The 57671-nt window shown below is 39.6% G+C and carries 49 protein-coding genes and 3 tRNA genes (1 of these 52 running past the window's edge); 34 read left to right on the top strand and 18 right to left on the bottom strand.

The genetic code is table 11. The annotated features are described in order from the left end of the window. Positions 1 to 233, top strand: the 3' portion of a protein-coding gene (locus tag A9239_RS16840; RefSeq protein WP_048119767.1) for a hypothetical protein. The gene continues 28 nt to the left of window position 1, outside the view; only the last 233 of its 261 coding nucleotides appear in the window; its start codon lies off the left edge, out of view; the stop codon is at positions 231 to 233. Positions 234 to 526: 293 nt separating this feature from the next. Here the strand turns inward: A9239_RS16840 and rnz are convergent, their stop codons facing one another. Then, the gene (gene rnz, locus A9239_RS16835) at positions 527 to 1438 is read right to left on the bottom strand and encodes a ribonuclease Z (RefSeq protein ID WP_048119764.1); all 912 of its coding nucleotides are present in this window, start codon (positions 1436 to 1438) and stop codon (positions 527 to 529) included. A 151-nt stretch (positions 1439 to 1589) separates the two neighbouring features. Next, on the bottom strand, positions 1590 to 3473 hold the full coding sequence (locus tag A9239_RS16830; RefSeq protein ID WP_230669025.1) for an alpha-amylase family glycosyl hydrolase: 1884 nt from the start codon (positions 3471 to 3473) through the stop codon (positions 1590 to 1592). Positions 3474 to 3929: 456 nt separating this feature from the next. Between A9239_RS16830 and cobA the strand changes: the two genes are divergently transcribed. From cobA to ahbC, 3 genes are all read left to right on the top strand, one after another. After that, positions 3930 to 4697, top strand: a complete 768-nt coding sequence (gene cobA / locus A9239_RS16825; protein ID WP_048154579.1) for a uroporphyrinogen-III C-methyltransferase — start codon at positions 3930 to 3932, stop codon at positions 4695 to 4697. 40 nt (positions 4698 to 4737) lie between these two features. Continuing rightward, complete coding sequence (locus A9239_RS16820) at positions 4738 to 5529, top strand: uroporphyrinogen-III synthase (protein ID WP_048119758.1); 792 nt, start codon at positions 4738 to 4740, stop codon at positions 5527 to 5529. 1723 nt (positions 5530 to 7252) lie between these two features. Next, positions 7253 to 8452: a 12,18-didecarboxysiroheme deacetylase gene (gene ahbC / locus A9239_RS16815; RefSeq protein ID WP_048154582.1), complete on the top strand. Its 1200-nt coding sequence runs from the start codon at positions 7253 to 7255 to the stop codon at positions 8450 to 8452. 365 nt (positions 8453 to 8817) lie between these two features. Here ahbC and A9239_RS16810 read toward each other — a convergent pair whose 3' ends face one another. Further along, the gene (locus A9239_RS16810) at positions 8818 to 9732 is read right to left on the bottom strand and encodes an aminoglycoside phosphotransferase family protein (RefSeq protein ID WP_048154586.1); all 915 of its coding nucleotides are present in this window, start codon (positions 9730 to 9732) and stop codon (positions 8818 to 8820) included. A 131-nt stretch (positions 9733 to 9863) separates the two neighbouring features. On the opposite strand from A9239_RS16810, the gene A9239_RS19790 reads away from it, so the two are divergent. Both A9239_RS19790 and A9239_RS16805 read left to right on the top strand, forming a co-directional pair. Next, positions 9864 to 10013, top strand: a complete 150-nt coding sequence (locus tag A9239_RS19790; protein WP_155396491.1) for a hypothetical protein — start codon at positions 9864 to 9866, stop codon at positions 10011 to 10013. After that, on the top strand, positions 10010 to 10213 hold the full coding sequence (locus A9239_RS16805; RefSeq protein ID WP_052712678.1) for a molybdopterin-dependent oxidoreductase: 204 nt from the start codon (positions 10010 to 10012) through the stop codon (positions 10211 to 10213). Before A9239_RS19790 ends, A9239_RS16805 begins: the two co-directional genes overlap by 4 nt. Before the next feature lie 380 nt (positions 10214 to 10593). Here A9239_RS16805 and A9239_RS16800 read toward each other — a convergent pair whose 3' ends face one another. Beyond that, complete coding sequence (locus tag A9239_RS16800) at positions 10594 to 11037, bottom strand: N-acetyltransferase (RefSeq protein ID WP_048154591.1); 444 nt, start codon at positions 11035 to 11037, stop codon at positions 10594 to 10596. Positions 11038 to 11385: 348 nt separating this feature from the next. On the opposite strand from A9239_RS16800, the gene A9239_RS16795 reads away from it, so the two are divergent. Both A9239_RS16795 and A9239_RS16790 read left to right on the top strand, forming a co-directional pair. Next, the gene (locus A9239_RS16795; protein WP_048119747.1) at positions 11386 to 12333 is read left to right on the top strand and encodes a phosphotransferase; all 948 of its coding nucleotides are present in this window, start codon (positions 11386 to 11388) and stop codon (positions 12331 to 12333) included. A 91-nt stretch (positions 12334 to 12424) separates the two neighbouring features. Then, a complete protein-coding gene (locus A9239_RS16790; RefSeq protein WP_048119745.1) occupies positions 12425 to 13189 on the top strand; it encodes an HAD family hydrolase in 765 nt (254 codons plus the stop codon). Positions 13190 to 13385: 196 nt separating this feature from the next. Here the strand turns inward: A9239_RS16790 and A9239_RS16785 are convergent, their stop codons facing one another. After that, positions 13386 to 14258 carry a class I SAM-dependent methyltransferase gene (locus A9239_RS16785; RefSeq protein WP_230669027.1) on the bottom strand — a complete coding sequence of 291 codons (873 nt, stop codon included), beginning with the start codon at positions 14256 to 14258 and terminating at the stop codon, positions 13386 to 13388. Beyond that, positions 14255 to 15061, bottom strand: coding sequence for a bifunctional 2-polyprenyl-6-hydroxyphenol methylase/3-demethylubiquinol 3-O-methyltransferase UbiG (locus A9239_RS16780; protein ID WP_048119743.1), 807 nt, complete (start codon positions 15059 to 15061; stop codon positions 14255 to 14257). The genes A9239_RS16785 and A9239_RS16780 overlap by 4 nt, the downstream gene beginning before the upstream one ends. A gap of 152 nt (positions 15062 to 15213) precedes the next feature. On the opposite strand from A9239_RS16780, the gene A9239_RS16775 reads away from it, so the two are divergent. From A9239_RS16775 to A9239_RS16750, 6 genes are all read left to right on the top strand, one after another. Beyond that, entirely contained in the window at positions 15214 to 16152 is a 939-nt protein-coding gene (locus A9239_RS16775) for an ABC transporter ATP-binding protein (RefSeq protein WP_080941531.1), read from the top strand. Positions 16153 to 16166: 14 nt separating this feature from the next. After that, positions 16167 to 17081: an ABC transporter ATP-binding protein gene (locus A9239_RS16770; protein WP_048123183.1), complete on the top strand. Its 915-nt coding sequence runs from the start codon at positions 16167 to 16169 to the stop codon at positions 17079 to 17081. Positions 17082 to 17362: 281 nt separating this feature from the next. Further along, positions 17363 to 18913, top strand: coding sequence for an ABC transporter substrate-binding protein (locus A9239_RS16765; protein ID WP_048119742.1), 1551 nt, complete (start codon positions 17363 to 17365; stop codon positions 18911 to 18913). A 49-nt stretch (positions 18914 to 18962) separates the two neighbouring features. Next, entirely contained in the window at positions 18963 to 19907 is a 945-nt protein-coding gene (locus A9239_RS16760; protein WP_048119740.1) for an ABC transporter permease, read from the top strand. A gap of 14 nt (positions 19908 to 19921) precedes the next feature. Beyond that, entirely contained in the window at positions 19922 to 20800 is an 879-nt protein-coding gene (locus A9239_RS16755) for an ABC transporter permease (protein ID WP_048119738.1), read from the top strand. 503 nt (positions 20801 to 21303) lie between these two features. After that, positions 21304 to 23913 (top strand): valine--tRNA ligase, encoded by a 2610-nt coding sequence (locus A9239_RS16750; protein ID WP_048119736.1) that lies wholly within the window; start codon positions 21304 to 21306, stop codon positions 23911 to 23913. A gap of 97 nt (positions 23914 to 24010) precedes the next feature. Here the strand turns inward: A9239_RS16750 and A9239_RS16745 are convergent, their stop codons facing one another. Then, on the bottom strand, positions 24011 to 24199 hold the full coding sequence (locus tag A9239_RS16745; protein ID WP_069575382.1) for a hypothetical protein: 189 nt from the start codon (positions 24197 to 24199) through the stop codon (positions 24011 to 24013). 415 nt (positions 24200 to 24614) lie between these two features. Between A9239_RS16745 and A9239_RS16740 the strand changes: the two genes are divergently transcribed. Both A9239_RS16740 and hmgA read left to right on the top strand, forming a co-directional pair. Further along, the gene (locus A9239_RS16740; protein ID WP_048119734.1) at positions 24615 to 24983 is read left to right on the top strand and encodes a DsrE family protein; all 369 of its coding nucleotides are present in this window, start codon (positions 24615 to 24617) and stop codon (positions 24981 to 24983) included. A gap of 895 nt (positions 24984 to 25878) precedes the next feature. After that, complete coding sequence (gene hmgA, locus A9239_RS16735; RefSeq protein ID WP_048119733.1) at positions 25879 to 27135, top strand: hydroxymethylglutaryl-CoA reductase (NADPH); 1257 nt, start codon at positions 25879 to 25881, stop codon at positions 27133 to 27135. Here hmgA and A9239_RS19160 read toward each other — a convergent pair. After that, positions 27068 to 27442: a hypothetical protein gene (locus tag A9239_RS19160; protein WP_141706500.1), complete on the bottom strand. Its 375-nt coding sequence runs from the start codon at positions 27440 to 27442 to the stop codon at positions 27068 to 27070. The two genes, hmgA and A9239_RS19160, sit on opposite strands and share 68 nt — an antisense overlap. A gap of 442 nt (positions 27443 to 27884) precedes the next feature. Between A9239_RS19160 and A9239_RS16730 the strand changes: the two genes are divergently transcribed. The 8 genes from A9239_RS16730 (at position 27885) to A9239_RS16695 (ending at position 36153) form a co-directional block, all read left to right on the top strand. Next, entirely contained in the window at positions 27885 to 28511 is a 627-nt protein-coding gene (locus A9239_RS16730) for an archaellin/type IV pilin N-terminal domain-containing protein (protein WP_052712679.1), read from the top strand. A gap of 76 nt (positions 28512 to 28587) precedes the next feature. Next, a complete protein-coding gene (locus A9239_RS16725) occupies positions 28588 to 29277 on the top strand; it encodes a hypothetical protein (protein ID WP_048119731.1) in 690 nt (229 codons plus the stop codon). 294 nt (positions 29278 to 29571) lie between these two features. After that, complete coding sequence (locus A9239_RS16720) at positions 29572 to 30066, top strand: hypothetical protein (RefSeq protein ID WP_048119729.1); 495 nt, start codon at positions 29572 to 29574, stop codon at positions 30064 to 30066. Then, a complete protein-coding gene (locus tag A9239_RS16715) occupies positions 30063 to 30575 on the top strand; it encodes a hypothetical protein (RefSeq protein WP_230629269.1) in 513 nt (170 codons plus the stop codon). Before A9239_RS16720 ends, A9239_RS16715 begins: the two co-directional genes overlap by 4 nt. Positions 30576 to 30769: 194 nt before the next feature. Continuing rightward, positions 30770 to 31555 carry an ATPase domain-containing protein gene (locus A9239_RS16710; protein ID WP_048119725.1) on the top strand — a complete coding sequence of 262 codons (786 nt, stop codon included), beginning with the start codon at positions 30770 to 30772 and terminating at the stop codon, positions 31553 to 31555. Between the two features lie 60 nt (positions 31556 to 31615). Next, positions 31616 to 33430 carry a type II/IV secretion system ATPase subunit gene (locus A9239_RS16705; RefSeq protein ID WP_048119723.1) on the top strand — a complete coding sequence of 605 codons (1815 nt, stop codon included), beginning with the start codon at positions 31616 to 31618 and terminating at the stop codon, positions 33428 to 33430. Beyond that, positions 33427 to 34992, top strand: a complete 1566-nt coding sequence (flaJ, locus tag A9239_RS16700) for an archaellar assembly protein FlaJ (RefSeq protein WP_230669029.1) — start codon at positions 33427 to 33429, stop codon at positions 34990 to 34992. Before A9239_RS16705 ends, flaJ begins: the two co-directional genes overlap by 4 nt. 306 nt (positions 34993 to 35298) lie before the next feature. After that, complete coding sequence (locus A9239_RS16695) at positions 35299 to 36153, top strand: hypothetical protein (protein ID WP_141706499.1); 855 nt, start codon at positions 35299 to 35301, stop codon at positions 36151 to 36153. A 247-nt stretch (positions 36154 to 36400) separates the two neighbouring features. Here the strand turns inward: A9239_RS16695 and A9239_RS16690 are convergent, their stop codons facing one another. Then, the gene (locus A9239_RS16690) at positions 36401 to 36580 is read right to left on the bottom strand and encodes a hypothetical protein (protein WP_011306944.1); all 180 of its coding nucleotides are present in this window, start codon (positions 36578 to 36580) and stop codon (positions 36401 to 36403) included. 792 nt (positions 36581 to 37372) lie between these two features. Here A9239_RS16690 and A9239_RS16685 point away from each other — a divergent pair. Both A9239_RS16685 and A9239_RS20995 read left to right on the top strand, forming a co-directional pair. Beyond that, positions 37373 to 38422, top strand: coding sequence for a S1 family peptidase (locus A9239_RS16685; protein ID WP_230629267.1), 1050 nt, complete (start codon positions 37373 to 37375; stop codon positions 38420 to 38422). Positions 38423 to 38585: 163 nt separating this feature from the next. Then, a complete protein-coding gene (locus A9239_RS20995) occupies positions 38586 to 39284 on the top strand; it encodes a hypothetical protein (protein ID WP_048119719.1) in 699 nt (232 codons plus the stop codon). Between the two features lie 390 nt (positions 39285 to 39674). Here A9239_RS20995 and hacA read toward each other — a convergent pair whose 3' ends face one another. From hacA to A9239_RS16660, 4 genes are all read right to left on the bottom strand, one after another. Continuing rightward, the gene (hacA, locus tag A9239_RS16675) at positions 39675 to 40913 is read right to left on the bottom strand and encodes a homoaconitase large subunit (RefSeq protein WP_238985672.1); all 1239 of its coding nucleotides are present in this window, start codon (positions 40911 to 40913) and stop codon (positions 39675 to 39677) included. Positions 40914 to 41121: 208 nt separating this feature from the next. Further along, a complete protein-coding gene (locus A9239_RS18640) occupies positions 41122 to 43308 on the bottom strand; it encodes a PAS domain S-box protein (RefSeq protein WP_080962255.1) in 2187 nt (728 codons plus the stop codon). A gap of 419 nt (positions 43309 to 43727) precedes the next feature. After that, positions 43728 to 44219 (bottom strand): nitroreductase family protein, encoded by a 492-nt coding sequence (locus tag A9239_RS16665; RefSeq protein WP_048154600.1) that lies wholly within the window; start codon positions 44217 to 44219, stop codon positions 43728 to 43730. Positions 44220 to 44309: 90 nt separating this feature from the next. Continuing rightward, positions 44310 to 45140, bottom strand: coding sequence for a metal-dependent hydrolase (locus tag A9239_RS16660; protein WP_048154602.1), 831 nt, complete (start codon positions 45138 to 45140; stop codon positions 44310 to 44312). A gap of 274 nt (positions 45141 to 45414) precedes the next feature. On the opposite strand from A9239_RS16660, the gene A9239_RS16655 reads away from it, so the two are divergent. The 3 genes from A9239_RS16655 (at position 45415) to A9239_RS16645 (ending at position 48169) form a co-directional block, all read left to right on the top strand. After that, positions 45415 to 45834, top strand: a complete 420-nt coding sequence (locus A9239_RS16655) for a pyridoxamine 5'-phosphate oxidase family protein (RefSeq protein ID WP_011306942.1) — start codon at positions 45415 to 45417, stop codon at positions 45832 to 45834. Between the two features lie 685 nt (positions 45835 to 46519). Continuing rightward, complete coding sequence (locus A9239_RS16650; RefSeq protein ID WP_048119714.1) at positions 46520 to 46930, top strand: pyridoxamine 5'-phosphate oxidase family protein; 411 nt, start codon at positions 46520 to 46522, stop codon at positions 46928 to 46930. A 615-nt stretch (positions 46931 to 47545) separates the two neighbouring features. Next, complete coding sequence (locus A9239_RS16645) at positions 47546 to 48169, top strand: DUF4352 domain-containing protein (protein WP_052712680.1); 624 nt, start codon at positions 47546 to 47548, stop codon at positions 48167 to 48169. A 111-nt stretch (positions 48170 to 48280) separates the two neighbouring features. On the opposite strand, the gene hdrB is transcribed toward A9239_RS16645, so the two are convergent. The 3 genes from hdrB to hdrA are packed head-to-tail and all read right to left on the bottom strand — an operon-like array spanning position 48281 to position 52294. Beyond that, positions 48281 to 49225: a ferredoxin:CoB-CoM heterodisulfide reductase subunit HdrB gene (hdrB, locus tag A9239_RS16640; RefSeq protein ID WP_048119712.1), complete on the bottom strand. Its 945-nt coding sequence runs from the start codon at positions 49223 to 49225 to the stop codon at positions 48281 to 48283. Next, positions 49179 to 49889, bottom strand: coding sequence for a ferredoxin:CoB-CoM heterodisulfide reductase subunit HdrC (gene hdrC / locus A9239_RS16635; RefSeq protein WP_048154605.1), 711 nt, complete (start codon positions 49887 to 49889; stop codon positions 49179 to 49181). The genes hdrB and hdrC overlap by 47 nt, the downstream gene beginning before the upstream one ends. Then, on the bottom strand, positions 49886 to 52294 hold the full coding sequence (gene hdrA, locus A9239_RS16630) for a ferredoxin:CoB-CoM heterodisulfide reductase subunit HdrA (RefSeq protein WP_052712681.1): 2409 nt from the start codon (positions 52292 to 52294) through the stop codon (positions 49886 to 49888). Before hdrA ends, hdrC begins: the two co-directional genes overlap by 4 nt. Before the next feature lie 571 nt (positions 52295 to 52865). Between hdrA and A9239_RS16625 the strand changes: the two genes are divergently transcribed. Together A9239_RS16625 and A9239_RS16620 are read left to right on the top strand one after the other, a co-directional pair. After that, positions 52866 to 53267: a transcriptional regulator gene (locus A9239_RS16625; protein ID WP_048119709.1), complete on the top strand. Its 402-nt coding sequence runs from the start codon at positions 52866 to 52868 to the stop codon at positions 53265 to 53267. A gap of 1205 nt (positions 53268 to 54472) precedes the next feature. Next, complete coding sequence (locus tag A9239_RS16620; RefSeq protein ID WP_141706498.1) at positions 54473 to 54886, top strand: transcriptional regulator; 414 nt, start codon at positions 54473 to 54475, stop codon at positions 54884 to 54886. Between the two features lie 414 nt (positions 54887 to 55300). On the opposite strand, the gene A9239_RS16615 is transcribed toward A9239_RS16620, so the two are convergent. Both A9239_RS16615 and A9239_RS16610 read right to left on the bottom strand, forming a co-directional pair. Further along, positions 55301 to 55377 (bottom strand) — tRNA-Ile (locus tag A9239_RS16615). A gap of 61 nt (positions 55378 to 55438) precedes the next feature. After that, positions 55439 to 55515 (bottom strand) — tRNA-Ile (locus A9239_RS16610). Positions 55516 to 55738: 223 nt separating this feature from the next. Between A9239_RS16610 and A9239_RS16605 the strand changes: the two genes are divergently transcribed. The 3 genes from A9239_RS16605 (at position 55739) to A9239_RS19785 (ending at position 56965) form a co-directional block, all read left to right on the top strand. Further along, positions 55739 to 55810 (top strand) — tRNA-Ala (locus tag A9239_RS16605). Positions 55811 to 56112: 302 nt separating this feature from the next. Continuing rightward, on the top strand, positions 56113 to 56733 hold the full coding sequence (locus tag A9239_RS16600) for a nucleoside deaminase (RefSeq protein WP_230669031.1): 621 nt from the start codon (positions 56113 to 56115) through the stop codon (positions 56731 to 56733). Positions 56734 to 56809: 76 nt separating this feature from the next. Beyond that, complete coding sequence (locus A9239_RS19785; RefSeq protein WP_176722179.1) at positions 56810 to 56965, top strand: hypothetical protein; 156 nt, start codon at positions 56810 to 56812, stop codon at positions 56963 to 56965. Positions 56966 to 57671: the final 706 nt, after the last annotated feature.

The raw sequence follows: 57671 nt of genomic DNA, 5'->3' as shown, positions 1-57671 counted from the left end.
TTGAGTGTAAAGTTGTAAATGTAATTAAAAATCTTATGTGGAAAGGTATAACAATAGAAGAAAATTCCACAAAAGGCAGAGTATACTTCGGAAGAGTGAATGGTGAACTCAATATTAGTCCCGGAGACTCTCTTTATTTAGGTATCAAGCCTATCTATGAAGTTGAAGACAAAACCATGCAGGTCACACTTTACGATGCTGAAAACAAAAAACTGGATTGGACTCTCGTCTGAATTATTCCAATTCTTTTGCAATGCAGATTATATCTGCTATAGCTTCTTTTCGCTAAAATGTCCGGGTACAAAAATTTGGAAACTCCTTAGTCTTTCTCTAAAGACTTAGAGTTTCTTGGAAAACACTTCAAATATTATATTCTATTCGTATTACTCTAACTTATGTCACTTTAATTTATGTCACTCTCATATAATACATAGAATAACCTATACCTTAGTTGTTACATAGAATAACCTGTAATTTAGTTGTTACAACTATAATTTTTTGAATAAAAAAGAGTTAAGCCTTATTTCTACCTGTACGGGACTTCAATTTCCATCAGATCTTCAGCTATAATTACGTTTTCAAACACTTTTTTTGAATCTATCAAGAGAGGTTCAGCATCATCGGTATACCGGGAGCTTATATGGGTAAGGATCAGCCTCCTGACTCCTGCCTCCTTTGCGAGGGCTGCCACTTCCCCTGCTGTCGAATGTTTTGACTCTTCAGCCCAATCTGCCATCTCGTCTGCAAAACTTCCATCATGTATCAGTACATCTGCATCCCGGCTTGCTTCGAGAATGGGCTCACAGGGTCTGGTATCTCCACTGTATACAATAGTCCGCCCTGGCCTTAAGGTTCCCATTACATCTTCTGGTTTTATGAGCTTTCCATTAACTTCTACCGTTTTTCCTTTTTGTAATTTTGAGAAAAGAGGACCCGGAGGAATCCCCAGTTCAATTGCCTTTTCCCTGTTGAAACGTCCTGGGCGAGGATTTTCTATAAGTGCGTATCCAAGGCTTGAGATGCTGTGTTCGGTTTTTAAAGCCCGGATCACATATTTTTCTCTTTCAACAACATCGCCGGGTTTCAACTGGACACCCTGGACCTCGTACTTAAGGTTGAAATAGCCAAGAGCTTTAAAAAGCTCAGTAAATTCCCTGGTTCCCTCAGGGCCATAAATCAGAAGGGGTTCCTTCCTTCCCATGAAAGACATGGTCTGGATCAGGCCAGGAATTCCCAGAAAATGGTCCGCATGGAAATGACTGACAAAAATAGAGGACAGGTTCATCATCCCTGTCTTTGCCCTCATCATCTGCTGCTGGGTTCCTTCTCCGCAGTCGAACAGGATAAGCTCTCCTTCCCTATTAACCATTACTGCCGATGGGTTTCTATTACGGGTTGGAAGAGAACCTCCAGTACCAAGAAAAGTTATACGAAGCATGTTGAACTCACTAGTACTCAAATGTTGAACTCACTAGTACTCAAGAGGTATTTATTAATTACCACTTAATGTATCCAAGAAGCCCATCGTGAATTAAAATTGTTTCTATTGAATACTCATCCTCATAAAGATGTTTATGTCTGCATATGTATCAAACTGCCAATGTCCAGATTTTTCCATAGTTGCTGGGAATGTTAAGCTGGATGTTCTTTCCCGCAGAAATTCCCTTTAAATTATCCTGACCATGAAGTTCTTCCCGGTAATTACCATCAGATGGAAACTTGAAATTAACTACCTGATCCTGGGCTCCGAAGTTCAACGCAACTAGGCTGAAAACCCCTTCGTAAGTCCGGGAAAACATCATGATATTTCGGGACTGATATAAGGTATAATCATTGTAGAAGTAATGCTCTCCTCTTGTAAACTGAAAGTTATTCCTGCGAAGTTTAACCAGTTTCCTGACAAGATTGGCCAGGGATCGGCCTTCAGAAGTATAAAAATATTCCCAGCGCACAGGTCTGTACAAAAGTACTCTTCCCCACCCTTCTTGAGGAAGCCAGTAATTTTCCCCAAACTCCTGTCCCTGCCATAACATTGGAATGCCCTTTGCTGTAAACATGCCTATCAGATAAGGCTGTACCTTATACCAGAGGGCACGATCGCCTTCCTTCAAAAGTTCATTATCACCGGCTATTGTTCCAAAATTACAGAGAAACCGGGAATGATCATGGTTTTCCATATATTGTAGAGCAGTTTTTGTAATCTTATCGCCATTGTTCTGAACTTCTGTCGGATAACCTGAGAGCCCGAAGAGGAAACCAAGCTCAGTTAATTTGGCACAATTTCCATATATCCCTCTGGCCGCATCCAGGGTTCTATTTTGCCAGGCACAGTTACTGTAGGTTTTATTCAGGATTTCTACGGGTTTTTGAAGCTGCTCAGCACACTGGATTAGGTTTACAGATTCTCCTTCAAAAAATCGCTGCCAGTGATCGGAAGAGCCTTTTTTTGCCTTAACCAGCTGGTATGTATCCTGTACAAGTTTCGTGTAGCCATTTTCCGAATCCTCCAGCCAGTACCCGGGCACGTAGTCGTATCTAAAACCATCTACATGATAACGGTCAAGCCAGTGATTATTGACTGTTAAAAAGAAATCCCTGGTAAATTTCTGATTAAAGTCTGTACTTATTCCAAAAGCGTTTTCAGCGAAAGGACCCATGAAGGGATTTTTATCCTGAGGGTATCCAAGTTCGTTGTAAACATAGTAATACGGAAAAAGATGGCTTGTATGTGCATAAACCGAATCTACTATGACTGCGATATCTTTTTGGTGAGCTTTATCGATTAATTCTTGCATCTCTTTGCGATTTCCGAAACGCTCATCCACCCCGAAATACCCAATCGGTGCAAATCCCCAGTCTACCCTTTTCTCAACGTTTGAAAGAGGCATCAGTTCTATACAATTTATTCCGAGGTCTGTGAGGTAATCCAGATGGTCAATCGTCCCTTTGATATCATCCGCAAACTCGTTGATCATGAGTTCATAGAGGACAATATCATTTATGAAAGGGGTTTTCCATTCCAGTTCATTTTTGTCCCACGTATAGTGTTCGTACCCGAGAGTGAAAGCAGATAATTTCCCAACCCCAAATTCCCTGGCAAAGGGGTCGATAATCCAGTCAATAAGCTCTGGATTTTTTGGAGTTTTAAGACAATATCGATAGGCATATTTTCCAGGAGTTCCCCATGCAGAAAAGGACTTTAGCTTAGCTTTAGCTTCAATATTTATCGTTGCAGACCAGTAATCCCCGTAAGCTGGGTCTATTGAATGTTCCATTTCAAAGTCTATTGGAGGTATATCCTGAAGGAACTGATCCTTTTCATGAATAACCCTCACAAAGAGTTCATATTTTCCCTTTTCCGAAACACCTGGTAAAAAAAGCCCAAAATTTATTTTCCCGGAAGTCTGTTCATCTTTCCATGCCCCAAGCTTATGGAGCGGCAGAAGTTCAAGTTCATTTGACAAGTTTTCCACTCCTTGATTATGTTAGAAACTATGGCTTATATTTTGGAATTTAAGTGTACATTTGGGTACATACACATTATACACATTAGAGCATAATATAAAAAAATGATTAAGGTTCTATAATAAAACTATAAATATATTATTAAGAATAAGATTCCATATAACTTGTGAAACAATATTTCGGAAAAATGCTCCTAATAATGTCCCCAAACTTCAGATTCCAGCAAATGGCAACAAAGAGGCTGAAAATTTTCATGTTGTAAAAAAGGATGCAGGGGTTCTGGAGATATTAAAGTTCAAACTAAAGTTCAAATAAAAAGATAAACAGGCACAACAATACAAACAAGTGCGACGCAATTGTATTATTTTTAGCTTGATTTTCAGGATATTATATATTCTAAAAACTCGTTAACCTTCTCCAGATTACACATTTCTATCCAAAAATAATAAAGGAACCGTCGTCACATGTCAGGAAATTACGGAAAAGTCTATCTTGTGGGTTCTGGTCCAGGCGACCCTGAGCTCCTTACCCTGAAAGCCCGCCGGCTAATTGACAGTGCTGAAGTAATTGTTTATGACCAGCTTCCCGGAAAAGCTATTCTTGACTCAATGCCGGCAAGTGCGGAAAAAATTAATGTTGGAAAATACGCCGGCAACCATACCATGACACAGTCTGAGATTAATGAAGTGCTTGTGCAGAAAGCAAAAGAAGGAAAGATGGTAGTCAGGCTTAAAGGAGGAGATCCCTATGTCTTCGGAAGAGGCGGAGAAGAAGCCGAAGTGCTCGTAGCCGAAGGAATTGAGTTTGAAGTTGTGCCTGGGATTACTTCTGCAATAGCAGTGCCTGCTTATGCCGGAATTCCTGTAACCCACAGGGAAAGCACTTCAATGGTCACTTTCATAACAGGGCATGAAGACCCTACAAAAAAAGAAAGCGGACTTGACTGGGAAACCCTGGCAAAATTCGGAGGAACAATTGTAATCCTTATGGGTGTGAAGATGCTCGGCCGGAATGCAAAAGAACTAATGAAGCACGGCAAAGCCCCGGATACTCCTGTTGCAGTCATTGAGAGAGGAACCAGGGCCGACCAGAGGGTAACTGTAGGGACCCTTGCAAACATTGCCACCCTGGCAGAAGAAAGAAAAGTAAAAGCTCCAGCTATTACGGTTGTAGGGGATGTTGTACACCTGCACGATATTCTCGGAGAACAGCAGACAGGAGCTGACTTTTAACCCTACACGGAAATAACGGGATATAACAGGAGAAAGGAATATGGCAGAAGAAAAAAGACCTGTTCTCGCAATTATGAGGCCGGAAAGCTACAGGAAAATATCAGAGACTCTTGCGCAAGATTATGGTTTTGAGCCTTTATACGCTCCCATGATCCGGCTTGAAGGCATAAAAGATGAAGGGTTTGAGCCCTTTATACAAAGAGTTCTTGCAGGATCTTCGGATTATGTTGTTTTTACCAGTGCAAACGGAATAAGTTTTACTCTGGACAAGCTTTCTGAAACTGAAAAGAAAGATTTCATTACAGCGCTTAAAAAAATCAAGGTAATTGCCATCGGGCCTAATACGGAAAAAGAACTCATAAAAATAGGAATTGACAACCCATTTTTGCCGGAAGATTACAGTTCCACAGGAATTGTAGAGGCTCTCTGCTCCGAGGTTGCAGGAAAGACGGTGGATCTTGCCAGGAGCTCTTTTGGAGCTAAGGTCTTGATAGAAGGGCTTGAAAAGTGCGGAGCTACGGTTTATGAAACTCATGTGTACACTCTCAGTATTCCTGAAGGAACGATCCAGAAAGAGTTGATCGAACGCGCACTCGCAGGGGAAGTTGATGCTTTTGCTTTTACAAGTTCTATGATGGTTAAAGGCTTTATGAAACATGCAAAAGGGCTGGGAGCAGAGAAAACCATAAAAGAATCTCTCAGCAGGGCCGTGGTAGGAGCTATAGGAACGCCTACAGGAAATACCCTAAAAAAATATGGTGTCAATGTGGACGTAATTCCTGAAGAGTTTACTTTCGAAGCTCTGATAAAGGCTATGAAAAAAGAGCTATGAAAAGTCAGCTTGATAGTAACTGAAGAACTACTCTAAAAGTATGACTTAAATCGTTTTGAGAACCACGTTATATGGGAATGAGTTCATAAAGTCGGGGCTCTTCTCATAAAACCGGTTCGACAGAACAGCACTTAAAAGTTCATAAGGTTTTTTGTCGTACCAATGTACGAATTATGGAATGATTCAAATAAACCTTTGATACATGTCAAATTTGCTTCTTATAATCCAGTAGTCTTTTTTTTGCAGGGCAGGTGATGGGTATATCTCCGCTTTTGTCATCATTAAGCACACCGAATGTGAAAACTACATACTTTATACATTAAATATATAGTTAAGAGGCAGTCTAAGTTAAAAAACAGTCTAAAGGAATTCATCCATAATAATGCTCTCAATCCGTGTAGTTTAAGTTGCATTCGACCTCGCATCTTTCCTTTAAGTAATTCTGAAATCCTTTATGAAAGGAATGAAAAAATATTCACAGATAAATTAAAAAAATCTAAAATTATGGGTAAATTATTTAACTTTTGAAAATTATTCATTTTAAAAACAAAATATAATTAATATGTAATATGTGGGAGGAAAAGCAACGGAACAGATGCCAGTAAGATGTGGAGAATGCGAAATGTACAGCAGATCCTACGGATTTTGCCTGAAGATAATGGAATACGTTTCTCCAAAAGAAACGGATTTCAGATGTCTGAAAAGTAAAACTGTCCCGAGACAGGGTGGTTTTTAACACTTCAATAGGCGTTTTTGAGCTCTTTATCTTAGGGCTTACATACTTGAAGAACAAAATCAATTAAATCAATTACGTCAAAGACTGTGGATTTAAGTCACGTTTTAGACAGTTATTGGTCTGATGCTGTTGATTTTTTTAGTTCAACTGCGTAAGTCCTACATTTTTTTAAACTTTAACTTTCTTTTATATGCCCTCTTTCAAATATATGCTCTTTTTCAAATCTTCCTACGGAACATACACGCTTTTGACTACTCTGAGGAAAAAGACTCTACTTTTCCGGAATCGTTGCTAATACCCGAAAAAATATGAAATTTTTTGAATTCGTGAGATGGAAAACTCCACTCGTCGTGACTTCCGGGTCTTCTATCTCGAAAGAACACTCAAATCCTTGCGATGATCGCCCATGACACCGATGTTTTTGATTATGCCTGCTCAACAACAGTACACAGTTCATGAAGTGAAACCATGACCGATCAAACTAACCGGCGAAAAGGAAAATGGATTGAATATTTTGGTGATAGCAGGATGGTAACAACTCTTGACAACCAACAATGCAGGCCTCCTTGATTGATTGACTACTTTGAAAGAGACGGAGAGCCGGGTATGATACTTATAGGGGCGAAGGAACAGTCAGATGTATCAAATATATATCAAATATATATCAAATATATATCAAATATATATCAAATATATATCAAATATATCTCAAATTCGAAGAGGTTTTATGCCATCGGCAAATAGATAATTTTACAAATCGAAAATATGTAATCGAGAATGTTTTTCTCGGTTGACTTCCAGATATTCGTTTTTTCTGGTCATATCCTCAAGTTCTCGACATTCAAACCTTAGTTTTATAATCGTGAATGTCATATACTCACCCTGTCTCTACAAATACAAAACAATCAGAACGCTAAGTTAAAGTAGACAACAATCTCGAATTGTTTACTGATTTCTGTAAAACAATCTCAATTTTGACGGATCGACATGATAGGCATTTCAAAACTTTACTGTGGAACCGTGGAACCCTCAGATGCACTTCGCTATGGAAGGGACTCAAAAAAGCTTCCCTCTCACTTGCTGCAGTTTTCAAAAGATAAAAAGCCAGTTGTAGTCTGGAACATGACTCGCCGCTGCAACCTGAAATGTGTCCATTGTTATGCCCAGGCAAAGGACATAGAATTTGAAAATGAGCTTTCAACTGAAGAAGGCAAAGCTCTTATCGATGACCTTGCGAGTTTCGGAAGTCCGGTAATCCTTTTTTCCGGAGGGGAACCAACCATGAGAAAAGACCTGCCTGAGCTCGCAGCCTATGCGCGTGAAAAAGGGATGAGGGCTGTAATTTCCACAAACGGAACGCTCATAGACCGGGATTTGGCAAGAAAGCTAAAGGACGTCGGTCTCTCTTATGTAGGAGTTTCTCTTGATGGGATAAGGGAAACGAATGACAAATTCAGGGGCATGAAAGGGGCATTCGATGCAGCTCTAAGAGGGCTTCATAATTGCCAGGAAGAAGGCATAAAGGTTGGCTTGCGTTTTACCATCAACAAGCAAAATGTAAGGGATATTCCTGCAATCTTTGACCTGCTTGAAAAAGAAAAAATTCCAAGAATATGTTTCTATCATCTGGTTTATGCAGGTCGGGGCTCAAAAATGGTAAATGAAGATCTTTCCCTTGAGGAATCCAGGCAGGCTGTAGACTTGATACTTGAGAGGACAAGGAAACTTCACGAAAAAGGTTTGCCTGCCGAAGTCCTGACAGTGGATAACCATTGTGACGGTCCATACCTGTACATGAAGCTCCTCAAAGAGAATCCTGAAAGAGCTGCCGAGGTATTTGAACTTCTTTCCATGAACCAGGGAAATTCTTCAGGGATAGGTATAGGTTGCGTATCTTGGGACGGGGCGGTACATGCCGATCAGTTCTGGAGACATTATTCCTTTGGAAATGTGCGGGAACGCCCATTCAGTGAAATCTGGACTGACCTGAGTGATGAACTCATGGCTGGGCTTAAAAACCGAAAACCCCTTATAAAAGCTCACGCAGACCGCTGTGCCCACTGCAAATGGCTGGATATTTGCAATGGGAATTTCAGGGTAAGGGCTGAAGCCGTATATGGGAATGTCTGGGCAGATGACCCTGCATGTTACCTGACAAAAGAAGAAATTGGGTATTACGAAGCCTGAAATTTAATTCTTTATTTAATTCTTTATTTAATTCTTTATTTAATTCTTTATTTAATTCTTTATTTAATTCTTTATTTAATTCTTTATTTAATTCTTTATTTAATTCTTTATTTAATTCCGGTTTATCCAATTTCTATTTTTTTTCTTAACTTTCCAAACAACTATTTTTTAGATTTTCTTCTGTAAGCCTGTTACCACTGGCTTTTTTCCTTCGAGTTAGCTTTATAATTGAGTTCATCTCAAAACTTGAAATTTGCTTCTTAGACCGTGTATTTTGAATAATCAATCAATCTTATGATCATGAAAATAATTCTGAGAATTCCCAATGATTAAGAGTAAAGTGGCTTTTGGGATAGACTCATTACTTATTTAACAGGGTTGGAAATATACCATTTTGGGGTGCATGTTTCAAACCCATCATACCATTCCAGAACATTTTTAGCTTGCCTGAGCATCGTGCTAATTTCTTTGTTTCCGAATTTGAGTGCCCAGGGGATTGATGAAAGCTGGTTGCTCGCAATGTATAAAGCCATTAATTTGAAAAATAAAATGGGCACATTATGATGAAAATATCCATTAATGCGTCCGGATGCAAATGAAGCACTTATATCTGCACACCAGGTAATACGGTTGAATTCTTCCCAGGGGTCACCATAATCAAGCCTGTTAAAATCAATGATTCCCAGCTCTCCGGACTTTGTAACAATCATATTTCCGACGTGATAGTCCCCGTGTTGGAAGCACTGAGGGCGGTTTTTCAATAAACATCTGTGTTGTTCGATATACTCAATTATTTTATCTGCTCCTTCCAGGTGAATCCCACAAGCTTCATAATCGGCGATATTTCTATTTATTTTTTGATTGAAACGATCTGACCATGAAATCTGATTTTTTGCCGCAGGAACCTGATGAATAATTCTTAATATTTCTCCCGCTTTCACACCAAGCCGGTATTGCTCTTTGCTGTTCAGCTCTGGAAGGATATGTTCTGCATCTTTCCCTGTAATCCAGGTTAGTAAAGAATAGATGGATCGACCGTTATTGCAAATTCCAAAGTTAATGGGGCGCGATATCAAAATATCAAGGTTATCAAGTCTTTTTATTGCTTCAAAGTCTTTTTTCTTATTTTCATACTGAGAGATGTCCGATATTCTTAGTAATAATTCTCTTCCATCTGTACTTCGGATATAATATTTCTGATCGTTTGACCATCCCTTATTAATTGGCTCGACTATTTGCCATTTACAAGAGCCAGGAATTTCATTATAAAGTTTAACCATGCTAACAGCTCTATGAAAATTAAAACTTGATATTGTCGTTTGTTCAGTTACAACTTTAGAGTTTTCTTTTATAAATAGTCCTTTTTTTATGTTGAACCCATATTTTCAAGAAATAACACGGAAAACAGTTAATGGAAATAAATAAACACATGAAACCGATCCATTTGTTCCCTATCTTCCCAATTATTTTTGTTACTGCTTCAGGCTGTGTTTCAGAAAACGGACAGTCAGGAACCTATGACAATGAAACAGATTTCCTCTCATCTCAGGGACAGGTTTGAAAGTTGTGGACCTGAACTGCGTGGAATGCTGGAGTTTTATTGCGAAGTGGACAGGAGTGAAAATCGCTGACCTTTTTGAAGAAGCTGGAAACTACGAAAATGAGAGTACGATTATTTTTTACAGTGAGGATGGATATTCTACCTCTCTTGATAATGACTACAATGCTAGAAACCGTTATTATCCTCACATACAGGATTAATGATGTAGCCCTACATCCTGACAGAGTTTTCCCTTTAGCTTGTAGTCGAAGGCAAATATGGGCAAAAATGGATGAAGTGGATTAGAAGATAGGAACTTAGTAATGATGAAAATTTAATTTCAAGTACTTATAGAGCCTATCCCGAAACTCAAAATTTGATTTTTGAATCTCGTATTTGGAGCAATCAATTGAATACTTAATCACTAAAATGATCCTGTAAATTCATGATGATTTAGAATCAAAATAGGTTTTGGGATAGGTTCATACTATATATTGTCATTAATTATATTTGAGAAGTGCAATTATAGAGCCATTACCTAAGTGAAAACTTGAAGTTATATCTCAGTTATTCCTTAGCAACTCTCTTATGCTCAAAACCATTAGAAATCCTTCTTTAAATAAACCATATCAATAAGTTGTTTACCACATTCGAAAATTGGATGGTCATAATTGTCAATATAAAAATTTTTAACATAATTTGACATAACAAATCCACAATTTTTATAAAACTGGATAGTAAGAGGACTATCTCCCGTACCAACAAGCATGGTTTTGCATTTGCCTTTATAATACTCAAAGATGAATTTTACTAGTTGCCTACCGTAACCCTGTCCCTGATACTTTTCATAAGTTGCTATATTTTTTAATTCGTATATATCATCATCTTCACGTGTTACTACACAGAGACTTTTCAAATCGCCATCATATAGAGTAAACATATCCCCGCGATCTAAATATTTGTCAATCATATCTTCTTGTTCGTCTGCTAAAAGCAATAAATCAAGAAACTGTTTTTTATTATCCAGAATTCTTTCAATTTTCATGGCAAATCTCGGCTAGTATAAATAATTGGAATTTCGCTGTGTTGGGTGAAATCCAAATTATCAATCAATTTTAAAATTATCGTAGGATAAATGATGTAGAAATTACAGTTAAACACCAACAACAATATTAATATATCCAAACTATAGTATAGTTTGCTCAATATAGTATACTGTTTAAAATATAGTATACTATTTCTCCAAATATAGTATACTATTATCAGTATTGCATAATCAAAAAATAAAATTGTCATCTGCTCTATCGTAAAATTATACCTGGAGATAAGAGCACATTGCGAAAAAAAATATACAATTGCGGAGTATTTCTAGATAAGTGGGGGGTAATTTGAGTTGGCATCTCGCCATGTTAATATTTTAAACCCTGGTGACCCTTTTAGGGACTGGCTTGTTGAAGAAGTTGTTGGGGATAGGCTACGGAATAAAAATTGCTCTGTTAATGTTTTTAAATACAACTCCTCCCATACGGTCTGCAAGTACCAGTTCAAGGGTGAACATTTTAGCGTTATGGCAAAGTTTTTTGCCGAACCTACCGGCCAGTTGAAAGATTATAATCCATATAAAGGCATGATGAATGAGTACCGAAACCTTAGAAAGGCTGCATCGGTAATAAATGTTGCAAGACCTCTTGCAACCAATAAGAAGTTCAACTGCGTCCTTGTAACGGAACACATACCTGGAAAATCTCTGGAATGGTACATCAGACACGAAGAAAAGCTATATGAGAGGCTTGCTGCAGTTGCACATATGCTCCGACAGTTGCATGAAAACACAAAATCTTTCTACAATAAGGAGAATGAATTCAGAAATTATCATGATGTTCTGGGCCATCTGAAACTGGATCATGACACTAGAGAGACTTTCAATAAATTACTTGGAGAATGGTGGTATAGTTCTTTGCTCGACAGGGACTACGGCTGCATGATTCACAGGGATGTCAATCTTTCCAATTATATTTTCTGCAAAGGTAAACCCTATGCCCTTGATTTTGAAAGCTCCTGGTTAGAGGCACATCCTGTCAGAGATCTCGGAATTTTAGCTGCAGAACTTAAAAACGAGTTCGAACTGCATATGGGAGGAGGGGTAAAAGCTGAACCATATATCGGAAATTTCCTCTGGGAATACAGTAGCGACGAAAAAGATTTTTACTATATTACCAGAACTTTGCCTTTTTTCATGAGTATAGGACTCCTTCGTTCGGCAAGGCTTCATCAGGGTGAACATAGAAACTACCTCATCAAAGAAGCGTGTGAATGTTTAAAGGCAATTAATTACAGATAAAGCATGAGAACTTATCTCGTCAAAGAAGCACAGTGCTTAAAGACAATTAATTACAGATAAAACATGAAGTCGAAGCTTAAGTAAAAGGGATATGGGAGGAAAGAGCATATCGGAGGATCACGAACCTGAGGTAAGCAAGGACGAAGTTACATTTCTTAGTCATTCTCTTGCAAAGGGAGAGGAGGCATTTGAGAGCTGTCATATAAAAGGGGTCATCTTTGACTGCTATGAGACCCTCATTGACATCCATACTGACGAACATAACCTGGAGACATATAAAGTACTGAGCTCATGGCTTGCCTATCAGGGAGTGAAAATCGCTCCCGAAAAGCTGTGGGATACGTATATGTCTAAGGTCAGGCAGAAAATGGAGAATTCCAGGGAAGTGTACCCTGAGATAAAGGTAGAGGAAATCTTTGCAGAGATCTGCAGGGAAAATTCGGTCTGGAATATTGACGAGAACAGCCTGGGAGTAGAAGCTTCACGGGTCTTTCGGGCAGCTTCGATACGGAAACTCCGTGCTTTTCCTCAGAGCATCAAACTGATTGAACATTGCATAAACGTTCCCAAGTGTGTAATCTCCAATGGGCAAAGAGTTTTTTCTGAACTGGAACTCAGGTTTCTCGGGCTCCATGATTATTTTGACTTTGTTATCTTCTCATCGGATGTAGGGTATAAGAAACCTGATCTCAGGCTTTTTATGACTGCGCTCAAAAGGATGGGCCTTGAACTCGAACCCAAATGTGTCATGTCAATAGGAGACTCTGAAGAAAACGAGCTAGCGCCTGCAAAAAAACTGGGAATGCGTGCCATGAATATTAAAGATGCCTGGGAGCAATTCGGATTGACAGATTGACTCTATAACATTTTCTGTCTTCTAAAAAGTAATATTTGGGAGAATATTCACTCAGTGACTCTCCCAATCACTCATATTTACTGTTCCCTTATTTTTTCCTTCACACTTTTTATCCTTCACAACTTTTTATCCTTCACACTTTTTATCCTTCACACTTTTTATCCTTCACACTTTTTATGTAAACTGCCGGAAATCCTCAGGCAGTACCTGTAAACTCTTTCCTTCGAACAGCCGGATTCCACCAGACCACAGCGGAGCGGTATTTCCTGATACACGGTCCTTCTCCTGAGTCACGATATAATTCCTCTCTAATAATTTCTTCAATCTCAGGTGTAACCTCCGTATATATTGAGTAGAAAACCCTGTACATCCTGAGCATGTTCTCAGGCGATCTTATACTTGTATAATCAATAAATCTAACATGAGGGACTCTTCCATATGTGTAAAGGAGATTATAGATCAAAGGGTATTCCGGGTACTGGGGACGAGGTTTGTTGCCCATGATTTTCTTCCAGAGTTTGGCTTCAAATGTCTGCCCTGTGCCTACCCCGCCAACCACGCAGCAGTGTCCCTGTGTTACCTCTTCCATCCGGCTTATCTGGGTCATAATATCACGAAACATCCATATGACGGTTGAGGTGATAGTAAGGTCATACCGTTCCCTAAAATCTTCAATATTTACATCCTGCCAGATTTTTGGGATAATATCATAGTTATTCACTCCGGCTTCCACGGCATTTTGAGAGATCATACGGATCATTCCTTCTGAAGGCTCAATAGCAGTTATATGATCAACCTTCTTTGCGAAGGGGATTACAAATGTTCCCGGACCTGCACCAACTTCAAGGACCCTTGAGTGAGGAGAAACAACTCCATGGAGAGCAAGTGTAGAGTATACTGACCCTCCGAACTCGTAATTGTTTGTCCGCCTGGATTCCGAGTAATCCACTGCCCTTTCACTCCAGTCATCGAGCTCATAGTCCCTGAACATAATTTTAGACCGTGCATCATAGTTGTCTTCCCAGAATCTAACCCAATCTACAGGGGCTGTAAGAGAGTCGGAAGTCATGCTACCTTCCACCATAGTAAACCCATCCTGCCATTAACCTGATATATGCCTTCATTAGCGTGATTTTGCACGTATTCCTGAATAATCTCTCTGTCCCGGTAGTTCAGAGGTCGATGTTTTTCGACACGTTTCTCAACCGAGGTAACTGCCGAGGTAACTGGCCGATTAAGTGTGTAATCGATCACATCAACGTTAGGGTACACTCCAGAATCATTGAGAATATTAAAAACTGTGATGAACTGATCAAACCCACCTTCATTGATCCCAAGAGCTTCCGTTAGTTTGAGGGTCTCTGAAGGAGCCTCGAACCCATGAGCAAGACAACAGTAACCTCTGGATACTGTCTCCATCCGCCGGATCTGCGAAAGAATATCCGAAAATTGCCAGAGTGCATGGCAGCAGATAACCAGGTCATAGTTTTTCGAATAAGCTGTCTCATCTACTTCCTGCCAGGTCTTAGGGATTATTTCAACATTGGAAAGCTCTCTGTTCTGCGCATATGACATCAATGCTGCTGCCATCTTCTCTGCAGGCTCGACAGCGGTCACCCTGCGTACCCTCTCTGCAAATGGAATCGTTATCGCTCCTGGGCCTGATGCGATATCTAAAATATGCCAATCCTTCTGCAGTAGCCCTTCTTTTTCAAACAGGTTGAGGATATTCCGGCCATGGTTACAGTCACTTGCCAATACCATATCAGAATAATCCTCTGCCCTTTGATTCCAGTAGTTTGTGGTAGAAAGCCTATTCATCTCACCGATGCCTGCAGCCCAGGCTGTCTCCCAATCGATCTGCGTAACCATATTATTCCTTCAAAATTATTAATTAACTAAAAATTAGTATTAAGATATAATAACTTATTTCTTTATTATAATGGAATATATGAAAAGAAATATAAATAGTAACAACATACACCCTGTAATTTTCATAACAAAAGATACGCAGATGTAGCAAGATGACCATGATTCTTGATGTTCAACAGTTGTGTGTACATTTTCCCGTTTCAAGCACTGTCGTCCGGGCGGTTGATGGGGTTGACATTAACATCGAAAAGTCCGAGACACTTGCAGTTATAGGAGAGAGCGGTAGCGGAAAATCGGTATTGGGACTGGCGCTACTAGGGCTGCTGCCTGCAAATTGCACTGTAAACGGAGTTATACGATATCATGGGGATGATCTTCTAACCCTTTCTGAAAATGAACTTGAAATGATCCGTGGTAGAAAGATTGCATGGGTTCCTCAGAACCCCGCCGGAGCAATGAATCCTTCGATGACTGTGGGAAACCAAATTGGAGAACCGATCTCTCTCCATATAGAAAAAGACAAAAATAAAATTAGAAAAAAGGTCCTTGAACTCCTTAAATTCATCAGAATAACTCCCCCTGAGGAAAGAATAAACTCCTATCCTTATTCATTCAGTGGCGGAATGCTTCAACGCTCACTTGTAGCTATGGGAATATCAGGCCATCCGGAAGTGCTTATTGCAGACGAACCTACAAAGGGTATAGACATAATGAATAAGCAGGCTATCACCTACCTTCTTCGGGTTTTACGTGATGAAGGAATTACTCTGATTATCATCACGCACGATCTCCAATTTGCCAAAAACCTCGCGGATAGAATTGCAGTTATGTATTCCGGGAGGATAGTGGAAATAAGAGGGAGGCAGGAATTTTTTGATGGGCCACTGCATCCTTATTCCAGAGGGTTACTTCGTTCGCTCCCTGAAAACGGTCTTCACCCTATACCATCCGTAACAGGAGATTCAGAAGAAAACGATGGAGGCTGTAAATTCCGGGTTCGATGTGCATCTGCAATAGAAAAGTGCAGGGTCGAACCTCCTCTTATTCATCTTCTGGAAGGATCGGCTGTCAGGTGCTGGCTGTATGATTGAAGGGAGAAAGTCTCATGATTGAAGGAAGAGGCCTGACCAAGATATTCGCTCCCAATTCTCCAGGAAAAAACCGGATCATCGCTGTTGATAATGTAAATATCAGGATCGAAGCAGGAGAAACCCTTACTCTTGTAGGAGAAAGCGGATGTGGAAAGTCTACTCTCTCAAGACTGCTCCTCTTGCTTATTCCTCCAACACGGGGAGAGATATTCTTTGAGGGTCAGGCTCTTACAAGACTGAAAGGGAAAGAACTCCGCTCTGTCCGGAAAAAACTTCAGATTGTGCCTCAACAGCCTGAAAGCTCCCTGGACCCCAGGTGGACGATAGCTTACTCAATCTGCGAACCTTTTCGCATACATCCTGATTCGTTACACGGAAGGCAGATGTATGAAGAGCTAAAAAGGCTTCTTAGGCTCGTTGGGCTCGAACCTGAGCAGGCAGCCAGATATCCTCACCAGCTCAGCGGTGGAGAACTGCAACGTGCTGTTATTGCTCGTGCTATTGCACTTGAGCCTTCACTTCTCATATGTGACGAACCTACTTCAATGCTTGATGTCTCCACTCAGGCATCTATCATACACCTCCTGAAAGCACTCCAGCAAGACCTCGGATGTGCCCTTCTCTTCATTACTCACGACCAGGGGCTTGCGCACGCTATTGGAGACCGGACAGCTGTAATGTTTGCCGGGCAGATAGTAGAAGAGGGACAGGGTATTCTGGATAGGCCATACCACCCATTTACTTGCAGAATCACATCTGTCTCTGATTCCGGTTCCTTACCACCATCTGAACTTCAAGGGACAAAGATTCCAGGTTCATGCGTATATTATCAATTCTGCCCGGAAAAGACAGAAAAATGCCTTCACAGCCCTGAAATGGTGGAATATGAAGATAGACGGGTTCGTTGCCATAACTTTTCGCCTACTTGATTAATCGTACACTCTCACTTGATTAATCGTACACTCTCACTTGATTAATCGTACACTCTCACTTGATTAATCGTACACTTTTGATATATCCCTGATAGATTTTAGCGGTACAACTACAATCGGAGTGCTTACTCCAATAAATTATCCCGTATTGTCTCAACGAATTCTCCATCCCAACAGGTTATCCAAAATTAAGATGATTACTCCAAAACTTCTTGTGTATGTAAGTTTTTGCAGAATTTGATGTTGATACATAACAGTCTCAGGTGTGATTAGTAAATATGAAACGAAAAGAGGGAATTCTCTTTATTCTACTGGCTCTAGTTGTCCTGGGAGCCGGCTGTACAGACAAAGAACAAAAAGGAGATAATCAAACATTATTTGTCTCAGGTCAATGGAGTCCCACCTCTATTGATCCTCACATATCGGGGACTGTTCCTCAAAGGCTCGGGTACGTAGAAACTCTCGTAGGAGTTGATTATGAAGGAAAGATTATCCCAAATCTTGCAAAATCATGGGAAGTCTCCAGTGATGGAAAAAAATGGACATTCAAATTGAGAGAGGGCGTTTTATTCCATGATGGGACACCTTTCACAGCCGAAATAATGAAAAAATCACTCGAAAGGTCCTTTATCCAATCGGCATCAACATTCGGAAAAATTCCTGTAACGTCTATTGAGGTTCCTGATAACCTGACATTGGTAATCAATCTCAATTCAACTTTCCCTGCACTTCCTGCCTATCTTTCCAAAGGAGAAAGTGCTGCTCTTGCCCCCGGATCTTATGATGCAAGCGGAAATGTCACAAAGCCTATCGGTACCGGGCCTTTTATCTTTGAATCCTGGAAACCGGACGAAGAAATTGTTCTCGTCAAGAATCCCAATTACTGGGGACATGTTGCTTCAGTTGATAAAGTGGTATACCGGGTAATTCCTGAAGTACTTACAAGAAAGATGCTCCTTGACAGTAAGGACATTCAGATAGCAATGATTCTTTCGCCCGATGTTGCTGATAAATATACCGAAAAGGCTGATTATACAGTCCTTGAAGAGCCTATCGCTCGTGTAAGGATGATAACGTTCAATACGGAAAAGGAGCCCTTCAAAGATAAAAAGGTACGTCAGGCTGTTAATTACGCTATAGATCGGGAAGCAATAGTGAATTCTGTCCTTTACGGATACGGAACCACAGCATCAGGGCTTTTTCCTCCTCAGTTTTACTGGGCAAACAAGGATATTGCCCCTTATACTTACGACGTGGAGAAAGCAAAAACACTCCTTGATGAAGCGGGATGGACCGACTCGGATGGTGATGGGATCCGTGATAAAAATGGCAAGCCTATGAAGATTACATTAGTTACTTATTCTGAAAGAGCAGAACTGCCGTCGATCGCTGAGGTGATCCAGCAGCAGCTTAAGAAAGTAGGCATAGAGACAGAACTTAAGGTCCTCAATACCGATGCCGCAAATACCCAGAGGAATAAAGGAGATTTCGATATTTACCTTGTAGGAAGAGGACTATTTTTCGTACCTGATCCAGATGAGATAATGATGACGGACTATCACTCAAGCGGCACATCAATCGACGGTTGGGGGGCATATCGCTGGCACAACGACACTGTAGATCAGTTGATTGAGCAGGCCAGAACTACTTCCGATGAAGCTGCCAGAAAAAAACTCTATGATGAAGTTCAGGCAATTGTTGTCGAAGAAGCGCCGGTTGCGTATCTTAACTACTACGTTAATATCGACGTCACAACTTCGAACATAAAGGGATATCGTCTCCATCCTACAGAGTACTCTTTCGACCTTCAGAATGTCTCAATTTCCTGATGTGGGTATTCTACCCACCACTTTTTCATTTAAAAGAGTTTGAGTAAGAATGATACGTAGAATTATACTGAACCGTCTGTTTCAAATGATACAGGTCATGGTAGGGATATCTCTCATCACTTTTACAGTAATTTCTCTTTCACCAGGGGACCCAGCTGAAATTACGCTCAGGGCTACTCTTGGTACCGAAAGTCCACCTAAAGAGGCGGTAGCCATACTTCATGAAGAGATGGGGCTTGACGATCCCTGGTATGTCAGTTATCTAAAATGGATTTCAAGGGTTGTGCATGGGGACCTGGGATATTCCTATCAGACAAAAAGGAGCACTATTGAAGAGATCAGAAATGCTCTGCCTACGACCTTCTATCTAGCCTCTCTCTCAATGTTATTCTCGGCTATTATAGCTATCCCTCTTGGAATTGCAGCAGCTCTGAGACAGAACGGGCCTGTAGATCACCTCTGCAGGCTTACTTCAATAGTCTGCCTCTCGATCCCTGAGTATTTTATTGCTATAGTTTTTATGCTCATCGGAGGCATCTATCTAGACATCTTTCCGGTTGCAGGAACAGGAGGAATAGAATACTTTATCCTTCCATCCCTGACTCTCTCGATTGGCCTTATTGCAATTACAATGCGTATCATGAGGACAAGCATGATTGAAACGCTTGAGCAGGATTATATAAGGACAGCACGTGCAAAGGGGCTCAGCCGCAAAAAAATTATTCAAAAACATGCTCTAAAGAATGCACTTCTCCCTGTGATTATATATATGGGAACTCAGTTCGGATGGATTTTCGGAGGGGCAGTTACCATTGAAACTATTTTTGCACTTCCAGGACTTGGATGGCTTCTTGTTAGCTCTGTTTCTTCGATGGACATCATGGTGATGCAGGGATGTATGCTTACCTTCGCGGTGATCATAGTGCTTATTAATCTCTTTGTTGACCTAGCCCAGCTTTATCTTGACCCATCAGTCAGGGCTCAGGGGGAATAATAGGGAGAATATATATGGAACACTCATACTTTGACGAAAAACTGGCAGTTTCCGAAATGAAAAGAGTATGGGGAGTTTTGCGGAGCAATGTAACGCTTACAATAGGAGTTCTGCTGTTTATTCTTATCTCCATGATGGCTGTAATGGCTCCGGCGATTTCCCCGCATGACCCTGCAGAGATGCATCTTGAAGAAAAGTTATCTCCTCCATCAGCATCTTTTCCTCTTGGGACAGACCAGTTTGGAAGGTGTATTTTCAGCCGTATATTATATGGTGCACAGACTTCATTCTTCATTGCAGTTATTTCGACTTTAATTATCGTGCCTGCAGGAATTATCATAGGAATGTATGCAGGTTATTTCAGCAGGTATGATGCTTTCTTGATGCGATTGACAGATATCTTTCTTGCCTTCCCCAGTATAGTTCTTTCAATTGCGATTGTAGGAGTTGTAGGCCCAAGTCCTGCAGGAATTATTCTATCTCTTTCCATTCCTGGCTGGGCAAAATATGCACGATTAATCCGGGGATCAACTCTTTCACTGAAAAATAGCGGATTCGTCGAGGCAGCCAGGGCAATTGGAGCATCGGATAAATACATTCTTTTCCACCATATTCTTCCCAACAGTTACGGACCTATTATTGAGATCGCAACTCTTGGATTAGGGTCCAAGATTATTTCAATTTCCGGGCTTGGATTTTTAGGGCTTGGAATTCAGCCTCCTACACCAGAACTGGGAACAATCCTGAAAGATGGACTTGTATACCTCCAGACTGCACCTATGATGGCTTTATCTTCAGGAGGCATGATCATGCTGTTTGTTCTTGCGGTAAATCTCATCGGTTCCGAACTGAGATCTATTGCAGATCCCCGGTCTGATACTATCGAATTTTAACTGGCAGGCAAAGGAAATAAAAAAGAAGAGTTCAGCCCCTAAAAATTCGTTTCTACCCTATGTATTTCAGCCCCTAAAAATTCGTTTCTACCCAAAATGATGATGTTTTTGACTTTCCTAAATAATGTAAAAATAAAACAGGAAAAAATGTTTGTAGTATCCAGTACTTGGAAAACCTTCCAGAGTAATTAGCTACCTCTATTGCTGATACCTTTAGTCACGCCTGTAATTGTTGCAATAAAAATCTCATCGCATCTCATTTGAGCAGTTGCATTATTTAGTCTCGTGACTATTATTATACGCTGGTAAAATACACTGGTAAATTTGTTTTTTTGGAGAAAAATGTAATCAGCAGAAGCAAAAAGTCTATTCCTGTAAAATACTGGATAGGCATCAAAAAGTAAGAATTATTTACGTTATCCAAAACCAGATATATTTAAATAATCGCAAGCACTCTAAACCCCAAGAATTCTTACACTATTTCCCAATCATGGAGTGTCTTTATGACAGAATCAGAAATTCCAAAAGAATATAATGCAAGCGAGGTTGAGGAAAAGTGGATGGATAAATGGGACCTCTCCATGTACCATTTCAACTGGGGAGAAGACCCCCGTCCCCAATACATTATCGACACCCCACCTCCTTATCCTACAGGTAATTTCCATATCGGAAATGCGCTTAACTGGTGCTATATCGACTTTGTTGCCCGATACAAACGTATGCGCGGGTACAACGTAATGTTCCCCCAGGGCTGGGACTGTCACGGCCTGCCAACCGAAGTCAAGGTTGAAGAAATTCATGGAATAACGAAAAACCAGGTTCCACGTGCTGAGTTTCGCAAGATGTGCAGGGAACTGACTGCAGGAAATATCGACAAGATGCGCAAAACAATGCTGCGCCTGGGCTTTTCCGTAGATTGGAGTAACGAATTTATTACTATGAAGCCCTCGTACTTCGTAAAAACGCAAAAATCCTTTGTCAGGATGTATAATCATGATTACATCTACCATGAGGAACATCCTGTCAACTGGTGCCCCCGCTGTGAAACTGCTATTGCTTTTGCAGAAGTCGAGTATGAAACAAGGCAAACAAAGCTTAACTTCGTCCATTTCGACAAGGTAGACATTGCAACCACCAGGCCGGAACTTATGGCAGCCTGTGTTGCAGTTGCAGTAAATCCTGAAGACAAACGTTACAGCCAGTATGTCGGCCAGGAAATTACAGTACCTCTCTTTGGCCAGAAAGTTACTCTGATTGCCGATGAGGATGTTGAGCCTGAATTCGGTACAGGCGCTGTAATGATCTGTACTTTCGGGGATAAGCAGGACGTACGCTGGTGGGTGAAATACGAACTTCCTCTTATAAAGGCCATCGATAAACAGGGTAAGATGACAAAAGCGGCAGGCAAATATGAAGGCCTGAGCATTGCCGAGTGCAGGGAAGCTGTAGTTGCAGACCTGAAGGCTGCAGGTTTCCTCTATGACCAGAAACCTCTGGAACAGAATGTCGGGCTCTGCTGGCGCTGTAACACCCCGATTGAAATCCTTTCGGAGCCCCAGTGGTTCGTAAAGATCGACAACGATGCAATCCTGAAAGCTGCAGATGAGATCAAATGGTATCCTGACTACATGAAAGTCAGGCTTCAGAACTGGACAGGCACTATGGAATGGGACTGGTGCATCTCCAGACAGAGGATCTTTGCAACTCCGATTCCTATCTGGTACTGTAAGAAGTGCGGGAAAGTAATGGTTGCAGAAGAGAGCTGGCTTCCGATTGATCCTAATGAAGCCGCCCCAAAGAAAGCTTGCTCCTGCGGATCAACCGAGTTTGAACCTGAAACCGATGTGCTGGACACCTGGATGGACTCCTCTATTACGGCATTACATGTTACTGGCTGGGAAAGTGAGCATGACCTCCGCCTGCCTGCGCAGATCCGTCCACAGGGACATGATATCATCAGAACCTGGGCTTTTTACACAATCCTGCGGAGCCTGGCTCTTGAAGGCAAGAGACCCTGGGATTCTATAGTGATTAACGGTATGGTGCTTGGGCCTGACGGACATAAGATGAGCAAGTCGCTTGGAAATGTTATCTCTCCTGAAGAAGTAACCACAAAGTACAGCGCTGATGCTTTCAGGCAGTGGGGTGCAGTTGGTGGCTCCACAGGTTCGGATGTAATGTTCCGCTGGAAAGATGTGGTTTCAGCTTCCCGTTTCCTCCAGAAGATGTGGAGTATCTACCGTTTCTCAATGTCTCACCTGAAGGGCTTCGGACAGGAAGATGCCGAAAAATTCCAGACGGACTCTCTCCATATAATTGATAGGTGGTTGCTGAGTAAACTTAACAGGCTTGTAGACACCGCAACAAAGGAGCTTGATGAGTACCAGTTTGATTCTACTTTCAAGGCCATACGAGGTTTTGCCTGGGAAGTTCTTGCTGACAACTATCTGGAACTCGTAAAAGGCAGGCTTTATGGCGATGATACAGACGGCAGAAGAGCTGCCCAGTATGTGCTCTACAGGACAATTAAAACTCTCTCGCTTCTGCTTGCACCTTTCATACCTTTCTTTGCAGAAGAGCTGCACTCCCGGCTCAGTGACGAAAGCGTTCATACGCAGGCCTGGCCGGCAGTCGATGAAAGCTTCATAAACGAAGAAGCCGAAGCTGCAGGGGAACTAATTAAAGAAATTACAGGTGAAGTCCGCAGGTACAAGTCCGAACTGGGAATGGCACTTAATGCCCCCCTGAAAAAGCTTGAGATATACAATGCAGATATTGATACAGGAGATATCGCAGGCGCCACAAACTCAAAAGTTGAGTTGATGGAAGGGGCTCCTTCCTTTGAATATGTGCCAGTGGAAGTTAAACCCAATATGGGGATTCTGGGCCCAAGATTCAGAAAAGATGCAGGTGCTGTAGTTAAAGCTCTCAAAGCCGAGAGTCCTGCTGCAATTGAAGCCCAGGCAGCCTCAGGAAAAATAACCGTTAGTGTAGACGGCAAACCGATCGAGCTTGAACCCGAAGCCGTAGAGATAATGAAAGAAGTAATTTCCGGCGGTAGGGAAGTCGATGTGCTTGAAGTCAGAGGCGCGGTTGTTGTAATCGTAAGGTAAGCTTTTGCTTACCTTTTTATGAAAAAGTCCGATATTCGGACAACGCTTATTTTTTTCCAGCTTTTTACTAATAGCTGAGGTATGGCAAGCTGGCAGATCAATCTGAAAGGACAGAGTAATCTGAAAGGACAGAGTAATCTGAAAGGACAGAGTAATCTGAAAGGACAGAGTAATCTGAAAGGGCAAAGCAAGCTGAAGGCAGAATATCCTTCATGTCCGGTTCCATAAACTCAAACTCCTTCTTCAATTTAAGTTTCGGCCTTAATTCTGCATCTCGGCTGTTCAATTGATTTTCTCAGATTCTCTTTCTCATATTACTTAAATATCATTTTCAAAGATGCAAGTAAACTCTTAGTGTATAATATTATGAAGAAAATACATAAACTGTTCAGCTTAAATTGAGAATTTCTATAAAGCCGGAGTCTCAAATAAGGACATTTAGAATTAGTCATAAACTTTAATACTTTTTTATAACTATAAATGCTCAGGATTGCTTCAAAATGGTGAAGTATCTCTGTGATTTTACGTTGCAGTGAAGTTAGTTAATCAGTTGTAAGTATCTGTATTTTTCCTTTCTCTATTAAGAAAAATAATATTATTTTATGAAAGTGAAAAAACAAAGACTCACTTTTTCAATGTGAAACTTTATATACATCTAGGTAATCTGTTTCAGAAATGTATTATTCAGACCTGGAGTTTTTATGACAAAAGTCGAAAAAGCATTATTGCTGCTAAAAAATATGGTGTACGAAAGCACCAGCCCTAAGGAAACTCTCAAGTTTGCGAAGTACTATAGGAATAAGGGGCTCGATGTGCTGGTTATTCTGTGGGGACCTATGGGAGTGCTGCTTGCAAAGAAAGATAAAACAAGAGGATCGCCCAAGTACGATGACACTGTACAGGAATGTATAGATATGGGAGTGGAGTTTCGGTGTTGTCAGCTTGCATCGGATATGATCGGGCTTAAAAAAGAAGAATTGATCCCTGGAATAGAATTCATCTGTTCGCAAGAGGTAGCCGAACTCTTTCTTAAATATACTGAAGAAAACCAGTTAATCATTACTTTCTGAGCCTTAGAAATTTCTAAAATTAAATAAGATATTCAAGCAATAACAGCCTTAAGCAATTAAATGTGTTTTATTGTAGCTTTTTCTAAGTCAGGTTTTCTTTGACTTAATTCTAGCCTGTCCCCAACCGTTTCTTCTACGAAATATAAACCTGAAACCGGCCTGTAGAATCTGTAATCTACACCTCATTCAATTTTAGCCGTTTTAAATCCCTTTTGTTCTTTAAACCTTACTCACTCCAGTTTCATTTCGGGATGAAGGTGCTCTTTTCGCTGCCCAAATTCTGTCACCCTATTTCCGTCACCCTATTTCCGTCACCCTAGTCCCGTCTCGGGAGGACGGTGCCCTTTTCGCTCGGTTCGTTTGCTCAAGAGGGCTGAGTTAGGGGGTAAAGGGCGGTAATCTTTACACAAGTTTGTTGATTTAAAAATTGCAGATTTCTGCCTTTAGTTGCTTGGAAGTCATAGAAAATCAAGGATTTCTTAGGAGAGGACTAATCTGCAATGTTTCGTTTTTCCGGTTTAATGGAGCTGTAACCGGGTCTGAGAATCTTTCTGTAAATGTTATATTCTATAAAATACCATATGTGTTTTTTCGATTAGTTTAAACCGACAGAGCTTTTTATATGTAATTTATTTTTTAAATTGTTCTGGGCTAATAGAAAATATCACATTGAGGAATGAATTATATGTTAATATGCACATATTAGAATAAAAATATAAAAACACAAATCAAACAAGAGAGCGTTTGTGCACATAATTAGGGTAAAAATGGATTTTTATATAAATATACAACTTTAAGTATACGACTTTAAAATGGTTATCTAATATTGAAGATTATAGCCCTTCAGTTCATTAATTTTTAGAAATAAAATAAAACAATTTCAGCAGGTGATTTCATGTTTTTACAGGATTATGAATTAAGTGAAGAAGAGAAAGTTCTCTTACAAAAGGTTCTGGATGGAGATGTGGCTCTTCGTAAGATTGAGGAGTTTGCAGACCCTGTGACTTCAGTAAAAATCAGACGGCTTGCAATACAGGAATTTACAAAACTTGAGTTTGAGAATATCCAGAATTTTTCCCTTGATGTTGAAGCAGCATCGAAAAAGAACATTGAAAACATGATAGGTGCAGTTCAGATTCCTCTCGGAGTTGCCGGACTTCTGAAGGTAAATGGCGAATATGCGAATTCCGAATACTACATTCCGCTTGCTACAACTGAAGGGGCTCTTGTTGCCGGTGTAAATCGTGGCTGCTCGGTTATCACAAAATCAGGAGGAGCAAATGTCAGGGTTTTTGAAGACAAAATGACGAGAGCACCTGTTTTTAAGCTTGAGAGTGTTAGCAGAGCTAAAGAATTTTATGAGTGGGTAAAATGTCCTGAGATTTTTGAGAAGATGAAAACCGTTGCTGAGAAAACGACACGTTTTGGAAAACTGCTTTCTGTAAAACCCTTCGTAACTGGCACAGATGTACACCTCAGGTTCTCGTACGATACAAAAGACGCCATGGGTATGAACATGGTGACTATAGCTACCGATGCGGTGATGCATCTTATAGAAGACGAATTCGGTGCGCATCCCATTACTCTTTCAGGAAATATGTGTACGGACAAAAAACCAGCTTCTATAAGCGCGATTCTCGGAAGAGGAAAAACCGTTGTAGCCGAGGTTACGATTCCAAAAGAAATTGTCAAGGAAACCCTCAAATGTACGCCTGAATCCATGTTTGAAGTAAACTACAGCAAAAACCTGCTGGGTTCAGCAAGAGCAGGAGCACTTGGATTCAATGCTCATGCTGCAAATATTATTGCTGCGATTTATCTGGCCTGCGGACAGGATGCTGCTCATGTTGTTGAAGGAAGCACCGCAATTACGAGTATGGAGCTTACGAAATATGAAGAAATTCACTGCTCTGTTACTCTACCTGCTCTGCCTGTGGGAACCGTTGGTGGAGGCACTGGTCTTGGGACCCAGAGGGATTGCCTGAACATTCTTGATGTTGCAGGCGCAGGTGACGTTCCTGGAACAAACTCTAAGAAATTTGCGGAAATCGTAGCTTCTGCCGTGCTTGCAGGAGAAGTTAACCTTATAGGAGCTCAGGCTGCAGGACATCTTGCCCGTGCCCATGCCCAGCTAGGCCGTGGGAAGTTCTAATGCAACCGTTGACTCGCAACCGTTGAGCCGGTTGATCACGCCGGATAAGTTTTGGGGATAAGATTCTCAAACTCAAATGTTGCTGAGGTTTTCGGTCAAGCCTTTTTTCAAAAGGTTTTCGGTCAAGCAGTTTTTTCAAAAGACTTGCGAGGAAGCTTTCCAGGGGAAAGGTTGTGGAAGACACTGAGATTACGAGAATCAGATCTTCCGGGTAAAACATGATCCAATAAGAGTTCTTACCATTATTGGCAAACTCCAGCTTCTGATCGATAAGATAATCTTTTATGAGAGAGAGTATATTGACCATTGACTCTGCTTCCTATTTTTTGTGGTGAAGAAAAAGGATACAGAGTCAATCATAATTTACAGAACTTTTGGGTATATTGCCACCGATTTACTAAAATTTTGATTTTTCTCAAAACAGTTCTAAATTTGGGTGTAACTTCAATTTTGAGAATAGTTCCCAAATCTGTAGACAGCTTTTCTATAATTCTTTAATTAATATATCTTCATTTGCGCTCTTTATCAATTTTTAAGAAAAGTTAATAAATCAGAAGATGTTAGTATCTATTGAATATTTATGGGGATGTGTATGGGGGTAATTAATAGGGAACCATGCGGATCAGCTCTTGAATATCTTGTTTCCCATCAAAAACTCTGTCAAACTTGAGATATAGATATGCTGAGAATATGACCCTTTAATTTCTCTATATACTTTCATTCAAAAATAATCCTTGGAGTGAATCAGAATGAAAGGAATTTTTAGCATTTTTAGAAAAGACGATAAAGCCTTTACAGGGCTCGAATCAGCAATTGTGCTGACCGCTTTTGTAGTTGTGGCAGCAGTGTTTTCTTATGTAGTGCTTGGGGCAGGGTTTACAACTTCTGATACTGCCAAGAAGACTATCGAGGAGGGTGTGAAACAGACTACTTCTTCAGTTGAACTTGCAGGTGACGTGATAGCAAAAGGTACTCCGATAGTCACAACAGATGTAAACGGAACAACAACGACAACCGGCGGAACAGTAGATAAAATTCTTGTCACCCTTCAGCTTACAGCAGGGCAGTCTCCCGTGGATATAGGACCTGGAATGCTGGTGGTATCTTATGCTGACAGTGCTATCTACAGCCCAGAAGTGACATGGTCTCAGTCATTTGTAGGGGATGACGATGGCGATGCGATTCTAGAACAGCACGAGAAAGTACAACTGGAAATCACTGTACCCAATACTGAGCCAGACGTCGCATTGCTTGCAACTTCTTGTTCAGCGGAGAACACTGAGTTCAGACTTGAGATAAAACCAAAGGTTGGCGCAATTGTCCCAATAACAAGAGTGATTCCGGCACAGATCGATCAAGTTATGGTTCTGAAGTAATCCCTATGGATTTTAGGGATACTTTCCCTTCTTTTATGGAGGATAAAAAGTTTCATTTTTTGTTCAGGTGGTTAATATGGAACTGGAGAAAAAAGTTGCAGATATGGAAACTGAACTTAAAGTCGTAAAAGGGGAGATCAAGGAATTACTTGTAGATATAAGGGACCTTGTAAACAGAAATGAAAATCCCTTCTTCAATGACCAGAAAAATGGAGTTTCAAGGCTTGAAACAAAAGGAAAAGGGGCAGAAGTGGAGAATCAACTACCTGCTGATGAAGAAAAAAATGATAAAAATAAGGAAAGCGTCCAGGAGCCGGTCAGAACCATTTCTCAAGATGGGGTTCCCGAAGAAAATATGCCACGGCAGAAAACTCCTACAAAGGAAATACAGGCGATTGAACCTGAAATTTCAGCCCGAAAAATTGATACGTTTACCCTTGTTGAACTCATGCGCTGGGTCGATTATGCTATAAGGACAGTTGGACACGGCAACCTAGAAGTCCTGCTTGACCTGTATTCACTTACCGGACCGCTTTCTGAAGAGACCAAGTATATTATCAAAAATATTGCAAACCTTTCCATTGAAGACCCTGCATGTGAAGATAAGGTTAGCATGAAAGATAATATTACAGTGCTTTCGCAACTGAGTGCAATTCTCGACCCTAAGAAATTCAAAAATGGAATCCAGCCTATTTACGAAAATTCAGGCTGGAGAGAAGACAAAAAAGGAAGACAGGATTTTTCTTTAATTAAATGTACGAACTAAGAAATTGACTAGATGTACGAACCGCTAAATCGACTGAAAAGCAGATCAAATGTTCAAATTAATACCAGTTAATCATTATTAGTGTCAGTAAACTTAGGTAAATACTGTATAATTAACCGTTATTGTCGAATAGAATCAATGCTACTGGCATAATCGATATTTCTGACATAAACAGGTTGAGATATCAATATTATCCAACGGCTATATGCTCATTCAAACTGATTTAAGTTTATTCGGACTTAGGTAGTTTACTCAAACTGATATGGGACTCGGAAAGTAAGGCGGGGTCGAAAAGTGAGTGGGGAAGCGATAAGCTCTGCGATTCTAACAATAGCATCCATTATCTGTGCATTTTCATTTGTTTCAGTTGTATACCCGTCTGTAATTTCCGCAGGAGACCCTATAGTCAGCCGTACTAATGCAATGGGAGACCAGATCCTGACCGATTTTGAAATATTACACGAGACAACTGCCGCTGAAGGCTTAGAGGTTCACATATGGGTTAAAAACGTGGGACCTAAAGGGATATCTTCCGGTTTAATCCAGCGATCTGACCTTTTTTTTGGGGAGGTCGGAAAATTTGAAAGGATACCATATGACGAGAATGGAAGTCTGGCTCCTTGCTGGAACTACTCAATAGAGCAAAGCAATGACGATAACTGGGACAAAGGGGAAACACTGCAGATCAGATTAAAGCCTGCTGATGTGCTTGTCAGCGGAGCGAAGTATTTCATTAAATTTAGTGCATACAATGGGGTTTCGGAAGAGGCCTATTTTACGGTGTCATGATGGGATTCGGAACGGTTATTGCATCAATGCTTTCGGTTGCAATCCTCCTCCTGGCATTTTATGTCTGCTCAAGCGGGGGGTTTTACATGGCAGATGTTCTTGCAAATTCAGTAATGGAGATGCAGGAAAATGAGAATGAGATAATGAAAACCGAAATCGAAATTACAAACATTTCTGCAAATGAGGCCGGTATTTTCGTGTCCCTGAATAATACTGGCTCCACAAAGGTAGGAGACTATGATTATATGGACGTGATCGTTAAGTACTCCAACACATCCGGCATTGCAAAAACCATATGGGTTCCCTTCCAGGGAGATTCAGACGCATTAGAAGACAAATGGACTGTGGGAAATATAAGTCCAGATCTGGTAAATCCCGGAATTCTTGATCCGGGTGAGGAGATAGAATTGCAGATTTTGCTCGAAGATTCCCTGGAAAACAAGAGTGTAAACTGGCTGTTGGTAACTGCCCCAAATGGAGTCAAAGCTTCAGGATATTTTAACGCATGAATTAGAAAATCGGTTTGATAGTTCAGAATTAGATAACTGGTTGATAGTCCAGATTTAGATTACTGGTTTGATAGCCCAGATGTAGATTACTGATTGATAATCTATAATTATTCCGGCTAAGTCAATGAGTTGAATTAGATAAACTAAGGAGATACAAAACAGTTGATCTTTGAAAAAAGGGAGAGAGGAAGAGTATGGGAGTAAATTCGGAAGAGGCTTTATTTCTTGAAAATGAAACATTTTGTGAAGAGGTATCAGATAACTCGGAAACTGAGAGGAAACCCTTAGAATTCATATCCTCAGGAAATCTGGAGATTGATAAAAAACTGGAAGGAGGTGTACCCATAGGTTCCCTTTGCCTTCTCGAAGGGGCAAAAGACAGTGGAAAATCAGTTTTCATGCAGCAGATTATATGTGGAGCTCTCAACCAGGATAAAAAAGTTTTAGCTTTAACGACGGAAAAAACCTCTCGTAAATTGTTGAATAATATGGAAAGCCTGAAGCAGGACATCTCAGATTATTTTATAATAGGCAGATTAAGGATCTTTGAAATAAATGCAAGTTATGTCGAAGAAAGTCCCGAGCTAAGTAATAATCTGCTAGGGAGGATGCTCGAATGTGTAAATGACTGTGAAGAAGAACTTATCCTGATCGATTCTTTAACGATTTTAGCGGTTAGCGCCTCTGAAAATACCTTATTGAACTTTTTTAGAGAATGTTTAAAACTTTGTGATAAAGAAAAGACTATTTTAATAAGTGTTCATGGGTATGCTTTTTCCCAGGAAGTGCTTTACAGGCTAAGATCCGTTTGCGATTCATGCCTGGAACTGAGAATTGAACAGGTCGGAGATAAGCTGATAAAGACTATGGAAATTCAGAAGTTGAGAGGTGCCAAAAAAACTACTGGAAATATGTTAAGTTTTGATGTGAACAGTGAGTATGGACTTAAAATAATTCCAGTTTCGAAAGTCAAAGCCTGAGAGAGGAAAAACATCCGGAAAAAGTGCTCTTAAGAAATAAGGCCCGAATGAGGATTTTAAATGGACGCTCTACCTTTTAACCCGCTGCCTGCACCGGTAAATGGAAAGCGCTCCAGAGAAGATGTACGTTCAAGACTTCCTTCTGAATTGCAGGAATTTGTTGGCAGGGAAGAGAATAGTCACATCCTTGATTATATATGCAGGCTTCCTCTGGAGCAAGTCGAAATCCCGGAGTTCCATTTAAAGATCTCAAGAGCTATGAAAAGTATCAGACATCCAAACCTCATTTACCCTATTGGAAAAGGACTTGCTGTTCACATTTATCCCGATAAAGAAGACATAAGAAATTACTATATCCCGATAGAACCCTGCCTTTTTCAGGATATAGACAGCACACTTGAGGCTGTAGAAAAGCTGCTTATCGACGTTATACATGATGGGGATGTCGATACTAAGGACCTGGAAGAAAAGAAAAGACTTCTGGAAAGGGCCCTTGAAAAGGTTTGTATTATAGAAGAACACGTAAATGAAAGTGTAGAACAAAAAAGTAAAGATCTTGAGAGGAATAAAACAGTCAAGAGAAAGAAAAATGGTAGATTGAGGCTTGGATTGATTGGAAATTTAAAAGAAGCCGGTAAAGTCTTCAAAATGAATAAATGGGAAAATATCCGGGTAACTCCTGAAGAATTTCAAGCTATCAAATATCTTATGATAAGGGACAAGATCGGAATGGGAATGCTCGAACCTCTGTTGCTGGACTCAAATATAGAAGATATAAGTTGCAGTGGGCTTGGGAGGGTTTTCGTCGAGCATAAGGTATTTTCGTCCCTTAAAACAGCAATTGAGTTTCAGGAGACTGAGGAACTTAACTCTTTTATTATACAGATGTCCGAGAAGGTCGGAAAGCCAATCACATATCGAGATCCGATAGTCGATACAGCTCTTCCGGATGGGTCAAGGATTAACATTGTGTTCGGAGAAGATGTATCCAGAAGGGGGAGCAATTTTACAATAAGGAAATTTATGGGAACTCCGATTTCTATTCTTGAGCTTATTGATTTTGGGACAATTGACTACATAATAGCTGCATATATGTGGATGATGCTGAGGGCAGGGATGAACTGCTTTATTTCGGGGGAAACGGCTTCCGGAAAGACTACTATGATGAATGCAATAACTACTTTTCTTCCCCCGGAGTCAAAAATAGTTTCTATTGAAGATACTCCGGAACTGCAGGTTCCACATAAAAACTGGACCAGAGAGGTTACAAGGACTACAAGAGAGGATAGTGGGTCTGACGTCTCAATGTTTGACCTGTTAAAGGCTGCTCTTCGCCAGCGTCCTAATGAGATTATAATCGGAGAAATCCGTGGAGTAGAGGGCAGCATTGCTTTTCAGGCTATGCAGACCGGGCATCCTGTTATGTCTACTTTCCATGCCGCATCCGTCGAAAAACTTATTCAGAGGCTGACAGGAGACCCGATTAATGTTCCTAAAAACTATGTGGATAACCTGAATGTGGTTATCATCCAGAGCGCGGTAAATATCCCTGGAAAAGGTATGGGAAGAAGAGTCCTGAGCATAAACGAAATCGTAGGCTATGATTCCTTTAATCAGGCTTTCAATTTTATGGATATATTTAAGTGGGACCCAGCAACAGATACTTTCAAATTCACGGGAAGAAATAATTCATATCTGTTAGAGCAAAAGATTGCTCCACGTCTGGGAATTCCGGAAAACCAGGTCCGAAAAATATATTCCGAACTTGAAAGGAAAGCAAAAATTCTCCAAAAGATCCATCAGGCGAAAATTACCAACTTTTACGATCTGTTCAATACGCTGATCCAGATTGAGGAGGCCGGGTTAATATCATGATAAATGTCATGAAACCTGAGGAGAAGCTTGCTTACCTGAAAGCGGAAGCTGAAATGCATGGGTTTGAGGGCTACTTTAATCTTGCGCGGCAACTGAAGGGCACGAAGGTTGTTGAAAGAGTCAATGATGATATGCTCTTTCTTCTCACTTATATGGCAGCAATTTCAACTGCGGATATTGAAAGAGATAGAATCTTTGATTATGCGGGCTCTCAGAAAGAGTATGAAGCTTCAAAATATTTCAGGCAGATCCATACCCTTGCCTCAAAGTGGGGCTATGCATATGCAAAAGCCTGCAAATATATCTCCCAGCGATTGCAGGATGAGTATATTTCTAAGCTTTTTGGACGAATGTCAAATATTCTTTCTTCTGGAGAACCGGAAAAAAACTTTCTGAAGCAAGAAAAAATAACAAGGGAAGAAATATTTTCTAATGAATATGAAAGAAGTATCGAATCCCTGAAAAAATGGACCGATGGATATACTGCTCTGATGGTGTCCGTAACTCTTGTTGTTACTATAATTCTTGTTTCAGTTATGATCTATAATATAACAAATATAGGAACGATCGCTTTTCTTGTTGTATTACTAACTGTTTTTATCTGTGGGATTGCGCTTTTTATCATATATAAGGCCGCTCCTGCTGAAAAGAAACTTCATACCCTGAGCAGGCGATCAAAGGAACAGGAAATTATCAGGTTTTTGAGCCGGATTTTGCTTCCACTGGGAGCAATTTCGGTTGCTGCTCTCATTTTAATTGGTACGAAGCTCCAGTATACTTTGCTTGCAATAACTTTCTTTACGCTTCCAATAGGCTTCTTTGCAATGATAGATGACCGAAATATCAATGAAAGGGACAGTAGTTTTCCTGCATTTGTCAAGACTCTGGGCACGCTTGCCGGAACGACAGGAATTACTATTCGAAGTGCAATGGAGGACCTTGATAAAGAAACTATAGGTGGTCTCAGGCCTGAGGTTGAGGAATTACATGCAGGACTTTCCTTGGGACTCAAGTCGAAGCTTTGCTGGGAGAAATTCATAGGAGAAACAGGTTCCGAACTGATCAACCGGTGCTCAAGGATCTTTACGGATGCAGTTGAGCTTGGAGGAGATCCTGCCGAAATAGGAGAGATAGTCTCATCCTCAAGTCTTGCTATCGTACTTCTCAGGATGAAAAGGCAGCTTGTCAGTTCAGGTTTTCGCGGCCTTGCCATAACTCTCCATGCTGTTATGATCGGGCTTCTAATCTTTATAATAGAAATAATTTCCAAATTTAGCGGGCTCGTTTCTGGAATGAATGAGTCATATTCTTCGATTCAGGGAGGTGCTTCCGGAATGGGGATGAGCATGTTTAATGCTACTGAAAGTATACCTTTGCTTTACACATTTACTCTTTCCGTGGTGCTTATTCTAACAATTTCAAATACTCTTGTAGTAAAAATTGTCGAGGGTGGAGGAAACTGTAAGCTCTTTTTTTACGGAGGTTTGATGTCAGGAATTTCCGGGCTCTGCATGATTCTTGTACCGCCGGTTGTATCAGGGGTATTTACGTTTCAGATGTGATAAATTGAAAAATGTATATTAACTAAATGTATATTATAATTAAATATAAATTTTAATTAAATGTGAATTTTAATTGAATGCAAATTTTAATTGAATGCAAATTTTAACTAAATGTAAATTTTAACTAAATGTAAATTAACTAGAAGAGCTATAAAGAAAAATTCAGGGTTGGTGGGAGGTAACAGAATGGATGCATTAAATAACTTGAAAATTAAAGGGCTAAAAAATCTAAAGATCAATGGATTCAAATTTCTAAAAGTTAACGAATTAAAGCATTTGATACCTAAGCCTGGGGGCCGAGATGATATGGAACTGGGGGATTTGATAAAAAGTAAAAAGGAGGTTGAAATCAAAATCCGAACATTGTTTAGGGAAAAGGAAGATCTCGAATCCCGGATCGAAAAGAAAGAACTCGAATCCCGGGTTGAAAAGAAAGAACTCGAATCCCAAATTGAAAAGAAAGAACTTGAGTCCCGGACTGGTCGGCTTCAAGAAACCAAAGACGAAAAAAGGGACGAAATATCTGAGTTTCCCTGGAGAAAGGAAATCTTTCCCCCGCTTCGCAGAAATATGCATCACGAAGTATCCAGATCTCTTGAAGTTGAAACTGATACTTTGCAAAAAGAAGATACCGGAATCTCAGAGAGGATAGATAGCCAAACTGGTAAAAAAGTTGAAGAATCTGATAAATTTTTTAAATCAAAAGAAACCGGCGAAATCGAAGAGGCCAATATAACAGAGATAGGGGTTAAAGAAGAAGCAAATTCTGCCGGTGAAAAAAATGATGTGAAAGGTGATGAAAAAGCCGATTTCGATGATATGAGAAAAAAAGCTGGAGAAATTGCTTTTCTGGAAAATACAGACAAACCAGAAACTGTCGAGGTGGCTTTAGAAGATAATGAAAAAGGAGAAAATACAAGGCTTGTCTTAGAAAATAATAAAAAAGAAGAAGATAAAACTCCTGAAATGAGAAAAACTGAAAGTGAAAACCCTGCCCCTAGCATTTTTGGAAATAGCCTGATTCAGGAGTTGCTGGAAAGTGAGGAACTGTGCTCTGAGGAAGAGCAAAATTTCATGAAGTATATTGGGGAATCAAGTGTTTCTGAACTCATCGTAGATTTAAAAGAAGTAAAGGGCCTCCTTACCGAAGCAGGGTCCTGAAAGTCTGATTATTATATAAAAAACGAGCAGGAAACTCTTCGAATTGGGGGCATAAACAAATAATAGTACCTGAAAGCACTTGAAAGCATTTTTATGCCAGGAAAAACAAAAATAGTGACGGAAATCCCGCCACACGAAAATCCTGCCACAGAGCTCTTAAAGAATAGTTCTTAAGATACAGCTTTAGAAGGAAGTTCTTAAGATACAGCTTTAGAAGGAAGTTCTTAAGAGTTTGCTCTTGTTTTTTTCACTGATGGAAAAGTCCTTCTTTTGCTTTATTAAGGTGTTTATTTGCTTCCTCCATTTTACTGGCAGCTTCAAGGATATCCTCGGAAGCTTCAAGAAAACCATCTTTTTTGGCTCTCTGGGCCCATTCTTTGAAACTCTCAATGTGGCTTTCGTTATGTTCAATCCAGTGCTCAATCAAATGTGAAAGGTTATCGTGACTAAGTTCTTCAGTAATAGTTTTCCCTCCTGTTCAAAATATATACGATTCATGGTATAAATGCCCGCTGGATATAATTAGATTTTTTTTAACGATTTCTTGAAAAGATAGAAAATAAAGGTACTGTCAAGTTGATGGGTGTTAGACATTCTATAGGCTCGACTGTAGCTGGGAAAATTCCTTAACATCCGTCAACTTAACAGTACCCCAAAATTAATTTTTCTCTTAAAAATTTGTCGACTGAACTAATAAAAATGAACCTTAAAATTATTCCACATCACTAAATTACATCTATCTTGTGTAATAATAATTAAATCTATGAGAAAATGCTATTGCATAGCTAAATTGTAGGGTATTATTCCACAAAAATTTATTGATAAATAAATACATTTGGACTTTTTCTTTTTTATAAAAAATCAAGTGTCTTGCGGCGTCTTTTATCATATATTATGATTTTGGTCGATGTCTCTAAATTATAAAACAGGAATTTTTATAGACTTAACATATAGATGAAAATTATTATTTTTGGCATATAGCTCGTTAAATTTATTTGCAATTAAACTAAGGTTATTTATGGAGTTTGAAAGTATTTTCCAAGTTCAGGTGAGCTCCATAAAGTACACTTAAAGAGGCATAATTAAGTTAGCTGTGCGTTTATTTAAGCTCGCTTTATTTTGTCTCCTATATATAAAATTACTGGGAGTAATGAAATGATTAAAAATAAGGTTAAAACAAGTGTAATCTTTGCAGCAATCTTGCTAATGAGCATTGCTTTTGTGTCAGCTGTTAAGTGCACAGGAGAATGCACCTAATGAGCTAAACGCGACTACGGAATTAACTTTTGGGCCGTGGACTCTTGATGAACTGAAAAGTAATCCAGATTTTATTTCTGCTTATGGAAGTATACCCAATTTTACAACTTCTGATGAGAAAAGACAGTGGCTTTCTAATCTAGATACAATATATACTAAAGCTGATAAAAATTATGACAAGGAAATATCAAAGTATTTCTATCCAAATGGCTCTGTTATTGCTTATGGTTATAACATTGACGGTGTTCTAAAAGTGACAATCAAAAAAGGACAAAAATTAGATAAAGCTAAAGAAAATGAAATTAATAATCTATTTTCTAGTTACGGACAAGAAATTGGAATAAAGGATACTCCAGTAGTATTTGTATATGGAGACCTTATAGTACCAACTAGTCGTTCTAGCTCATGGAGACCCTTAATTGGAGGCATAAAAATAGTTACAGATTATGGAACATCAACCCTTGGTTTCGCTGCAAAGACCAGTAGTGGAACTAAAGGTTTTGTTGTTGCTGAGCATGCTGCACCATCTATTGGAAGTAGTATATATCAACCAACGGCATCAAGTGCAAATTTAGTAGGAAGCGTAACTACGTATAGTAACTATGCAGCCGATGCCTCGTGGGTAACATATTCTAATGTCAATGCAAAAATATATGATCATGATACTGATGTTACAAAAACTGTAAAATCGTATGGGGATCCCAGTGTTGGACAGTATGTTTATAAATCAGGCATAGCAACAGGAAGAACAGCGGGTACTATTACTGACAAAACTAGTGTATATAATAATGGCCTTGGAAAAACTTTATCTAATCAATATCTTGTAGGATACAGATGCGATTATGGGGATAGTGGTGCTCCTGTATATGTTTATGTAACTAATGGTGTTAAGATTGTAGGAATTCACTGGGGAGGTATTGGAACACATACATCAACTGGCTTCTCGTCTTCAGTGTTTTCACCAGTTTCTGGAGTACATAATGATTTACATGTATATCCTCTAACAGCATAAATGTGTAACCAAAAAATTTGTTCAGTACAGCTCGCCTTTGAAATGCTACGATAAAATAAACGTGAATATTATATAACTTGCTTATTCAAAGATGAGCTATACTGACTCTTTCTTTATTTTTAAGTTCAATATCTCTTGTTATAATATGGAATGGGGAAGCTAAATGTGTTTAAAGATATTAAATATTGCACTATGTGTCGTATTGGTAACTATTCTGTGGAACTGTGATTTAGGTTCTTGTTCTCAAAATGGAGATGATGTTACGGAAAATATAACACTTAGTTTTGGTCCGGAAACTCTTGATGAACTGAAAAACAATTCAAATTTTATTGCTGCTTATGGAAAAATACCTTCTTTTGGAAGTTTGGAGGAAAGAAAACAGTGGCTTAACAAACTTGACGAAGTATATACCGGAACCGATGCGGAAATGTCAAAGTATATGTATCCAAATGGCCCTGTTACAAGATATGGTTACAGCATTAATGGTGTTCTTGAAGTAGCGGTTAATGAAACAATTGAAAAGTCTTTGATGGATGAAATATATAAGATCTCGGATTCAAAAGCAAGCAAAATGGGAATTAAGGAAATCCCACTTGTGTTTGTGCATGGAGATCTAGCGGTGCCAGTAGTAGGTGAAGCTGTACCAACTATTGAAACAGTAAATTCATCGACATCTGAAGAAAAAAATGCTGTAGAACTCAATAATTCAATTAATAATAATCCTAAGCTCAATAACGAAAACAGTTCAAACATTGATAAATCAGGTGAAAATAAACCTAATAAAAATAATTCTGTCCCAGGTTTTGGGCTATTGGGAAGCTTGATTTGTCTATACGGTGGTTGGAAGTTTAGGATAAAGTAAGTGGTATAGTGCTTTTCTGATGTGTACATATTTGTACACCATCTTTTCGGGTTCCGTTGCAAAAAATCTCAGAATAAGCACGTAAATGTATGGATAATGAACAAAAGTTAAAATATTCCAGAAAATGTATCAATATTATAGAACTATTCCAAATATCAAGGCCGGAGTACTGTCAAGTTGATGGGTGTTAGACACTCTATAGGCTCGACTGTAGCTGGGAAAATTCCTTAACACCTGCCAACTTGACAGTATCAAAATATATTAAAAGAGCGAATAGGTAAAAAATTATCAATGATATGTAATTTGATAAGTAACATAGTTTAAAATCCTGAAAGTTAAGGATCAGGTTTCGAACTATTCTGCCTGAACGCTCACATATAATATTTGTTCTCAGATTTGAACTGTCCTTGGATCAGTAATTTCTCCTGCCAGTGCCGAGGCTGCTGCGGTTGCAGGGGATGCCAGGTAGATAAAACCGCCTTTTCCCATCCTGCCCTTAAAGTTTCGGTTTGCGGTTGAAAGGCAGACTTCTCCTTCCCCGAGCACTCCCTGATGGGCGCCAAGACAGGGTCCGCAGCCAGGGGTTGCAAGCGTGATGCCTGCTTTGAGTAGAGTTTCCATCGTTCCGTTCTCAATTGCTGCAAGTAGGGTCGTGCGGGATGCAGGAATTACAATAGTTCTGACTGCAACCTTTTTTCCTTTAAGGATTGCTGCTGCGACCTCGAGGTCTTCAAGTCTGCCATTTGTGCACGTCCCTATGAAAACCTGGTCTATGTGGGTACCTTCAACTTCTCCCACAGGTTTCACGTTGTCAACCTGATGCGGGCAGGCTACCTGAGGCTCGATATCTTCAGCAGAGTAAACGGGTTCTTTTACATAGACTGCGTCCTGATCGGCATAAACCGGCTCATAAGGAGCAGCTGCCCGATTTTTCAGGAAGTTAAAGGTTTTCTCATCCGGTGGCACAATTCCGGTTTTTGCTCCCATTTCGATTGCCATGTTGCAGAGTGTCATTCTGCCGGAAACCGATAATTCGGAGATGGCCTGTCCGTAAAACTCTGCAGCCTTATAGGTGGCACCGTCAATTCCGGTCTTTCCGATAAGGTAAAGGGTCAGGTCTTTTGCATAAACCCCTTTTCCAAGCCTTCCTTCAACCGTGAACCTGAAACTCTCAGGCACCTTAAACCAGAGCTTACCTGTGGCAAAAATTTCAGCCATATCGGTAGCTCCCACGCCTGTGGCAAAAGCTCCGAAAGCCCCATAGGTGCAGGAATGCGAATCAGCACCCACAAGCAGTTTTCCAGGCAGTGCAAATCCATTTTCGGGAAGTACCTGATGACAGATTCCTTCTCCAAGCTCATAAAAATTCGGAATTCCTTGCTCTTTTACCCATTCCCTTATTTCTTTTTGCAAAGTAGCTGATGTCTCATTATTTGCAGGCGCGATGTGGTCGAAAGGGATTACAATCCTTGAGGGGTCCCAGACCTTCTTCATTTCCATTTCTTTAAAAGCATTAACTGCAAGTACGGAGGTGCCGTCATGCGCCATTGCATAATCAATATCTGCAAGGACAAAATCGTTTGCTTTTGCCTCTGCTCCCGCTGCCCGGGAAAAAATTTTTTCACTAATTGTTCCCAAAAGTAAGTCTCCTATTTGATAATCAAGTGATAATGAGGTATAAGATATTCAGATTCCTGAACTAACTATACAGAAATAACTGTACATATCTTACATATTAAGAATAGAATCCCAATATTACAAATATAAATTATACTAAATCTTTCAGCCTCTTGAAACTGGTTAGATAGGTATTCTACAAAGCAAAATAAAATAATCTTTATTTAATTAAATGTGGCGCTGATGCCGATGCATGATTATTCTTTTCTACTACAGTGAACCTGATAATGAACTCTGTCCCATTGCTCTTTTTCAGTTCAAGTTCTCCGTCTAACTGGTCGACAAGGAAAGTTACAAGCTGAAGCCCCAGACTATCAAGTTCTTTTATATCAAGGTCTTCAGAAATACCAACACCGTTATCAGAAATTGTCAATATGAAACTGGTACTTTTATATTCTTCATTTTTACTTTTTTCTATGATGCTTCCATTTTCTCCGTTTTTATGGAACTTGATTTGGATTTCTCCGTTTTCTCTGTCAGGGAATGCATACTTCAGGGAATTGGAAACAAGCTCATTGACAATTATTCCTAATGGAATTGCTGTGTCCATGTCAAGTAATATGTTCTCTTCCAGATCCATATTTAAGCTGACATCAGCATTACCGATTTTGTAGGTCACGAATAGAGCATCAGCAAGTTCCTTGATGTACAGCGAAAAGTTAAGTTTATCGAGCTCTTCACCTTTATATAGTTCTTCATGGATAAGAGCCATTGATTTCACGCGGTCCTGGCTCTCTCTGAAGGCTTCCAGTACTTCCGATTCATTAATAATCTTTCTGTTTCTGAACTTTTCAGCTTGAAGGTCCAGTAGTGATGAGATTACCTGAAGATTATTTTTGATTCTGTGATGGATTTCTTTCTTACGGGCAATCTCAAAATTTCTGAGAGCTTCTTCAACTTCCTTTCGCTTGGTTATGTCAGTATGAAGGTTTAGAGTTCCCAAAAACTTACCATTTTTATCAAAAATAGATTTGGAATTAGTATGCGTCCATAGAGGGTAGCCATTTTTACGTATAAATTTAATCTCAAGGCTCTCATTGATGTTTTCTCCTTTTTTGCTAAAAACATGCTTGATGACGGCTTTACTTTCATCACTGAGAAAGTCCCACATCAACCTGCCAATGAGTTCTTCTGAACTGTAACCAAACATATCTTCAACCTGCTTATTGACAAAAGTAATTCTTTCTTCCGCATCAATTATGCTTATGCCTTCGTTTGCTGTCTCTACAATGTTGCGGTATCTCTCCTCACTTTCTTGAAGTCTTTCTTCTGCTTTTTTTTGCTCGGTGACATCAATGTCCATCTCAAGGATCATAGGAGAACCGTCAACGTCAGTGAACGGTAAATTATAGGCATCATAAACACTTCCGTCCGGACCGCTTACCTCCCACTGATGAGGTTGACCGGTTTCAAGTACTTTATGTGATTCGCAGAATTTACAAGGCCTAGTGAATCCAAAATAATATTCATAGCAGTGTCGGCCACCAGGGTCCCCGAATCTTTTGCGGAATCTGCGGTTGGCAAAAGCGACATGATAGTCAGATGTTAACAGGATTATCATTGCCGGCAGCGTATCCAGCACGTTATAAAGACGTTGGCGTTCATTTATTGTTTCTTGGTTCCACTTCTCCAGTTCCTCATTTGTTCTTTTAAGCTCTTTTTCAGCCTTTTTACACTGAGTAATGTCAGAACACATGCTCATGTTACCGGTATGTTTTCCCTCTGCATCAAGGAGAGGCGTAGAGCTCACAAGCGACCAGACAATACTGCCATCCTTGCGGCAGAACTTCATTTCGTACCCTTTTTCTTTGATGCCTTCATGTTGGGATTTTGTTCTGATACGCGAACTTTCCATGTCATCTTTATCGACAAAGTCAAAGGCTGATTTCCCTATCATTTCTTCTGTTGTGTACCCGAGCATTTCAGCCATTTTTTGAGTAACAAAAGTCGTAACTTCTTCAGTGTCGGTAATCCAGATACCTTCGTTTGTTGTCTCTATGATGCTGCGGTACTTTCTCTCACATTCCAACAGTTTTTCTTCAAGGCTCGCATGGTTACTTATGTCAAATCCATAAATATTGATGCATTCTTCTTCCGGTAAAGGGTGAATATTGATCCGGTATACTCTTTTTCCCACTCTGACGTCCTTTGTTTCCGGACTATTCCTAGAAATTGTTTTTAGCACTAAATCTTCGATAGAAGACGGCAGTTTTTCTCCGATTTTCGTGCCCCACTCCTGCAATAAGGGTTCACTAGATTCATTTGAGTAAAGAACAGTACCATCCTTATAGACACTAAGCATAGGATTCGGATTATTTGCTAGAAGTTTTTCAATTTTTGTATTCATATTCCCCTTCAGGCTCCTCTCTATGACGGTTATATGCCTACTGTCGATGATTCGTTTACATTAAGTGTCCACTGCAACTATATAAATATATAATATTGTTTAAATATTATACATTCAACTCGACTCTGCATTAAGATAATAATTGTTACGAGAACTCCTTGAAGTTGATTATTTACCGCTTCGATAAACGCAATTAGCATATAAGCAAACAACGTCAGTTTTCTACAATACAAGGAATAAGTGTACCAATTCAGATCTGTTTTAGAAGGAGTTGGCAATTCATATATTAAAGTAAATGAAAAGGTAGTAGAAATAATTTTCATTAAATTAAAAATTATTTACAATTGCTCTAAAGCCAAAATTCCATTCTTCTTTTAAAATTTAATAAAAACCAGAAAAGAGAAAAAAGGTATAAGCCTTTATTTATACTCGTCATAAGCTACTATTTCTTCAAGAGATTTCCTTGGCCTGGCAGCGGGCGATTCGGCTGGGATTCCCACGGTCAGTAAAGCTACAACTTTTTTGTCCTGAGGAATCTTGAGTAGTTTTTTGACTTCGTCTTCGTCGAAAGCGCCAATCCAGCAGGTGCCCAGTCCTAGCTCGACAGCCTCCAGGACAATGTGTTCAAGGGCGATGGCAAGGTCGACCTGGTGCCATTTTTGGGAGGGATCTCCAATGCCTGCAATGATGCTTGAGGCGGTACCCACGAATGGCTGATTATTGCAAGCAGCAACAAGCTGTTTTTTTACTTCCTCATTTTCGACAACAATAAATTTCCAGTTCTGCCTGTTTGCAGCCGATGGCGCAAGCCTTGCAGCCTCAAGCAGTTTCTCAAGCTTATCCTTCGGTATTCGCTCGTCTTTGTAAGTCCTTATGCTTCTCCTATCCTTGATTATGTCAAATACACCCATGTTAGTTTCACCTGCGGTTAGAAGGTAATTGGTTATTTCTATAATATCACTGTAACTATTTAGGTAGCCTTGTAAAGACTATCTAAATAGTTACTTCCCAATATTTCTTCTTTTTCTTACATCATCTTGCTTCCCAACTCTATCTACTGCTCTCTCTAATTCCCGTACCTTTTTAGCATCCTGTATCCATAGATTATCGTTATCGGTCTTTGCGGTAAGAAATATCAAACCCCATATCAAAGCAACAACTGCAAAAATAAGGAGATAAATACCCGATCCGTTTACATCTATAGCTTCCAGTGAATAAAGGATCAACAGTATTGCAGAGGCAAACAATAGGGAAACTCTGTACAAAAAAAGCCTGATATCCTTCTTTCCTTCTATTTTGTTACCTGTGTAAATACTACCTTTTAACTCACAGGTCCCAAATGGAAATAACCAATTGATCCCTGAAATCGTACAGGAATCTTCGAGTAAATGTAAAAATTGACCAGATATCAAACCTAAAAATAAGAAACCTATAAGAGTAGCATTTATTCCATGGAAAATAAAACAGCCTATTATTGCTGTCAACAAAGTGAGTACAAAGGAGCTTATGAATACTCCTATCGGCGAATGCATTATGCCTCTATGCTGTTCCTCTACAACGTATTGAAGATTCATCTTTTCTTTTAAGTTAAAGAAACTGAAAGAAAAAACTATCAGCTTATGAAGAGGAACCATAATATCATAAATTATTTTGAAATCATAGTGTAACTTGGGCTTTTCGTCACTGTCTGCATCAGGTATCAGCGAGCCTATGACAGTAGACGCAAGTAAACAGAAGGCGTATACAGGGTGAGAATTCTCTGAAAATATCAGGGGAATCGTAAATGGAAATACTGTTCCAAGTGTTATAGAAACGTGATCTTTCCCCAACATATAAAAAAATACAGGTCTGAATCTATATTAATTTATTTTATATAATATTCAAAAAATCTCAAATGAATATTCAGAGATAGAAAAATCCCCCAGTGAATTCAGAATGGAATTCTCATTCTTCAGGCGAAGTTTTAAGCATATTTACGACTCATATTTATCGCAGCTTGCATATCTAATAAAGTTCTTTTCCTGGAATATTTCAGGATAAAGCTGCTTTCTAATTCAATTTTTCAGGAGAAGGGCGAGAAAATAAGTTTATTATAGGGGATTTAATATGACGTCAAAATTGATGGACTACTTTAACAAGCAACCGAGAATTGGGGTTCTCAGCACAGCAAGTAAAGACGGAAAGGTAGATTCGGCTGTTTTCGGCTCACCTCAGATGATCGATGAAAAGACCGTTGTAGTTGCAACTGGTAAGAACCGCACGTTTTCAAACCTTCAGGAAAATCCTTATGCAATGTTCCTGATAATGGAACCGGGAGCAGATATTATGGCATGGAAAGGGATCAGGGTTTATCTGAAATTGAAGGAATCTGCAACGTCGGGGGAGATGCTTGATATGATCAAAAGCCAGATAGCAAAAATGGCCGGCGAGGAAGCGGCAAAGATGATATACGCAACTGCCACCTTCGAGATTATTGAGCTGAGGCCTCTCGTTGATATGGGACAGGGCTGGGAGAAATCAATCTGAGTTATCAAAGTCATGGAAACCAAAATAGAAAATCAAAGTCAAATATGAAATCAAAGTCAAAGTTGTGGTGATACACAGGCTGTAAATAGATATATTATGCCACTACTACGGTTCGAATGGCTATTAATAATCAAGAATTTTTATATCCGATATTTTTCTTTTTTTCCAATCACTATCTTTTCGACATATACAAGTTCAACTTTGCTGCCCAGCGGTTCCCGCCTGAACTCCTGATACCCCAGTTTATGATGATCAGGAACCGGCATCCATCATGTGCTTGAGAACAATTGAAAATACTCATGTCAGGTAGAAGGACTCGTTTTGTATTCAATGCCTTTCATTCTTTACTCCTGAGTAACATTTGCTTTAACAACTGGAACCACAATCAACATAAAAGAAATCTATATTATATTCTTTTCTTTTATATTTTATAAATTTGTTTTTATTGAATGCTTTTGGCTTATTATTCATGGATTTTAGTCATATTCTCATTTATAGATTATCTAAGTTCTTCCTGGAGTACAGATTGGCAAAATAAAAAGTTTTAAACATAATTAAGATGATTATTGTTACAGTCTGCTGATTAATTATATTTTTCATGACAATATTTTGTGACCAAGCAGCTTCGCAAACTCAACTCTTAAAGGAAAGAGTGCTAAAACGGGCTATTAGAGGAGGTTTAGATATGACGTCAAAATTGATAGACTACTTTAACAAGCAACCGAGAATTGGAGTTCTCAGCACAGCGAGTAAAGATGGAATGGTAGATTCGGCTATTTTCGGCTCACCCAATATGATCGATGAAAAGACCGTTGTAATTGCAACAGGTAAGAACCGTACGTTTTCAAACCTTCAGGAAAACCCTTACGCGATATACATGATAATGGAACAAGATACGGAATGGAAAGGTATCAGGGTTTATATGAAGATGAAGGAATCTGCAACATCGGGGGAAATGCTTGATACGATTAAAAGCCATATCGCAAAAATGGCCGGGGAGGAGGTTGCGCAGATGATGTATGCAACGGTTACCTTCGAGATCATTGAGCTGAGACCTCTCGTTGATATGGGACAGGGCTGGGAGAAATCGATCTGAGTATTCAAAGTTGTGGAAATCAGAATAAATAATAAAATTTACATTCGGCAGCAAGCACACCCCAACATTTAAATATTTTTAATTATTATTTTTTGTAGGTTCAGTTCTAAATCAGTATCATGCAGACTGCATATCTAATTCAATTTGTCATTTCTCTCTTTTATTATAAATATATATTATTTATGTTATGGGTAACCGTTAATAATTTTTGATTTAAATTGAATTTTAAAAGTTCTGAAAAAAACGATATCAATAGAAAAATTGAATGGATTTTTATGTCGATATGCCGAAAGTAGGTTAAATAGTTTAATCAAGTTTATCTACAAAAATTCAAAAAAATAATCAAAGTTACGCTGGCGCACCCTGCTACAAGCAATGGGGTATGTTCGCACCACTGCTCCAAATTCCATTAAAGGAAATAATAACCCTAAACAATTTAGTTTGAGCAGAAGTTAATAACCAAAGATGAAATTGAGAAATTATTTATCATCAACGGTTACCGGGGAAGTTTTCCATCCCCGCAGAAAGCTAGCGGGGTATTCGACTGAAATAATTGTACAACAAAATGGATAAGTTGAAATATAATATATTAATATTTTTTTATGAGGTATACCTATGAAGAAAATAACAATTTTTTCAATTTTGATAATTTCACTGGCTACTGTGGTGGCCGCTGGCTGTGCATCCGATACAGCCGGTAATGGAGTGCAGGATGTTAAAACTGATGAAAACATAGAAGACAATGCTTCACAAGATCAGGTTACTCAGTCAGAGCAGACAGCATCAGTGAAGGGAAGTTTCAACAACCCCGCGACAACAGGAGAAACTGTAGTTATTGAAGCTACCGGGCAATCTTATGAAGTTTCGGTTACCGAGGTCCAAAGAGGAGAGAAGGCAAACTACATTGTAAAGAACGAAAATGAGTTCAATGAGAATCCTGCCTCTGGGTATGAATATCTGTTAGTGAAAACGAAAGTGACTTATACTAAAGGAGAGGGGCCGGAAAATCTTGGTAGTACCGAGTTTAAGGTTTTTTGCGATGGTGTCGAATGTACAGAGAGTTGGGTAGTATTACCAAATGATTACATTAAGTTTGATAGCGGTGATGTTATGCCAGGGGCAACAAAAGAAGGATGGATTGCATATACAGTTCCAACTGGCAAAGAAGCGATTCTCAGCTTCCAACCAAACATGTTTGACGAAAATACTGCTTATATTTCACTTGGAATAATTCAATAATGATTTTGCCGTTATGGCAATTTTTCTTCTATCAAAAATGAAAAATTAAAAAGTCAATCTAAATAAAGAAGAATACCGACTCAAATTTTAGAATGGGATTATCTCAGATTTTTAGATTATCCCATTCTTTTCCAGAAACCCTTCAAGAGGCACAGAGTGAGTCTGAAAGCCGCACACCTTGTAAGGGTCAGCACCCATTGAAAGGGCTACGAACTGGGCAATGTTCATGTGCACCATGTCATATTTTACGCCAAACTCTTTTTCGATAACAGGCTGGTAGCGGTCGTACTGGATCTGGCAATTCGGGCACATATGAAGCATAAGCTCCACACCTGCTCTTTGAAGGCTGTCGAGTTTTGCCTTTGTCACCTGAAGCGAGGTGTTTTTGTTAAGGTGAAGCTGGGAAAAGCCCATCCCGCAGGTAAGAGTCCGGTCTTCGTACCAGCGTACAGGCTCGGCTCCGCAGGCTGCGGCTATGTTATCTATCAACTGGGGGTTTTCAGGGTTTCCGAGGACATCGAGATACTGAACTTTATAGTAATGGCAAGCATGATGGGCTGCAGTTTTGATTCCTGATAAATCGAATTTTTTCTGCTCCTGGATTTTATCGACCTTGCTTAAAAGAATCTCTACTGCATGGTAGATGTTTGTCCTCGGGTTCATGTCGTCTTTTTCGTAAACAAGGTTTTCAAGGCCCTTTTCCCGGAAGATAGAGTTCACTTTTTCCCGGACCTCGGTGTTGGTATTCAGGGTTTCACAGGCTTCCTTATTTACGGCATAACAGGTTGAACAGAGGCAGGTTATATTGGGATACCCACATCTTCTTGCAACTGCAAAGTTTCGGGCTGCAATGGCTGCTGTTGTCAGTCCTTCAAATATATCAGTATAATGGCCTATTCCTGTGCAGCAGGACTGCTCATTGTTTATACAGTAGTCTATTCCAAGCCTGTCAAAGACATAACAAGTGGAGGTTTCCACCCCTGGGTACTCCTGCTCGACCATGCAGCTCTTAAATAATAAAAGCTGGCTGTCCGGGATATCTTCTATCGTTTTCAAAGCCGAAATCTCCGCTTCTATTTTCTCTCTTGATGTACTGGTTCTCCAGGAGTTGATGCAAAAGTTTTTCCTGTATTTTTGCCTTGATCCATTTTTCCCTTTCAAAATAGCCTGTGGCTTCAAGAATGGTCTGAACTTCCCCATGTGTGTTCCTGATATCCTTTGAACTCAGCCCCAGTTCATCACGAATTGACTCAAGGTTCTTTTTAAAACTGATCCAGCGTTCCCCGAGGTCTCTCTCCATATTCTTAGCTCCAGGACCCGGTATCTTGCTAGCTCCGTTTTCTGCAAGATATTCTCCGATCTCAAGGAAGTAGGCAAGCTTTTCAACTCCTATACCCTCGTTGATGGCCATCTGCCTGAGCACCTGTACAATTGTTACAGGGCTATTATTTCTGGGACAACGCAGGTTACAGGAATAACAGTAGAAACAGGACCAGATCATTTCGGACTCAAGTACACTACGGTCGTTTTCCAGTACTTTTTTTACAATCTGGCGCGGGCTGTAGTCTGTAAAGCGGGCTGCAGGACAGGAGGCCGTGCAGGCTCCGCACTGAATGCAACGGTCAAGCCCCAGAGAGGCAGGTGTCCGGATGCTTTTCTTTGCGGTTTCTGCAAGGGTTTTACATTCCGGGGTATCGTATTCGTTTACATGTGAAATCATTTGATCATCTCTCCTTCCTGGGCAAGGTTGGTAAAAGTGCTTGCAAGCCCTCTTGTGTTTGGAACATAAGCTTTTTTGAAATAGAGCCGGTTTCCTGAATCTCCAAGTTCTTTCTTCAGTTTCTCAAAATGGCTGACAGTTAAAGGATATATAATCTCAGCTTTTGGGCTATCTGGAGGGTCCTCCACGAAAAGGACAGCCGATGCTCCGCGTTTGAAGGCATAAAGTAACAGGTATTTATCAACCACGAGGTTTGTGGGCACTTTGATTAACTTGACATTTGACGGATAGGTCAGTGCACTATTTCCTATATTATCACAGGTTAAGGACGCGATCCCGCTGTTTACAAAGCCAATCAGATCTCCTTCTTCGACTACCCCTTCAACTTCGGCTTTTAGCTGGCTTTTTGTAAAGCCTTCAATCTGAATAGCTCCATTCTGACAGAGTTCAGTACAGTATCCGCACCCAGTACAGACAAGCGGGTCTACGATAATCTTTCCATTCTCATTCAAAGAAAAAGCCTCGAACGGGCACTTGAGACATTCCTTACACTGATTACAGAGAAGCTGATTGATAATCGGAATTTCGTTTACAAGGGCTTTGGGGCTGTCGGCAATAAAGGCCCTTGCTCTTACAGCTGCAAGTCCTGCCTGGGAAATAGTATCCGTAACATCCTTAGGGCTCTGGGCAGTGCCACAGACAAAGATCCCGTCCAGTGAGCTGTCTACAGGCCTCAATTTCGAGTGCCTTTCTTTGATAAAACCGCTTTCATTCTGGCTAATATTCAGTATGCTGGCAATTTTTCGGGTTCCCTTTGAAGGGACCATAGCCGCAGAGAGTACAACGAGATCAGCAGGCAGTTCTGTTATTTTCTGGTTAAGGGTATCTTCGAGTCTGACAAGAAGGCTTTTATCCGGCTTCTCGATAATTTCGGCAGGTCTTCCCCTTACAAATCTAACTCCCATATCCTGGACTGCCCGATAGTAGTTTTCGTAAAAACCAAGAGCTCGCAAATCGACATAACAGATCGTGACCTCAGTACCCGGATATTTTTTCATTATCAAGTTCGAGTGCTTTAAAGCTGCCATGCAGCAGTACCTGGAACAATAGCGGTTTCCACTTTCTTTTTCGTCCCTTGAGCCCACACACTGGATCATAACTATCCTTTTAGGGATTCCTGGACTATTCTCAGAGGAATTTTCTAAGGAACTTTTACTACCACAGGTGCCTGTTGAGCTGACAGCATCAGGGTTCAGGCTGAAGTCCGAAGGCCTGACCAGTGTTCCTTTTGTAGGGCCATTGATCCCGAGCATTCTGGCAAGTTCCATCTGGGTCATAACGTTTTTGAAAATTCCATACCCGTACTGGGGTTTCTGGGATGCGTTATACTCCTCAAACCCGGTAGCAACAATAACTGCACCTACATTGAGCTCTATAATCTCTTCCTTCTGTGAGAAGTCAATAGCTCCGGATTTACAGGCCTCTGCGCATTTTCCGCATGTTTCGCCCTTGAACTGCAGGCAGTAGTCAGGATCTATGCAGTAAATTTTCGGGACGGACTGGGAGAAACGCAGGGAGATTGCCTTTTTGTCCATGTACCCACAGTTGAACTCATTTTCAACCAGGACAGGGCAGACGCGGCTGCATCGGCCACAGCCTGTACAGTTATCGTGTACGTATCTCGGTTTTTTCCTTAGCTTTACTGTGAAGTTGCCAGCACTTCCGCTTAAGCTTTCTACCTCAGTCCAGGTTAGAAGGGTTATTTTCGGGTTAGCTATTACTTCATTCATCAGCGGGCTTAGCGAGCACATAGCGCACTCTTCCGCAAGTTTGTCAGGAGAAAAAACTTTGCCTATTTTTGCCATATTCCCACCGATACTGGTGTCTTTCTCGACCAGGTAGGTGGAAATTCCGTTGTCTGCAAGGTTAATTGCCGCAGTTATTCCTGCAATTCCTCCGCCAATAACGAGGGCCTGCGGAACGATATTTACTTTTATTTCTTCAAGGGGTTCATCATTTTTCAGGCGGTTGAGTTTTCCCTGAAGAAGTGAGAGGGCTTTCTCAGTCGCTCCGGCTTTGTCCGGATGCACCCAGGCACAGTGTTCCCTGAGATTTGCTATTTCAAGCATTGCCCGGTTCAAGCCTGCTTCCTGGATACACTTTTTAAAAAGAGTGCCGTGTTTGGAAGGCGTGCACGAACCTATTACTATCCGGTCGAGGTTCCCTTCAGAAATTTTATTTTTAATAAGGGTCTGTCCTTCTCTTGAACAGAGATACTCATAATCGAAGACCGGGATCCCTTCTGCCTTAAGGGTTTTCTTAAGTGTATTAATATCAATACGTTCGGAAATGTTCCCACTGCAATGGCAGATAAATACAGCGGTTTTGTCCAGGGCAGCGTTCATTATATTAAATCTTTCAGGGATTCATATTTAAGACTTGCCGGAATACTTACATAACTAACCCAATTAGGACAGAGCACCTGTAATTATTGCAAAATACGGATAATTTTTAATTAAAAAAGTGAACTTTGAATTTTCTTTTGCTTTGTTCATACTATAATTCAATTTCCTTAGCAAATGGAATTACAATCAAAATGCGTTTATTCTATATATACAGGGAGGCTGTAAAGGGAGGCTTGCAGAACTCTGGGAGTATAGATTGTTCTTCAGTCTATAAATTCTGAGCCTTCTGCCTCCAAAAAAATAATATGTAAAATTGTCTAAAAGTTTTTATAGGCGCATAATTATATATATGGAGAAAGTATTATTATTTAAATCAACAGAGAAAAACAGATTTTGTGAGATACTCCCACAGATCAGAAACTCATATAAATAGAAATATATTTAATAAAAGCAATAAAATATGCTGAAAATATAACAAATCTAAAATAATATGTTTCTATTGATCTGAAATACTGGATGGGAAAATAATATCGGAAGCAGTCACATTCTGCTCTTTCGGTATAATTGGTAGATGATAGTTGTGGCAGATAATGGGTTTACATCAAAGGACAACGAATTTAAGATGGGAGAGATTGAATACGAGATGGTGGAGCTTTTAAGAAGGCTTAATATTAATAGACCAGTTGCTCTCACCCTTGCATGCCTTTCTAAAGGAGAGGAAATTTCTTCCCAACGCATCGAAATGGTATCAGGCTTGAGACAGCCAGAAGTTAGTATCGCAATGCGCTATCTCCGTGAAAATGACTGGGTAGATATGCGGGAAGAAAAGAAGAATCAGGGCAAAGGCAGACCGGTTAAATTGTATAAACTGACGGTTCGGATGGAAACGATTATCAATTCAATAGAAGAAGACGTAATGGCTGAAAGTAAGGCCGTGCTTCAGAATATAGAACGCCTCAAGAGCCTTTCCTGAAATCAATTTTAGAGCAGAAATATCACAAACTTTTTTCATAAATTCTCAGAAAACTTAATTCTTAATTCTAACGTCTGGGTTTTATAACCCGGATTCTACTTCTTATCTGTTATAACCCGGATTCTATTTCTTATCTGTTAAGTGCATTATAAAGGTAGGATAGTTGAGGAAAGTTTAGCTCTTTTTCGTAATTAGTTTATCTTTTCTCAATACTTGTAATACCATTTTTTCTTCTTATGATCTTCTTTTTCCATTTTTGCAATGCCTTTTCTCAGTCAGTCTCTTTTCGGTTCTTTTGATATCTGGTTTTCCACTTGAATCTAAACTTCAAAAACGACAAAGGAACAGCAATTTTTCGGATATTAAATCAGGATTTCGCGCTTGAAGTACAAAATTAAGCAAATAGACTCTCCAGTTAAACTTGTAATTTATAAAGTTATAGGTCCAGATTATTGATTTTCTCAGTTCAACTGTATAAATTTTAGAAAATATAGTATATAATGGATACGAGGAAGAAACATCTCAATAGAGGTAAAGAGGGCATCTAGTAAGCTTTAGCAATTTTTAGTATAAAAATGTCCTACAAATTCTTTTTACACTTTTATAAATTTAAAAAACTTGAGTTCAACAAAAGTTGAGTTTGAAGCAAAACCTGGGTTTTTAAAAAGTCAAAATTAATACTAAGTTTGTAACAAAGTTTGTATTCTCTTCAAATTGTATGGGGAAAAGTAAATTTCATGTATTTCTAAAAATTTAAAAATTTAACAATGCACAAAAAACAACTTCAAGTAAAACAACTTTAAGTGATGCATTCAACTTTACAACTATATGGTAAAATTGTTGTGTATTTCTCAAGTTGGAATATTCTCCATTGAATTTTAGAGGATACCAACGTTTGGTCATAAAAGAAAGTCAGAATTAAAAAATACCATATTTTATAAGAGAATCCTGATTGAGATGGAAGAGAACCAGACTCCTAAATTTTTAGATACTTTTAAAGTTTTTAGATAACTTTAAAGTTCTATGAATAAAAAGACAAGAATTAGTAATCGGTGTCGAAAACGAAAAACACTATCATCTGGTCACTTTTTATATGAGTGAACGTTTCAAACACTCTATTAATTATTATCAATTAATATATATTAAAAAAAACATAAGCAAATATTTATATTAATCTACTATATAATAGTTCTTTGGGTGATTAAATGGTAGATAAAAGTGGTCCAGTTATGGATATATCTAACACAAAAAAAGAGATCCCGGTAGCTATGGGACCAGACGAACATGAAATGATAGAACTATTTAGAAGAATTAACGTTAGTAGACCAATTGCTTTTACGCTTGCATGCCTTGCAAAAGGAAATGAGATCTCGTCCCAGAACATTGAAATGGTATCAGGCTTGAGACAACCTGAAGTCAGTGTTGCAATGCGGTATCTCCGCGAAAATAACTGGATTGACATCCGGGAAGAAAAGAAATCAAAGGGTAAAGGCAGACCGGTAAAGTTATACAGGCTTACAGTCCCAATGGACTATATTGTTAGCAAGATCGAAGAAGATATTGTAGCCGAAAGCAAAATCGTGTTCAAAAATATTGAACGCCTGAAGCACATTGCCTGAAACTATTCATGGGGATTTGCCCCAATCTAAATTTTCCCTGACGATTAATTTTTTCATTACATGAACACTCAATAAAGATATTCATTTAAAGGGCATTTATAAAATCTCCTGTTTTATGTAATATCTTTAATTTACTTTTTAGGAGATTGTTTTTTCTCAGTTTATGTTTTTTCGGAGTTCACTCTTATTCTAAGTTTATCAGTTTTCTAAGTTTAGTTTTGTTAAGTTTATCGTCTTTCTAAGTTTATTGGTTTTTCTGAAATTGTTTCTTTCGAGTTTATTCTTCTAAAGCGGGAAAGCTCCAAAAATATGATGAAAAGCTCCAAAAATATGATGAAAAACTCCAAAAATATAATGAAAAGCTCCAAAAGTCTCAACAAAAGTTCAAAATAGAATAATGTCCAAAAAAATATTTGGTGGGCCCGCTGCGATTCGAACGCAGGACCTCACGGTTATCAGCCGTGCGCTCCACCAAGCTAAGCTACGGGCCCGATCGAAAGTAAATAAAATTATAATACCTGAAAATTCTCCTGAGAAAGGATTATCATATTGTGGTGGGCCCGCTGCGATTCGAACGCAGGACCTCACGGTTATCAGCCGTGCGCTCCACCAGGCTAAGCTACGGGCCCAAATATCAGGTTTTTTAAAATCACCGAAGTAGAAAGGCTTTTCAGGAAAGCTTCCCAATCCGACAACACTTCTAATACTCAATTTACTACTTATAACTTTTGCTTGAAGCTCTTTAATTTCTAAGCTTCAATAATTTATTTGCAAGACGTCGAGCCTATATAGCGACAGCTTTATATAAGATATTGAGTGTATGAGGGATGCTGATGAAGCAAAGCCTGAAATGGGCCGGTAGATCAGGGGAAGATCGCTACCTTGGCATGGTAGAGGCCTCGGGTTCAATTCCCGACCGGTCCACTTAAAAACTTTAATAGTTCTGATTAATACTCTTTTTTATACTATATCTTGTTGTATAAAGGCTGATTTTAAAGCACCTTTGAGTTTATCTCAAAATTCAAATCATTCCTACAACTTGGGAATGAGCAATGTTAGCTTTAAAGCTTCAAAATAATATACTGTTAGTTATATACGAGCCTAACTAAACATATTTTATGAATCTTGATTTCTGAATCTTGACCTGGCGCTGAAAACAAAGGTTTTGTCTAAAGAAGATGTTAAATTGCTTCCAATATATCTGAAATTCTGTTATACTAAGTGATTTGAAAGAGTTTATGAAACACTTCATTACACAGGACACGCCTGTTACGGAAGAAGTGCTTAATGTCATCGCTCATTTGCCCACAAAAAGTCTTCCTGCGATAGTTGAAGATAAATTTTTTGTTAAACTGAGAGACCAAAATATTATGCGTATAGCAGTTTTACTTACGCAAAAAAGCTATGACGAAGGTGGATGCCTCATCGGTGGCGTTATCATCGATAACAATACGCGTCGGATTGTTGGGAAAGGACACGATACGCTTGTGCAGGATGGTGACCCTTACAACCACGGTGAAACGTCAGCAATACGCGATGCAGGACGACAGGACTTCAGTAATACCACGATTTTCACAATGCTTAGTCCCTGTGACGTTTGTGCCACGTTAATATATATGCGCCAATTCGACCGTGTGGTCGTCGGTGATGTTACAAGTGCCTTGGGTAATGAAGTGCCTTGGGTAATGAACAGATGCTTTGCGAGAAGGGTGTCAAAGTCTATATCCTTGAAGACTCCGTGGGGAATAGCATTGTATGCAAAATATCGGGCTGAAAAACCGGAGCTTGACATGGAAGATTGGAAAGGCCTGGCTGCCGTTTGCAAAGCCACTCAATCGACTTTATAAAGTCAAACAGTCCAAATAATCCTGGTCAATACCAATATTTTTTCATGTCTTGAACCGTCTTTAAATGGCTCGATATTTGCCCTTGGAGACAGCAGTTTTAGATCCGACTATATGCTCTAAAGGTTTTAGCGATTACAGCCCGGCAAAGACGGAAGAAAAGAATAAAGTGGAAATGGCAGAGGGAGAAACAGTAAAAGATGAGAAAAGTATCTTGGGCTTGAATGTTGGGTAAAAAAGTTGGTTGTAAGGTGGTTCACAAGGTTTGACCTGCACAAATGAAGTCTATTACGGGATCAGTTTTGAAGTTGTCCTGAATTTTCTTCATTTTACGGATACGCGTTAATGAAGTCTATTACGGGATCAGTTTTGAAGCTGTCCTGAATTTGCTTCATTTTACAGATACGCGCAATGAAGTCTATTACGGGATCAAATTTCAAGCTGTCCTGAATTTACTCCAATTTACAGATTGCTCCCTCATGAACCAATTAATATTATGTACATTACTATATAAAAAAGTAACGATGAAATATAATTTTATTTACTCAGTTTCCATGGTTAACGTGCTCATCCAAAAATTGGTCACCTACAGTTACCTATTTGATGTTTATTACAACGGGAGCGCAGAGGATCATGAATACTCCATTCTTTAAAGGCTGTCCGACAATTACTTTCGGTAATAAAAGAATTCCTTCTTAAATTCCTTTTTTGATTTAAATGCTTTATTTGCTTCCTTTTTAGCACTTTTTTATTACTATCTGTAATTGTCAGACAGCCTGTTTATGGTGGTGTAGCCGCCCGTAATTTGATTTTTCAGAATATACCTTAACAATCACTTAATGGTATGTGATAGCTTTGGTCATTGTACGTGGGTTCGAGCGTATTTTTTCCAACCTTGATAATTCCTGATTTCGAAGGAATAGGAGGCTCTCAAATTAGAA

It is taken from the genome of Methanosarcina sp. A14, from assembly GCF_001729375.1.
In the GTDB taxonomy this organism is placed as follows: domain Archaea; phylum Halobacteriota; class Methanosarcinia; order Methanosarcinales; family Methanosarcinaceae; genus Methanosarcina; species Methanosarcina barkeri.
This window is presented reverse-complemented; position numbering and strand designations above follow the sequence as displayed.

Bases quoted from the DNA above. Each gene is read 5' to 3' on its own strand.
- rnz (WP_048119764.1), bottom strand. From the start codon at position 1,438: ATGCTTCGTATAACTTTTCTTGGTACTGGAGGTTCTCTTCCAACCCGT.
- cobA (WP_048154579.1), top strand. From the start codon at position 3,930: ATGTCAGGAAATTACGGAAAAGTCTATCTTGTGGGTTCTGGTCCAGGC.
- A9239_RS16820 (WP_048119758.1), top strand. From the start codon at position 4,738: ATGGCAGAAGAAAAAAGACCTGTTCTCGCAATTATGAGGCCGGAAAGC.
- ahbC (WP_048154582.1), top strand. From the start codon at position 7,253: ATGATAGGCATTTCAAAACTTTACTGTGGAACCGTGGAACCCTCAGAT.
- A9239_RS16810 (WP_048154586.1), bottom strand. From the start codon at position 9,732: ATGGTTAAACTTTATAATGAAATTCCTGGCTCTTGTAAATGGCAAATA.
- A9239_RS19790 (WP_155396491.1), top strand. From the start codon at position 9,864: ATGGAAATAAATAAACACATGAAACCGATCCATTTGTTCCCTATCTTC.
- A9239_RS16800 (WP_048154591.1), bottom strand. From the start codon at position 11,037: ATGAAAATTGAAAGAATTCTGGATAATAAAAAACAGTTTCTTGATTTA.
- A9239_RS16790 (WP_048119745.1), top strand. From the start codon at position 12,425: ATGGGAGGAAAGAGCATATCGGAGGATCACGAACCTGAGGTAAGCAAG.
- A9239_RS16785 (WP_230669027.1), bottom strand. From the start codon at position 14,258: ATGACTTCCGACTCTCTTACAGCCCCTGTAGATTGGGTTAGATTCTGG.
- A9239_RS16780 (WP_048119743.1), bottom strand. From the start codon at position 15,061: ATGGTTACGCAGATCGATTGGGAGACAGCCTGGGCTGCAGGCATCGGT.
- A9239_RS16775 (WP_080941531.1), top strand. From the start codon at position 15,214: ATGACCATGATTCTTGATGTTCAACAGTTGTGTGTACATTTTCCCGTT.
- A9239_RS16770 (WP_048123183.1), top strand. From the start codon at position 16,167: ATGATTGAAGGAAGAGGCCTGACCAAGATATTCGCTCCCAATTCTCCA.
- A9239_RS16765 (WP_048119742.1), top strand. From the start codon at position 17,363: ATGAAACGAAAAGAGGGAATTCTCTTTATTCTACTGGCTCTAGTTGTC.
- A9239_RS16760 (WP_048119740.1), top strand. From the start codon at position 18,963: ATGATACGTAGAATTATACTGAACCGTCTGTTTCAAATGATACAGGTC.
- A9239_RS16755 (WP_048119738.1), top strand. From the start codon at position 19,922: ATGGAACACTCATACTTTGACGAAAAACTGGCAGTTTCCGAAATGAAA.
- A9239_RS16750 (WP_048119736.1), top strand. From the start codon at position 21,304: ATGACAGAATCAGAAATTCCAAAAGAATATAATGCAAGCGAGGTTGAG.
- A9239_RS16740 (WP_048119734.1), top strand. From the start codon at position 24,615: ATGACAAAAGTCGAAAAAGCATTATTGCTGCTAAAAAATATGGTGTAC.
- hmgA (WP_048119733.1), top strand. From the start codon at position 25,879: ATGTTTTTACAGGATTATGAATTAAGTGAAGAAGAGAAAGTTCTCTTA.
- A9239_RS19160 (WP_141706500.1), bottom strand. From the start codon at position 27,442: ATGGTCAATATACTCTCTCTCATAAAAGATTATCTTATCGATCAGAAG.
- A9239_RS16730 (WP_052712679.1), top strand. From the start codon at position 27,885: ATGAAAGGAATTTTTAGCATTTTTAGAAAAGACGATAAAGCCTTTACA.
- A9239_RS16725 (WP_048119731.1), top strand. From the start codon at position 28,588: ATGGAACTGGAGAAAAAAGTTGCAGATATGGAAACTGAACTTAAAGTC.
- A9239_RS16715 (WP_230629269.1), top strand. From the start codon at position 30,063: ATGATGGGATTCGGAACGGTTATTGCATCAATGCTTTCGGTTGCAATC.
- A9239_RS16710 (WP_048119725.1), top strand. From the start codon at position 30,770: ATGGGAGTAAATTCGGAAGAGGCTTTATTTCTTGAAAATGAAACATTT.
- A9239_RS16705 (WP_048119723.1), top strand. From the start codon at position 31,616: ATGGACGCTCTACCTTTTAACCCGCTGCCTGCACCGGTAAATGGAAAG.
- flaJ (WP_230669029.1), top strand. From the start codon at position 33,427: ATGATAAATGTCATGAAACCTGAGGAGAAGCTTGCTTACCTGAAAGCG.
- A9239_RS16695 (WP_141706499.1), top strand. From the start codon at position 35,299: ATGGAACTGGGGGATTTGATAAAAAGTAAAAAGGAGGTTGAAATCAAA.
- A9239_RS20995 (WP_048119719.1), top strand. From the start codon at position 38,586: ATGTGTTTAAAGATATTAAATATTGCACTATGTGTCGTATTGGTAACT.
- A9239_RS18640 (WP_080962255.1), bottom strand. From the start codon at position 43,308: ATGAATACAAAAATTGAAAAACTTCTAGCAAATAATCCGAATCCTATG.
- A9239_RS16665 (WP_048154600.1), bottom strand. From the start codon at position 44,219: ATGGGTGTATTTGACATAATCAAGGATAGGAGAAGCATAAGGACTTAC.
- A9239_RS16660 (WP_048154602.1), bottom strand. From the start codon at position 45,140: ATGTTGGGGAAAGATCACGTTTCTATAACACTTGGAACAGTATTTCCA.
- A9239_RS16655 (WP_011306942.1), top strand. From the start codon at position 45,415: ATGACGTCAAAATTGATGGACTACTTTAACAAGCAACCGAGAATTGGG.
- A9239_RS16650 (WP_048119714.1), top strand. From the start codon at position 46,520: ATGACGTCAAAATTGATAGACTACTTTAACAAGCAACCGAGAATTGGA.
- A9239_RS16645 (WP_052712680.1), top strand. From the start codon at position 47,546: ATGAAGAAAATAACAATTTTTTCAATTTTGATAATTTCACTGGCTACT.
- hdrC (WP_048154605.1), bottom strand. From the start codon at position 49,889: ATGATTTCACATGTAAACGAATACGATACCCCGGAATGTAAAACCCTT.
- hdrA (WP_052712681.1), bottom strand. From the start codon at position 52,294: ATGAACGCTGCCCTGGACAAAACCGCTGTATTTATCTGCCATTGCAGT.
- A9239_RS16625 (WP_048119709.1), top strand. From the start codon at position 52,866: ATGATAGTTGTGGCAGATAATGGGTTTACATCAAAGGACAACGAATTT.
- A9239_RS16620 (WP_141706498.1), top strand. From the start codon at position 54,473: ATGGTAGATAAAAGTGGTCCAGTTATGGATATATCTAACACAAAAAAA.